The sequence below is a fragment of the Lysobacter sp. MMG2 genome (assembly GCF_016735495.2).
In the GTDB taxonomy this organism is placed as follows: domain Bacteria; phylum Pseudomonadota; class Gammaproteobacteria; order Xanthomonadales; family Xanthomonadaceae; genus Lysobacter_J.
Window position 1 is genome coordinate 512372 of sequence record NZ_JAERQY020000003.1, and the last position, 55827, is coordinate 568198.

Consider the following 55827-nt stretch of genomic DNA (forward strand, 5'->3'; position numbering starts at 1 on the left):
CTGCCGGACATGCCCAGGTGCAGCAGGGCGCTGCCGGCCTGCGTGTCCAGCAACAGGTACTTGGCGCGTCGGCGCACCGACTCGATGCGCTGGCCGGGAAGCAGGCGCGCGACCTCGTCCGGGATCGGCCAGCGCAGGTCCGGCCGGCGCAGGGTCACGCCCGCCACGCGGCGGCCTTCGACGTGCGGCGCCAGGCCGCGACGGGTGGTTTCGACTTCGGGAAGCTCGGGCATGGGGCGAGCGTACTATCGGGATTCACGACCGGAGTCGGATGGATGGGTTCGCGACGCGCGATGGACAAGGCATCGCCCAGCCGAACGCAGGAACCCGCCGGCCCGGCCTCGCCCGGGGCGGCCCTGTGCGCCTACACGCGGGGCGAGATCGACGCCGCGCACGAGGCACTGGCCGACCCGGACCTGCACGAAGGCGTCCACCTGGCGCGCAAGGCGATCCGCCGCGCCCGCGCCGCGCTGGCGTTGGGCGACGGCCTCCTGGGCCCGGGCGCGGGGTTGCTCGACCGCGAACTGCGCGCGCTGAACCGCGGGCTGTCGACCCTGCGCGACGCGCACGCCCTGGTGGAAGTGCTCGACCGCCTGCTCAAGCGCGAACGCAAGGACGACGTGCGCCAGGTGCTGACGCGTGCATGCGAGGCCGCCGTCGCCGCGCGCTCCCGCGTCGGCGCGGCGGCGATCCAGACCGACCCCGGGCTGGGCGCGCGCCGGGCCCTGTTGGCGGTGTTCCGCGCCGCGTTGCCGGCGCTGGATTGGCACCGGCTGACGTCCGCCGGCCTGCGCATGGGCGTGGCCGACAGCGACCTGCGCACCCGCGAGGCGCAGGCCCGCGCACGCCACAGCGGCGACGACGAGGACTGGCACCGCTGGCGCCGTCGCGCCCGCCGCGCTTCGCAGCAGCGCCGGGCGCTGGAACTGATCGGCCTGCCGGTGGCCGCCGCGTCGGAGTTGTTCGACAAACGCACCGCCGAGCAGCTCGGCCGCGCCCAGGATCTCGCCCTGTTGCTGGACCATTGCCGCCGGGACTCCCCATTCAGCAAGCAGGACCGCCAAGCGTTGCGCGAGCGCGCGGAACCCGCGCTACGGCGTGCCCGGCGTCGCATCGCACGCAATCTCGACGTGGCTTGCCAGGCGGACTGAACGACCCCATCACAAATACAGGCCATACAGGCGCGAACGGTGCTGTGCCACTGGCATGATTCGCAACGGATGGCCGCGTGCCTGCCTGCCGCCCGATCGTTCACCGCTGTCCCGCCGGCAATCCCCGGAGCCGAAGTAAATGTCCGTTTCCCTGCTCGATTTCCTCGCCGGCGGCCTGGTCCAGGCCAGCTGGGGCGAAATGCTGATCTGGCTGCTGGTGGTCACCCAGCTGACGATCCTCTCCGTCACGCTGTACCTGCATCGTTCGATGGCGCACCGCTCGGTGGACTTCCATCCGGTGCTGGCGCACGTCTTCCGCTTCTGGGCGTGGCTCACCACCTCGATGATCACGCGCGAGTGGGCGGCGATCCATCGCAAGCACCACGCCAAGTGCGAGACCGAGGAAGACCCGCACAGCCCGCAGTTCAAGGGCATCGACACGGTGATGTGGCGCGGCGTGGAGCTGTACCGCGAAGCGCGCGGCCAGCGCGAGGACATCGAGAAGTACGGCAAGGGCTGCCCGGACGACTGGATCGAGCGCCACCTCTACACCCCGCACGCGACGATGGGCCCGGTGCTGATGCTGGCCATCAGCATCGTGCTGTTCGGCTTCATGGGCGTGGCGGCGTGGGCGATCCAGATGGTGTGGATCCCGTTCTGGGCCGCGGGCGTCGTCAACGGCCTGGGCCACTGGTGGGGCTACCGCAACTTCGAGACCACCGACACCGCGACCAACCTCACGCCGTGGGGCTTCTGGATCGGCGGCGAAGAACTGCACAACAACCACCATGCGTTCCCGAGCTCGGCGAAGTTCGCGCTGCGCAAGTGGGAGTTCGACATCGGCTGGAGCGCGATCAAGCTGTTGGAGAAGGTCGGCCTGGCCAAGGTGCTGCGCGTGGCGCCGACGCTCGACGTTCGCCCCAACATCGCCATGCCCGACGGTGAAACGCTGCGCGCGCTGCTGGCGATCCGCTTCCAGGCGATGACCGATTACTACCGCAACGTCACGCTGCCGGCGCTGCGCGAGGCGAAGTTCAAGCTGCCGCGCAATCTGCGCCAGGGCCTGGCCGACGACGGCCGCTGGCTGGACGACGACAAGCGCGCCAAGCTGCAGGCATGGCTGGCCGAACGCCCGAAGATGGCGACGCTGGCTGACTTCCGCCAGCGTCTGGCGCAGGTGCTCGACGACCGCTCGCACGACGCGCAGGCCACGCTGGCCAAGCTGCACGCCTGGTGCACCGAGGCCGAGGCCAGCGGCATCCAGGCGCTGCAGGCGTTCTCCGCGCGCCTGAAGGGCTACGCCCTGGCGCCGGCACGCACGGCCTGACCGTCGTTTCGATGGCGATGGACCGCGCCGTTCCGAACAAGCCCGCGCCGCAACGCGCGGGCTTTTTCTTGTGCGTGGCGCTGGCATGCGCCGCGAATGCGAACGCCCAATCGATCCCGATGAACCTGTCCGGCCGCACGCCGAGCGCGCCCGCGCAGGCGCCGGCCGAGGCGCCGCAAGTCGATCGTCCTGCCGTGGAAGCCAGCACCGACTACGTCGCGCGCATGGACGCCGATCACGACGGCCGCGTTTCGCTCGTCGAATACCAGGACTGGTTGAGCTACGCGTTCACGCGCATGGACGCCAACCGCGACGGCATGTTGTCGGTGGACGAACTGCCCGGCGGCCGCGGCACGCCGGTGAGCCTGGCCGACCACCGCCAGACGCTGGCCGAACGCTTCGCCCGCCAGGACCGCAACCGCGACGGCTTCCTCGACGCACAGGAATTGCTCGCACCGCCGCAGTAGCCCATGTCGGTAGCCCGGGCAAGCGCAGCGCACCCGGGTCGCGCGCCCGAGGCCCCGGGTGCGCTGCGCTTGCCCGGGCCACATGGCTTCATCCTGCGACTTTCAATCCGGCTTGCTGCCCTGGATGCCGCGCTTCTCGTCGTCGGTGGGGCGGAACGGGAAGGTGGACTTCGGGCCGTTGCCTCAACGCATCGAAACGCGCCGCCATCGAAGACGACGGCGGCGCGTCTTGGGTTCACCAACTGTCGTAGGGGATGCCGTATTCCTTGATGTAGCGCTGCGTGGCTGGTTCCAACTGCTCGAACGTGTAGGCGTACTGGCCGTTGGTTTGCCCTTGGCTTGGCCCTTGTGGCTCCACCTCCGCCTGGGCGCGGAGGATTTCAAGGTCTTTCAGACACGGTCCGATCAGCCACACACGGATCGCTCCTCCCGGAGCGACGCCGACTAGAACGCTGTCGTGATAGCCGGCTTCAGGAACCTTGCAGTCGACGCGATGCCGCTGACGCATCTGCTCTCGCGCGCTGGCCGGAATGACAAGTTCGGCGCGATACGTTTGCGGCTCCACCAACGATTGCCAGCGCACGTACAACGTTTGCGGCAGATCCGCGCCGACCACTTTGCGACCATAGTTGCCGCCGCTCCAGCCCCGCGTCGTTCGGCCTTGCACCGGGAGACCGGTATACGCGCCAAGGAACCTCAGGCCGCGCGTGTCCACCACATCCACGGTTTCCACCCACGCTTCCATGTAGGCGGGAACCATGACGCCAAGATGCCAAGCGTCGTAGGCAAGTGCGGGGCGCGGTGGCAGTCGCGACGCGGATGACACGCAGCCGCCCAATGTTGCCGACATCAGCAGCGCAATGATCCATTTCTTCATTGGATGGCCTCAGTCCGGTTTGTTGTCATAGGTGCCGCGCTTCCCGTCGTCGGTGGAGCGGAACGCATCGAAACGCGCCGCCATCGAAGACGACGGCGGCGCGTCTTGGGTTCACCAACTGTCGTAGGGGATGCCGTTCTTCTGGATGTATTGCTTTGCTTGCTCTGACAAAGGCCGGTACTTCCCGCTGGACTGCCCGGAATAGGGGCCCAATGGCTCCACCTCCGCCTGGGCGCGGAGGATTTCGAGGTCTTTCAGACACGGTCCGATCAGCCACACACGGATCGCTCCTGCCGGAGCGACGCCGACTAGAACGCTGTCGTGATAGCCGGCTTCAGGAACCTTGCAGTCGACGCGATGCCGCTGACGCATCTGCTCTCGCGCGCTGGCCGGAATGACAAGTTCGGCGCGATACGTTTGCGGCTCCACCAACGATTGCCAGCGCACGTACAACGTTTGCGGCAGATCCGCGCCGACCACTTTGCGACCATAGTTGCCGCCGCTCCAGCCCCGCGTCGTTCGGCCTTGCACCGGGAGACCGGTATACGCGCCAAGGAACCTCAGGCCGCGCGTGTCCACCACATCCACGGTTTCCACCCACGCTTCCATGTAGGCGGGAACCATGACGCCAAGATGCCAAGCGTCGTAGGGAAGTGCGGGGCGCGGTGGCAGTCGCGACGCGGATGACACGCAGCCGCCCAATGTCGCCGACATCAGCAGCGCAATGATCCATTTCTTCATTGGATGGCCTCAGTCCGGTTTGTTGTCATAGGTGCCGCGCTTCCCGTCGTCGGTGGAGCGGAACGCATCGAAACGCGCCGCCATCGAAGACGACGGCGGCGCGTTTTTGGGTTCACCAACTGTCGTAGGGGATGCCGTTCTTCTGGATGTATTGCTTTGCTTGCTCTGACAGAGTCACGTACTTACCCCCGTGTTGCCCCAAGTCGGGTCCAAGTGGCTCCACTTCCGCCTGAGCGCGGAGGATTTCCACCGCGCTGACACCTGGGCCGCCGATCCACAGCGCCACCTTCCCGCCTGGTGCCAGCCCAATGATCAGATCGCGGCGGTATTCCCATTGATCCGGGTAATGCACGTCCTGACCCTTTTGCAGCATCAGCCGCCGTGCATGGTCCGGAATCGTCAATGTGATGCGATAGGTCTGTGGCTCAACAAGCGACTGCCAGCGCACGTAGATGCGCGTAGGCAAGGCGGCTCCATTGATAGGAAAGCCACCGCCGACGGGGCGCCCACCCTTTCGTTGGGCCGCTCATGGGCACCAGGCCGGTGGCTCCCCGGAAACGCCGGCCCTGCGTGTCTTCGACGACGGTGTCTTCTACCCATGCCTCCATGCACCAAGGCGTCGCGTATCCCATCGACCAACTGCGGTAGGGAAGATTCGGCGAAGGTCGTGTCGCCGATGTGCACCCAGACAATGTCATAGCGATCAGTAGCGCGAACATCCAGTTCTTCATCGAGCGTTCCTCAATCGGGCTTGTTTGCATGGACACTGCGCTGCCCGTTGTCGGTGGGACGGAATGGGAAGACGAACTTCGGGCCGTTGCGGATGTTCTCTCTGATCGTCCAGTCGGCGTTGTAGTGCAAGTAGTGGCGACGCAGCAGCGCCTCGTCCTGTGGGGGGAGCCGCAACTGGCCTCCCGGGCCTTTCGCGTGGACGATCATCTTGTTCGTGATCGGACGTAGTTCCTCCGGCAGTGCGAGCGCGGGGACGTCATCGGGCGATTTGTCGAACGGAACGCCTGACTCGTTGGCCAGCGCATACATCACCCTCAACACCGCCAGCGAGTACGAACCGCGCACGACGCGGGTCATGCGCACCCGCGCATAGACCTTGCGCACCTGACGCGGAACCACGCTCGATGAGCCCGCTTCACGCTTCTGGAACACCACGGCCCATGCGTCGGGCTGCACTTGTCCGCTGTTGTCTTGGCCCACCCAGCCGCCCGAGCGCCAATACCCCGCGCGCTGCTCGGCCTCACGCCACGCGCGGCTGGCCTCCAGTGGCGTGTGTTCGGCTTCCTCATAGCCCACGGGCGCGGTGAGCAGCGTGTTCTCCCACTCCAAAGGCCGGTAGCCGCCGCCGATGTCCGAATGCACGCCCGGAAGGCCGATGTCGGCGAAATCCGGTTGGGCCGAGTTCAGCGCGAAATTGGCGCGGTGCTCGTCGCGTGCGGTCAGGTGCACCACGCGATCGGCGCAGCCGGGCGGCAGGTACAGATGCACGCCATGGTTGTGGTCGTCCTTGGGATCGAAGCCGTCGTCCGGTCCGGCGATGGCGGCCACGGTGTCGAACAGGCCGATGAAGCGCAGCTTGACGTCCGCGTCGGAAAAGCCGGGTTTGAAGATCGCGCCACCGCTGCGCAACGCCTGCCCGACCGGGCCGGCCATGCCTTTGCGGATCAAGTTGACGAAGTGGCGCGAGGCGGCCGCGCCACGGCTGAAGCCTAAGATGTCGTACTCGATAGCCACAATCTCGATATCGTCACCAGCAACTGCGCGGGCACGCCTGATCGCGTCCGACACTCCGGCCAGGGCCTCCGCAACCTTCGCCAGCACCCCCGTCGATCCCGTGCCCAACCCCGAACCGATCAGGTTGTCCGCCTCCCCGTCGCGGGTGGCAGGCCCCTCCACATAGACACGTACGCAGAAGCGAGGACGCCCTTGGGCATCGGGCTGCGCCTGTGCCTGTTCCAGCGACTGCGTTTCGGCATACAAGTCATACAGCCGCGCCACATTCGTCGCATCTTTCGCATAACTGATGTTGTCGATGCCGCGTTCGCGCAGGCAAGCGCGGAACGCGGTGTCCTCTTCCTGGCTGAAAATGCCTAGCTCTTGCGGATAACACTCCGTGCCGCGCGCGACATTGCCGGCATTGTTGCCCGTGCCGTCCTGGAAGATGGCGATGCGCAGGGCGACTTGAATGCGCGATGTCGACGAGGCGCGCGCCCCCACAAAGCGCGCGGGCTCCGACCCGTCGGCCGGAGAAGGTGCGAACCCTCTCGACCACGCGTCTGCATGGCCTGGCGAAGTGGGCGAATCGCGCCCCCACTGATAGTTGACCGAAGACAGCACGCAACAGCCGCAGGCCAAGCGTGCGCGGTCGAATACCACGCCGCGCCCGTTGACCGAGCGCTGGGGATCACCGTCGCCGATAGGATATTGGCCTTGATGCGTGTCGCACCAACCCAGGTCGCCCTCCAGCACGACCGGCACGCCATCGACGATCAACAGGGGCCCGCCGCTGGCCTGCAGCATCTTCCCGCCGCCTTCTACGGGGTCCCCGAGGCGAATCAGGCCCTCCTTACCACCGGCCATGCGGCACCTCCCGAGATGCAACGCAGCAGCGCGTCTTGCGCAGTAATCGAGCGAACCGCCGAAATGTCGTCGTATTCATATCGCAATCCTTTGTTTGGCATGGCCGCGCACGTTTGCGGCCGCTACGAGTGAGGCGTCCTGGTCAGGTGAATCCCATCAGATACTTCCGAAAATGCGAGCGACGCCGAACGGCTTGTCAAGGCGTGCGCGAACCCGCCCCGGTTGCGACAATCGCCGTTCCGCCCGGCCCCGCCGGGGCTCAGACGATTGGAAGCAATGCAGGACCTCAAGCAAGTCGCCGCAAAGATCGCCCGCCTCATCGCCGAGGAAATCAACGCCCAGACGCAGCAGGCGCAGGCCGCCATCGCACTGCTCGACGAAGGCGCGACCGTTCCCTTCATCGCGCGCTACCGCAAGGAAGTCACCGGCGGCCTGGACGACACGCAGCTGCGCAACCTCGAAACGCGCCTGACCTACCTGCGCGAACTGGAAGACCGCCGCGCCGCGGTGCTGAGCAGCATCGAGGAGCAGGGCAAGATGACCGACGCGCTGCGCGCGGACATCGAAGCGGCCGACAGCAAGGCACGCCTTGAAGACCTGTACCTGCCGTACAAGCAAAAGCGCCGCACGCGCGCGCAGATCGCGCGCGAGGCCGGGCTGGAGCCGCTCGCCGACGGGCTGCTCGCCGATCCCACGCAGGTTCCGGAAGCCGTCGCGGCCGGTTTCGTCGACGCCGAGAAGGGCGTGGCCGACGCGAAGGCCGCGCTCGACGGCGCGCGCGCGATCCTCATGGAGCGCTGGGGCGAAGACGCCGCGCTCGTCGGCGAGCTTCGCAACTGGCTCGGCGAGGTCGGCGTGATCCGCTCGCGCGTGGCCGAAGGCAAGGAGACCGCCGGCGAGAAGTTCCGCGATTACTTCGACCACGCCGAACCGCTGGCGAAGATTCCCTCGCACCGTCTGCTCGCGCTGTTCCGCGGGCGTCGCGAGGAATTCCTGTTCATCGATCTGGATCCGGGCACCGACGCCGACGCCGGCCACCTGCAGGGCGAAGGCCGCGTGGCCGTGCACGCCGGCATCAAGGCGCAGGGTCGCCCCGCCGACAAGTGGCTGGTGGATTCCTGCCGCCTGACGTGGAAGGCCAAGCTGCACCTGCACCTCACGCTCGACCTGTTCGCGCAGGCGCGCGAGAAGGCCGAAAGCGAGGCCATCGACGTCTTCGGCGACAACCTCAAGGACCTGCTGCTGGCCGCGCCCGCCGGGCCGAAGGCCGTGCTCGGCCTCGACCCGGGCCTGCGCACCGGCGTGAAGGTCGCCGTGGTCGATCGCACCGGCAAGCTCGTCGACACCGCGACGATCTATCCGCACGAACCCAAGCGCCAGTGGGACCAGTCGCTGATGATCCTGCGCGCGTTGTGCGCGAAGCATTCGGTGGAACTGATCGCCATCGGCAACGGCACCGCCTCGCGCGAGACCGACAAGCTCGCCGGCGATCTGATCAAGCTGGCACCGGAAGCGAAGATGCAGAAGATCGTCGTCAGCGAGGCCGGTGCGTCGGTGTACTCGGCGTCGGAATTCGCGGCGAAGGAATTCCCGGACCTGGACGTGTCGATTCGCGGCGCGGTGTCGATCGCACGGCGCCTGCAGGATCCGCTGGCGGAGCTGGTGAAGATCGAGCCCAAGGCGATCGGCGTGGGCCAGTACCAGCACGATGTGGACCAGTTCAAGCTGGCGCGCGCGCTGGACGCGCGCGTCGAGGACTGCGTGAACGCGGTCGGCGTGGACGTGAACACCGCGTCCGCTGCGCTGCTCACGCGCGTGTCGGGGCTGTCGTCGACGATCGCGCAGAACATCGTCGTCTACCGCGACGCCAACGGTGCGTTCAAGTCGCGCAAGGAACTGCTGAAAGTGCCGCGCCTGGGCGACAAGACGTTCGAGCAGTGCGCCGGCTTCCTGCGCATCGCCGATGGCGACCAGCCGCTGGACGCCTCGTCGGTGCACCCGGAGGCGTACCCGGTGGTGGAGCGCATCCTCAAGCAGTGCGGTCGCGAAGTGAAGTCGCTGATCGGCGACGCGCCGACCCTGCGCGGATTGAAGGCCGAGCAGTTCACCGACGAGAAGTTCGGCGTGCCGACCGTGCGCGATATCCTGAAAGAGCTGGAAAAGCCGGGCCGCGACCCGCGCCCGGAGTTCAAGGCCGCGCGCTTCGCCGATGGCGTGGAGGACATCAAGGACCTGCGCGAAGGCATGATCCTGGAAGGCGTGGTGAGCAATGTGGCGGCGTTCGGCGCGTTCGTCGACATCGGCGTGCACCAGGACGGGCTGATCCACATTTCCGCGCTGTCGGACAAGTACGTGAAGGATCCGCGCGAAGTGGTGAAGGCGGGCGACATCGTCAAGGTGAAAGTGCTGGAGGTCGACGTGGCGCGCAAGCGCATCGCACTGACGCGCCGCCTGGACGACAGCGCGCCGGCGCCGCGCGCGGGCGGTCGCGACGATCGCGATGCACCGCGAGGCGGTGCGCCGCGCGGCGGACGCGATGCACGCGGTGGCGGCTTCAACGCCGCGCGCACGAACACGCCGCCGCCGATGAACAACGCGCTCGCCGCGGCGTTCGCGAAGGCGAAGAAGGACTGACGGACGCGTCTTTCGGTATGTAGCCCGGGTAAGCGCAGCGCACCCGGGTTGCGCGTCGTTCCCCGGGTGCGCTGCGCTTGCCCGGGCTACTGGAGCTGGCGGGAGAAGGTGCCGGCAGGCGGATGAGGGCGCGGGGAAGAGGGGCAAAAGCCGGCGTTGGATATGACGTTGGGGCATGTCCTCAGTCGCGCATGGCCGTGTGCGCGCCAGACCGCGCATCGTCCGGACGGCCCGCAGCCGCTAGGATCGGTCCATTCCCACCGATCCTCCTGCCATGCGCCCGCACCTGCTGCCTGTCCTGATCGCCTCCCTGCTCGCCACGCCCGCCTTCGCGCAGTCGTCCGATGCAACGCCGGACATCGCCACCGCCGCACAATCCGTGCAGAAGGACGTCGTCGCCTGGCGTCGCGACATCCACCAGCATCCGGAACTGGGCAACAACGAAGTCCGCACCGCCAAGCTCGTCGCCGACCAGCTGCGCAAGCTCGGCCTGCAAGTGAAGACCGGCGTCGCGCACACGGGCGTGGTGGCCGTGTTGAAGGGCGGCAAGCCCGGACCGCGCATCGCACTGCGCGCCGACATGGACGCGTTGCCGGTGACCGAGCAGACCGGCCTGCCGTTCGCCTCGAAGGTGAAGACCACCTACCGTGGCCAGGACGTGGGCGTGATGCACGCCTGCGGCCATGACGCGCACGTGGCGATCCTGCTCGGTGTGGCGACGGCGCTCGCCGCGCAGAAGGCGACGCTGCCGGGCGAAGTCATGTTCGTCTTCCAGCCGTCGGAAGAAGGCCCGCCGAATCCCGGCGAGAACTTCGGCGCGGAGTTGATGTTGGACGAAGGCGTCTTCCGCGACTTCAAGCCCGACGCTGTCTTCGGCCTGCACGTCTGGGCGGGGCTGCCGGTGGGCCAGGTCGGCGTGCGCAGCGGGCCGATGCTCGCCGCCGCGGACGAATGGAGCCTGACGGTGCGCGGAAAGCAGACGCACGGCTCGCGGCCGTGGGACGGCGTGGACCCGATCACCGTCGCCGCGCAGATCCTGCTCGGCACGCAGAGCCTGATCGCGCGCCAGGTGAACATCGCCGCGACACCAGCGGTGCTGACCGCCGGCCAGTTCAACGCCGGCGTGCGCTTCAACATCATTCCCGACGAAGCGAAGCTGGTCGGCACGCTGCGCACGTTCGATGCGGCGCAGCGCGAGGACATCATCAACCGCTTCCGGCGCACGGCAGAAGATTTCGCCCATGCCAGCGGCGCAACGGCGACGCTCGATGTCGCCGCCAACGCGCCGGCGACCGTCAACGATCCGGCGCTGACCGCGCGCGTGCGCCCCTCGCTGCAACGCGCGGTGGGCGAGGCGAACGTCGTCGAGATGCCGATGGTGACGGTGGCGGAGGACTTCGCGCAGTTCGCCAACACGGTGCCGGGCGTGTACTTCTTCGTCGGCTCCACGGCGAAAGGCACCGACCCGGCGAAGGCGCCGATCAACCATTCGCCGCAGTTCCTGCTCGACGAACAGGCGCTGGACGTCGGCGTGCGCGTGACGTTGCAGGTGGCGCTGGATTATTTGCGCGGCGCGCAGTAAGCCCGACGTAGCCCGGGTAAGCGAAGCGCACCCGGGGTCGAGCGTGAGGGCTCCCGGGTGCGCTTCGCTTACCCGGGCTACCCAATCCGGCAAAGTCGTGTGCGTTAGGATCGACGGACCAACCGGGGAGAGTTCCGTCGATGCGCCTGATGCCCGCGCTGCTGAGCAGCGCTTTGCTTGCCACGCCCTTGTTCGCACACGCGCAGACCGCGCCTGCCGGCGAGCGGCCCGAAGTCGTCGCCGCCGCCAAGGCCGTGCAGCAGAAGGTCGTCGCCTGGCGGCGTGATTTCCACCAGCACCCGGAGCTGTCCAACCGCGAGGAGCGCACCGCCGCCAAGGTCGCCGAGCACCTGCGCGCACTCGGCCTGAAGCCGAAGGTCGGCATCGCGCACCATGGCGTGGTCGCGATCATCGAAGGCGGCAAGCCCGGCCCGCGCGTCGCGCTGCGCGCCGACATGGACGCGCTGCCGGTGACCGAGCAGGTGGACCTGCCGTTCGCGTCGAAGGCCACGGCGACGTTCCGCGGCGAGACGGTCGGCGTGATGCACGCCTGCGGCCATGACGCGCACACCGGCATCCTGCTCGGCATCGCCGATGCGCTGGTGAAGATGAAGGCCGATCTGCCTGGTTCGGTGATGCTGGTCTTCCAGCCGTCGGAAGAGGGCGCGCCCGACGGCGAGGAAGGCGGTGCATCGCTGATGCTGGAGGAGGGCCTGTTCAAGGACTTCAAGCCTGACGCGATGTTCGGATTGCACGTGTTCTCGACGCTGCCGGTCGGCCAGATCGGCGTGCGCCAGGGGCCGCTGATGGCGGCGTCCGACAAGTTCACCATCAAGGTGAAGGGCCGTCAGACCCACGGCTCGCGTCCGTGGGGCGGCATCGATCCCATCGTCGCCGCGGCCGACGTGATCGGCACGGCGCAGACCATCGTCAGCCGCCGCACCGACATCGCCAAGTTGCCGGCGGTGGTGAGCTTCGGCGCGATCAAGGGCGGCATCCGCTACAACATCATTCCGGATGAGGTGGAGCTGGTCGGCACGATCCGCACCTTCGACGAGGGCATGCGCCAGCGCATCTTCGGCGACCTGAAGAACGTGGCCGAGCATGTCAGCGCCGCCAACGGCGCGACCGCCGTGGCGAACGTGCCCGACAGCGACGGCAACCCGGTAACGGTGAACGATCCGGCGCTGACCGCGCGCATGATCCCGAGCCTGCAGGCCGTGGCCGGCGCGGCCAACGTGATCGAACCGCCGCTGCAGATGGGCGCGGAGGATTTCTCGTTCTACGCGAAGGAAGTGCCGGCGATGTTCTTCTTCGTCGGCGCGACGTCCAAGGGCATCGACCCGGTGACGGCGCCGAGCAACCACTCGCCGAAGTTCGCGCTGGACGAGTCGGCGCTGGACCTGGGCCTGCGCGCGCTGCTGCAGGTGACGCTGGATTATCTGCATGCGCCGACGGGCGCGGTGGCGGCGAGCGGCGCGGAGGCTGCGGAGCACGCCGAGGGTTGAGATCGCAGCGGCATCGATGAGCCGTCATCCCGGCAAAGGCCGGGATCCAGGCCGAATGCGCCTCGATGCTCGCGTTCTCACATTCGCCGTCATCCCAGCGAAAGCTGGGATCCATCTTGCTTTCCGATGAGCGCGTCGAGACAAATCAAAATGGATCCCAGCTTTCGCTGGGATGACGGAAAGAAGGAGCTGCGCGGAGGCCCTACGCGCTCCCCGCAAACCCACTCTGCCGCCACGCCTCGAACACCACCACCGCCACCGCGTTGGACAGGTTGAGGCTGCGGTTCTCCGGTCGCATCGGCAGGCGCAGGCGCTGCGCGGCGGGGACGCTCTCGAGCACGTCCGTCGGCAGGCCGCGCGTCTCCGGGCCGAAGAGGAATGCATCGCCCGCTTCGTAACGCGGCGTATCGAAGCGCACCGTCCCGCGCGTACTCAGCGCGAACAACCGCGGCGGCTTGCCGTTGGCGGCGGTGATCGTCGCCAGCGCGGCGGACAGGTCGGCGTGCACCTGCAAGGTCGCGTACTCGTGATAGTCGAGCCCCGCGCGCTTGAGCTGCTTGTCTTCCAGCGTGAACCCCAGCGGTTCGATCAGGTGCAGCCGTGCGCCCGTGTTGGCGCACAGGCGGATCACGTTGCCCGTGTTGGGCGGGATTTCCGGCTGGAACAGGATGACGTCGAACATGCGCGCATGATCGCCCGCGACACGGCGCGCGTCACCACGCGACGGGCTTGCCGCGGTAGTCGATGAAGCGGCCGCTGTCGGCGGACTTGAGCCCGTCGATGACCTTCAGCAGCCCGCGCACGGATTCGGTCGCCGGGATCTGCGCGCCGCTGCCGCCCATGTCGGTCTGCACCCAGCCCGGATGCAGCGCCACCACCGTGATCGAGCGCTCGCGCAGCGCGGAGGCCAGCAACGCGGTGCCCATGTTCTGCGCGGCCTTCGACATCGCATAGCTGGGCGTGTAGAAGCCCTCCACCGCCTCGATCGAACCCAGCACCGACGACAGGTTCGCGACCTTGGCGCCGTCGGCGAGGCGTTCGGCCAGCGCCTGGGTGAGCAGGAACGGCCCGGATGCGTTGGTGCGGAAGCTGTCGTCCAGCTGCGCGGGCGGCACGTGGCCGAAGCGCTCGCCCGAATGCAGCACGCCGGCGTTGTTGACCAGCAGGTCGATGCCGTCGATGACCAGCGGCAGTTCGCGGGCCAGTTCGGCGTGCGTTTTCGGTTCGGCCACGTCCAGCGGCAGCACATGCAGGCGGCCGGGATGCTCGCCGACGAGCTGGTTGAGGGCGTTGGCCTTGCCGGGGTGGCGGCTGGTGGCGACGACATGGTCGCCGGCGGCCAGGAGCTGGCGGACGAATTCCAGGCCGAGGCCCCGGTTGGCGCCGGTGACCAGACTGCGTCGGGGAGTGCGCTGGGTGGGCGACATCGCGGGCGTCCGGCCGGAAGGGACGCCCAGTCTAGGGAGGATGGGGTGGAGCCGTCGCTTCGATGCCGGCCCGCACCCCGGATCACCGCATCGGGCCCGGCTGTATCGATACGAAATTGACACCTCGGCTCGGGACTTGTGGCCTAGTGCCGCCGTTCACGACGCGCGGCTAGGATGCTGGACCGGCCTGGCCTTCCGGCCCGGCCCCGCTTTTTCCAAGGAGTCCCCCCATGTCGCTGTCGTCCCGCCCGCGCGCTGCCGCGCTCGCCCTGGCCCTGGCCGTTACCTTCACCGGCGTCGCCTTCGCGCCGGCGACCGTGACCGCCGCGCCGAAGGCGACGGTCGACATTCCCTATGAGGAGTTCACCCTCCCCAACGGTCTGCGCGTGGTGGTGCACACCGACCGCAAGGCGCCGATCGTGGCGGTGAACCTGTGGTACCACGTCGGCAGCAAGGACGAGCCGGCCGGGCGCACGGGCTTCGCCCACCTGTTCGAGCACCTGATGTTCAACGGTTCGGAGAACCACCGCGGCGAGTACTTCGAACCCTTCGAGCTGGTCGGCGCGACCGACATGAACGGCACGACCAACTCCGACCGCACCAACTACTTCCAGAACGTGCCCACCACCGCGCTCGACATGGCGCTGTGGATGGAGTCCGACCGCATGGGCCACCTGCTCGGCGCGATCGACCAGAAGGTGCTCGACGAGCAGCGCGGCGTGGTCCAGAACGAAAAGCGCGAGGGCGAGAACCAGCCCTACGGCCAGGTCTGGGATGCGCTGGGCAAGGCGCTGTATCCCAAGACGCACCCGTACCACCACAGCACGATCGGCTCGATGGCCGACCTGGACGCCGCCTCGCTGGATGACGTGAAGGGCTGGTTCCGCACCTGGTACGGGCCGAACAACGCGGTGCTGGTGCTGGCCGGCGACATCGACGTGGCCACCGCGAAGGAAAAGGTCACGCGCTTCTTCGGCGACATCCCGGCCACGCCGACGATGGCGCAGCCGAAGGTGGACGTCGCGCCGCTGGCGCAGTCCACCCGCGCGACCATGACCGACAAGGTGCCGCAGGCGCGCATCCACCGCGTGTGGAACGTGGCGCAGGTCGGCACGCCGGAATTCGACAAGCTGCAGCTGTTCGCCCAGGTGCTGGGCGGCAGCAAGTCCTCGCGCCTGGACAAGCGACTGCTGCATGAGGAAAAGCTGGTCGACAACGTGTCCGCGGCCGCGTACCCGATGCAGCTGAGCTCCAACTTCGTCATCACCGCCGACGTGAAGCAGGGCGTGGATCCGGCGAAGGTCGAGGCGATCATCGACGAGGAGCTGAAGAAGCTGCTCCGCGACGGTCCGACGAAGACGGAACTCGAACAGGCGCGCACCGTCTTCAAGGCCGGCTTCGTGCGGGGCATCGAGCGCATCGGCGGCTCCGGCGGCAAGGCCGACGCGCTGGCCGAGTGCACCGTATACACCGGCGACCCGGGTTGTTTCCGCGACAGCCTGAAGATCATCGACACCGCCAGCGCGACCGACCTGGGCAAGGTCGCCAACACCTGGTTGACGAAGGGAAGCCACACGCTCGTCGTGGTGCCGGGCGATCGCACGGCCGTCGCCGAGGACGCTTCGGTCACGCCCGCGCCGCTGACCCTGCCGCCGGTGGATGCGAAGTACACCACCACGCCCGCGACGGTCGACCGCAGCCTGGGCGTGCCGCAGACCACGCGCTACCCGGACCTGAAATTCCCCTCGCTGCAGCGCGCCACGCTCAAGAACGGCACCACCGTCATCCTCGCCGAACGCCACGACATCCCCGTGGTGCAGATGAGCTACGAGTTCACCGGCGGCTTCAGCGCCGACCAGGGCCGCAAGCTGGGCACCTCGAGCTTCGCGATGGGCATGATGGACGAAGGCGCCGGCGAGCTGGACGCGCTGGCCTTCGGCGATCGCGCCGAATCGCTGGGCGCCAACCTCGGCGCGGGCGCCTCGCTCGACGGCGGCAAGGCGTATCTGTCGGCGTTGAAGCAGAACCTGGATCCGTCGGTGGCGCTGTTCTCGAAGATGCTGCGCGAGCCGCGCTTCGACCAGAAGGAAATCGACCGCGTGAAGGCGACCTGGATCGCCGGCATCAAGCAGGAAAAGGCCCGCCCCAACGGCGCCGCGCTGCGCGTGCTGCCGCCGCTGCTGTACGGCCAGGGCCATGCGTACGCGATGCCGTTCAGCGGCAGCGGCACGGAGGAGTCCATCGCCTCGCTCACGCGCGATGACCTGGTGGACTTCCATCGCGACTGGGTGCGTCCGCAGGACGCGACGCTGATCGTGGTGGGCGACACCACGCTGAAGGAAATCGTCCCGCTGCTGGACAAGCACCTGGGCGACTGGAAGCCCACGGGCGACGCGCCGCCGCGACCGCAGATCGGCGAGGTCGCCCGTCCCGCGAAGCCGCGCGTGTTCCTGATCGACCAGCCGGGCGCCGTGCAGGCCAATATCTTCGCCGGCGAAGTCGTGCCTTCGACCAAGGACGCCGATTCGGTGCGCTTCGACATCGCCAACTCGGTGCTGGGCGGCGAGTTCTCCTCGCGTCTGAACATGAACCTGCGCGAGGGCAAGCACTGGGCCTACGGCGCCTACAGCTTCTCGGCCAACGCGCTGGGCCAGCGCCCGTGGATGGCCTTCGCGCCGGTGCAGATCGACAAGACCGCCGATTCGCTGAAGGAACTGCAGCGCGAGATCACCGACTACGCCAGCGGCAAGGCGCCGCCGCAGCCGGAGGAAGTGGCGAAGATCCAGGCCACCGAGATCCGCAGCCTGCCGGGCGCGTTCGAAACCGGTTCGGCCGTGCTGGGCGCGATCAGCGGCATCGTCCGCTACGACCGGCCGGACGACTACGTGTTCCAGCGCAAGGCGCAGATCGAAGCCCTGACGCCGGAGCAGGTGAAGGCGGCCGCGGCGACGCTCGATCCCAAGGCGCTGACGTGGGTGGTGGTCGGCGATCTCAAGCAGATCGAAAAACTCGTGCGCGCGCTGAACCTGGGCGAGGTGCACGTGCTCGACGCCGACGGCAACACGATCGCCGCCAAGCCCTGATCCGGCACAGCTCCCCGGCCGTTTGCCGGGGGCTATCGGCCCGGAACCGCAAACCGCGGCGGTGGCCTCAGTCGCGGTTCACGGGTTGGCGTTCACAACCTGCCTCGGTGCGGCGACAATCGCGCCCGTTCCTATTCATGTTTGCTGCGCGGCGTCCGCGCCGCACGAATCACGGGGTAACGATGCGTAAGTCGATGTGGGGGATGGTCCTGGTTTCGGCGCTGGTCGCCGGCGGCTGCACCTGGGTGGACATGGCGCCCGGCGCGTCCTCGGTGCGCGTGATCGACGGCAGCGGCCCGCCGGCCGGCTGCGAGAAGCGCGGCGAGGTCGAGGTCACGGTCAAGAACAAGGTCGCCTTCTACGAGCGCAACGACCTGCGCGTGCGCGAGGAACTGGAGACCATGGCCCGCAACGAGGCCCAAGGCCTGCAGGCCGATACCGTGCAGCCGATGGGCGCGCCGCTCAACGGTTCCCAGCGTTTCGCGGCCTGGCGCTGCGGTGCGGGTCGCGGTGCGTCGCTCCCGGCGGCACCGAAGGCGACCGGCAGCGCGCAGACCTACCCCATCGGCGGCTGACCGGCGCACGCGTCGGATGCGCCCGTCTTCTTATGTAGGAGATGGGTGCCGAGGGGAGGTTTCCGTCTACCGCCTCGTCACAGCGCTGAACCCCGCCACGCCGCCCGTCGGCCGATCCGCCCCACCATTCGGCACCGAATGGCTGGCGGGCCAGATTAAGCGTTAACATGGCGTGTTCTTTTCCGTTTCCGGTCAGCCGCCCATGTTGTTCCAGCACGTTGCCATCGCCGGTCTTGCTCACATCGATGCACCCCGCCGGCTGACCTCGGACGAAATCCACGCCCGTCTCAGGCCCACGCTCGACCGCCTCGGCATCAAGTACAACGTGCTTGAGGAAGTCGCCGGCGTTCGCGAACGCCGCCTGTGGGACGGCGAGGTCAAAGCCTCCGACGCCGCCACGCTCGCCGGCGTCAAGGCGCTGGCCGATGCCGGCATCGACGCCGACCGCGTCGGCCTGCTGGTCAACACCTCGGTCAGCCGCGACTACCTGGAGCCGTCCACGGCCTCCATCGTGTCCGGCAATCTGCGCCTGCCCGACACCTGCCAGAACTTCGACGTCGCCAACGCGTGCCTCGCGTTCCTCAACGGCATGGACATCGCCAGCCGCATGATCGAGCGCGGCGAGATCGACTACGCCCTGGTCGTCAACGGCGAGACCGCCGACCTGGCGTACGAGAAGACGCTCGATCGCCTCAGCCGCGACGACGTCACCGAAGAGCAGTTCCGCGACGAGATGGCCACGCTCACGCTGGGCAGCGGCGCCGCCGCGATGGTACTGGCGCGCAGCGAACTGGCGCCGGGTGCGCCGCGTTACCGCGGCAGCGTCACCCGCTCGGCCACCGAGTGGAACCAGCTGTGCCGCGGCGACCTCGTGCACGACCGCATGATCGCCGACGGCCGCATGCTGATGATCGAAGGGCTCAAGCTCGGCCAGAAGACCTTTACCGCCGCGCGCGCCGCGCTGGGCTGGGTGGTGGAGGAGCTCGACGAGTTCGTCATCCACCAGGTCAGCAAGGCGCACACCAAGGCCTTCCTCAAGGCGTTCCGCATCGACCCGAAGAAGGTGCTGACCATCTTCGGCGAGCACGGCAACATCGGCCCGGCCTCGGTGCCGATCGTGCTGAGCAAGCTGCGCGACGGCGGCCGCCTGAAGAAGGGCACGCGCGTTGCGCTGCTGGGCATCGGCTCGGGCCTGAACTGCTCGATGGCCGAAGTGGTCTGGTAAGCGACGCCTTCGCACCACCGAAGAACCCGGCCGCGCGCCGGGTTTTTCTTGCCCGCACGAATTCGCGAACACGATGACGATCCGCCTGCCGCTTCCCGACTATCCCTTCACGCCGAACCGTTTCGATGTCCGCCCGGGCATCGCGATGAGCTTCCTCGACGAAGGCCCGCGCGACGGCGAGGTCGTGGTGATGCTGCACGGCAATCCGTCGTGGAGCTTCTACTGGCGCAAGCTCGTGCTCGGCCTGCGCGATCGCTACCGCTGCATCGTGCCCGACCACGTCGGCATGGGCCTGTCGGACAAGCCCGGCGACGACCGTTACCGCTACACGCTGCAATCGCGCATCGACGATGTCGAAACGCTGCTCGACCACCTGGGCATCACCGGCGATGTCACGCTGGCCGTGCACGACTGGGGCGGCGGCATCGGTTTCGGCTGGGGTTTGAAGCATTCCGCGCGCATCCGCCGGCTCATCGTCACCAACACCGGCTCGTTCCCGCTGCCGGCGAGCAAGCCTCTGCCGAAATCGCTGGTGCTGGGTCGCGATCTCGCGCTGGGCACGTTGCTGATCCGCGGCTTCAATGCGTTCTCCTCCATCGCCTCGTTCGTCGGCGTGGAGAAGAAGATGCCGGCCGACGTGCGCCGCGCCTACGTCGGCCCGTACGACACCTGGGCGAACCGCGTCGCGACCTCGCGCTTCGTGCAGGACATCCCGCTGGGCGAAGGCGACGCCGCCTGGCCGTTGGTGCAGGCGATGGGCCGCAAGCTGCCCGAGTACGCCGACCGCCCGGCGTTCATCGCCTGGGGTCTGCGCGATTTCGTCTTCGACCACCACTTCCTCAAGGGCTTCACCGACGCGCTGCCGCAGGCGACGGTGCACGCGTTCGAGGACGCGGGCCATTACGTGATGGAAGACAAGGGCGAGGAGCTGGTGCCGAAGATGCGGGCGTTCCTGGACGGCAATCCGCTGTAGCAAGGCGGCGTCGGCGAGCGCCGATGCGTTGCCACGGCGCGGCGTGCCCGAAGCGGAGTGCGCATCGCCGAAGCAGGCCCCACCGAAGTCGTCATCCCGGCGAAGGCCGGGACCCAGGCTGTCACGCCCGCCGCCCTCTCTCGTCATTCCAGCGAAAGCTGGAACAAGCGTGCTCGCTCGCCCCGACCCTCACCCCACCTCCTCTCCCGGAGGGAGAGGGGCTAAAGCCACCGAAGTAGAGGGGCTAAAGCGCCCTCAACCCTCCGGCAACGGATTCTTCTCGTCCTCGCTCACGCCGACCCAGTCCTGCGGCGTCAGCACCGGCAGCCCGTGGGCCAGGCGCGACTTGTCGCATTGCGGGCTCGCCGCGCCGAACTCCCACGACGCCGGTACCAGCGCGCACACCGACGGGCGCCGGTCGTGGATGGTGCAGCGGCTGTAGCGGCCGATGTCGGCGTCCAGTGCGATGCAGCGTGGGTTCGGCTGCGAGGTGCCCTTCATCACGCGCTCGTGCGTGCGCAGCGGCTGCGTGAGTTCGAACGGCACCACGCCGCCCAGCGCCGGGTCGGCCTCGGACCAGTGGAAGCTCACTCGGAAGTAGGCGCAGCAGGCGCCGCAGGTCAGACAGGGGTGTTGCATGGGTTGGACCGTCGCGGGTCCGGAATCGCTCGGCCGGGTGCGGAATTTTGAGACTTCCCGCGCCATGCGCAAGGGCCGCGCGGTTCAGGCGAAAATGAATCCATGACCGACGTGTGCAACATCGCCGCCAACCTGCCTGAACTGGCCGCCCGCTTCCCCGACCGCATCGCCATGCGCTGCCCCGGCACGCGCGGGCCGGACGGCCTGGCGCGCTTCGACCTCACCCTGACCTACCGCGACTTGGACGCCCGCAGCGACGCCATCGCCGCCGGCCTGGCGCGGCGCGGGATCGTGCGCGGCACGCGCACGGTGGTGATGGTGCGTCCCTCGCCGGAGTTCTTCCTGCTGATGTTCGCGCTGTTCAAGGCCGGCGCCGTGCCGGTGCTGGTCGATCCGGGCATCGACAAGCGCGCGCTGAAGCAATGCCTGGACGAAGCACAGCCGGCAGCGTTCATCGGCATTCCGCTGGCGCACGTGGCGCGCACCGTGCTGCGCTGGGCGCCGTCGGCGCGAATCCGCATCACCACCGGCGCGCGCGCGTGGCTGTCCGACGCGACGCTGGCGCAGGTCGAGCGCGAAGGCGCGAACGCAGGCGCGCAACTCGCCGACACGCAACCCGACGACGTCGCCGCGATCCTGTTCACCAGCGGCTCCACCGGCGTGCCCAAGGGCGTGGTGTATCGCCATCGCCAATTCGTCGCGCAGATCGCGATGCTGCGCGACGCGCTGGGCATCCAGTCCGGCGGCGTGGACCTGCCGACGTTCCCGCCGTTCGCGCTGTTCGACCCCGCGCTCGGCCTGACTTCGATCATCCCCGACATGGATCCGACCAAGCCGGCGCTCGCCGATCCGCGCAAGCTGCACGACGCGATCGCACGCTTCGGCGTGGACCAGTTGTTCGGCTCGCCCGCGTTGATGGCGGTGCTGGCGAACTTCGGAGCGAAGCTGCCGACGGTGAAGCGCGTGACCTCGGCAGGCGCGCCCGTGCCGGCGGACGTCGTGGCGAAAATGCGCGAACTGCTGCCCGACGATGCCGGCTTCTGGACGCCCTATGGTGCGACCGAATGCCTGCCGGTGGCGGTGATCGAAAGCCGCGAACTCCAGTCCACGCGCGAGGCCACCGAATCCGGCGCCGGCACCTGCGTGGGCCGCGCGGTCGCGCCGAACGAAGTGCGCATCATCGCCATCACCGATGCGCCGATCGCGCAGTGGGACGACACGCAGCCCGTTGAAGAAGGCGTGGTCGGCGAGATCACCGTCGCCGGTCCCACCGTCACCGATACCTACTTCAACCGCGACGCGCAGACGAAGCTGGCGAAGATCGGCGAACGCCTTCCCGACGGCAGCGAGCGCATCGTGCATCGCATGGGCGATGTCGGTTATCTCGACGCGGAAGGGCGCCTGTGGTTCTGCGGGCGCAAGTCGCACCGCGTGGAAACTGCCGACGGGCCGCTGTACACCGAGCAGGTGGAGCCGGTGTTCAACACGCATCGTGATGTCCGGCGAACCGCGCTGGTCGGCGTCGGCGCGATCGGCGCGCAGCGGCCGGTGCTGTGCGTGGAACTGGCGCCGGGCGTGGACGCGGGGCAATGGCAGCGCATCGAGCGCGAACTGCGTGCGATCGGCGCGCTACATGCCCACGCCGCGCGCATCGACACGTTCCTCGTCCATCCGAAATTCCCGGTCGACATCCGCCACAACGCCAAGATTGGTCGGGAGAAGTTGGCGGTGTGGGTCGCCGGCCGCATCAGCGGTGCATGACGTCGTCCCTCTCCCCTTGAGGCGACCGAAGGGAGTGCAGGGCTGAGAGCGACAGGCGGCCGAAGGCGGCCATGGAGAGGGGTAGGGGCGTTGAAGCACGCGCTGCGCGCGCCCCCTCTTCCGCCCCCTTCGGGGGCACCTTCTCCCACGAGGGGAGAAGGGGGCATCATCGGAGCAGGAAACGGCGTCTGGCTCCGGGAGAACGAATAGCCCGCAGCTTTGAAGCCCACACACCTCCCCGCTATCGTGTCGCCTTTGCAGAAAGGGGCGCGCGATGAAGATCCTGGTGACCGGCGGTGGTGGCTTCCTCGGGCAGGCGTTGTGCCGCGGACTGCGTGAGCGCGGCCACGAGGTCGTCAGCTTCAACCGCGGCCGCTACGACGCGCTCGACCGCCTCGGCGTGGCGCAGGTGCAGGGCGACCTCGCGCAGCGCGACGCGGTGATCGCCGCCGCCGCAGGCTGCGAGGCGATCTTCCACAACGCCGCCAAGGCCGGCGCCTGGGGCAGCTACGAGAGCTACCACCTCGCCAACGTCGTCGGCACGCAGAACGTCATCGACGCCTGCCGCGCGCACGGCATCGACCGCCTCGTCTACACGTCCACGCCCAGCGTCACGCATCGCAAGACGCATCCGGTCGAAGGCGGCACCGCCGATGCCGTGCCCTATGGCGACCACCTCAAGGCGCCGTACGCGGCGACCAAGCAGGTCGCCGAGAAACTCGTGCTGTCCGCGAACGACGCAACGCTCGCCACCGTCGCGCTGCGCCCGCGCCTGATCTGGGGCGTGGGCGACAACCAGCTGCTGCCGCGCCTGGTCGAACGCGCGAAGGCCGGGCGCCTGCGTTTCGTCGGCGACGGCAACAACCGCATCGACACCACCTACGTCGACAACGCCGCGCAGGCGCACTTCGATGCCTGCGAACACCTCGCCGTCGGCGCGGCCTGCGCGGGCCGCGCGTACTTCATCAGCAATGGCGAGCCGCGCACCGTGCGCGAGATCGTCAACGGCCTGCTCGCCGCCGCCGGTGCACCGCAGGTGACGAAGACGATTCCGTTCGGCGTGGCGTACGCGGTGGGCGTCGCCTGCGAGGGCCTGTGGCACGCGCTGCCGCTCAAGGGCGAGCCGCCGATGACGAGATTCCTCGCCGAGCAGCTCAGCACCACGCACTGGTACGACATGGCGCCGGCGCGACAGGATTTCGGCTATGTGCCGAGCGTGAGCATTCACGAGGGTCTCACCCGACTGAAGGCGGCCTGCACGGGCGGGTGAGTCGCGCGCGGATCGTCACCCTTCGACGACCGGGTCGTGCCTAGCATCGATCGCACCCAGTCAGGCGCACCGCGCCCGGAGTACATCGATGCTCAGCTACGCCGTCATCTTCTTCGTCATCGCGATCATCGCCGCCGTGCTCGGCTTCAGTGGCATCGCCGGCGCGGCCACCAACATCGCCTGGATCCTGTTCGTCGTCTTCCTGGTCCTGGCGGTCATCTCGATGCTGCGCGGCCGCCGCGTCTGACGAACTGGCTTTGCCCGCGTCGGACGGCCCCACCCCCCGGGCCGTCCGGCGCGAGAGTCTCCCGCCGGGAAGGCGGGCGGGTCGCGGCTACAATGACCGCATGACCGACCCGACCTCCTCGCCACTGGCCTCACTCAAGCCGTTGGCCGGGCGCGCCCTGGAAACCGCCCTCAACCGCGCCCTCGCGCTGGATCCCGACACCCGCGACAGCTTGCGCGCCCTCGATGGCCGCCGCGTCGTGCTGCGCCTGTCCGCGCCGGCGCTGGCGTTGCAGGTGCGCGTGGCGGGCGAACGGCTCGAAGTCGGCCCGGTGCAGGACGAAGAGGCGGATCTGTCGGTGCGCGCCACGCTGGGCGGGCTGCTCTCGCAGCTGCCGTTCCTGCGCAATGACGACGCGCCGCCCGTTGGCAAACTCCGTATCGAGGGCGACGCCGATCTCGCGCGTCGCCTGCAGAAGCTGGCCGAAAGGTTCGATCCGGACTGGCAGCAACCGTTCGTTCGCGTGTTCGGCGAGATCGCCGGCGTGCAGGTCGCCAATGCGGTGGCCGCCGGGCTGCGTCATGCACGCGGCGCGGCGGGCGCGTTCGCGGTGAACGCCGCCGAGTTCGTCACCGAGGAATCGCGCGACGTCGTGCCGCGCGAGGAACTCAACGCGTTCCACGACGACGTCGACACGCTGCGCGACGACGTCGAGCGCCTGGCCGCACGCGTGACGCGCCTGCGCGCACGCGCCGGGGACGCCGCATGAAGCCGGTCTTCCGTGCCTGGCGCATCGGTCGCGTGCTGTTGCGCTATCGCCTGGACGACCTGCTCGACGACACGCCCGTGGAAGGCTGGTTGAAGCTCGCGCGTCCGTTCGTGCCCAGTGCCACCAGCGAAGTCGCGTGCCTCTCGCGCGGCGCGCGTTTGCGCATGGCCTTGCAGGAGTTGGGCCCGATCTTCGTCAAGTTCGGCCAGATCCTCTCCACCCGACGCGACCTGGTACCGCCGGACGTGGCGGAGGAACTCGCGCTGCTGCAGGACCGCGTGAAGCCGTTCGACGGCCAGGCCGCGCGCGCCATCGTCGAGCTGGCGCTGGGGCGTCCGGTCAGCGAGGCGTTCGTGCAGTTCGACACCACGCCGCTGGCCTCGGCCTCGATCGCGCAGGTGCACGCCGCCACGCTGCCGCCGGATGCCAACGGCGTCTCGCGCGAGGTCGTGGTGAAGGTGCTGCGCCCGGACATCGAGAAGCAGATCGCAGGCGACATCGCGCTGCTCAAGGCGGTCGCGGGCATCGTCGATCGCACGCATCCCAGTGCCGACAAGATCCGCCCGCGCGCGATCGTCGAGGAAGTCGAGAACACGCTCGCCGCCGAACTGGACCTCCAGCGCGAAGGCGCCAACGCCAGCGTGCTGCGCCGCTTCTGGCAGGACAGCGACGACATGTACGTGCCGGAGGTGATCTGGACGCACACGGCCGAGCGCGCACTCACGCTGGAACGCGTGCACGGCATTCCGTCGGACGATATCCCCGCGCTCGACGCCGCCGGCATCGACCGGCGCGCGCTGGCGGCCAAGGGCGTGCGCGTGTTCTACACGCAGGTGTTCCGCGACAACTTCTTCCACGCCGATGCGCACGCCGGCAACATCTGGGTCGACAGCGATCCGTCGCGCCGCGCGAATCCGCGTTTCATCGCGCTGGATTTCGGCATCATGGGCCAGCTCTCGGACGAGGATCAGTACTACCTCGCCGAGAACTTCATGGCGATCTTCAACCGCGACTACCGTCGCATCGCCGAGCTGCACGTGCGCGCCGGCTGGATGCCGTCGCACATCCGCATCGACGAACTCGAGGCCGCCGTGCGTGCCGTCTGCGAGCCGTACTTCACGCGGCCGCTGAGCGAGATCTCGCTGGCCGAGGTGCTGCTCAAGCTGTTCCGCACGGCGCAGCGTTACGAACTCACACTGCAGCCGCAGTTGATCCTCCTGCAGAAGACGCTGCTGAACATCGAGGGCGTCGGTCGCCAGCTCGATCCCAAGCTCGACATCTGGGCCGTCGCGCGGCCGGTGCTGCAGCGCATCCTGGTCGAGCGCTACAGCCCGCAACGGCTGGCGAGCGAATTCCGCAAGCGCCTGCCGGAACTGGTGACGCACGCACCGGAAATGCCGCGCCTGCTGCACGCCTGGCTCACGCAGCAGGTCGGGGGGCGGCACGAGTTGAATCTGAATTCGCGCGACCTGGTGGAACTCAACCGCACCATCCGCCTGGCGCAGCGACGCACGGTGGCGGCGGTGCTCGGCGTCGGCCTGCTGATCTGCGCCGCGGTGCTGTACGGCCTGGAGGCGGGTGGACCGCGATTCTGGTCCGTTCCCGCGTCCGCATGGATCGCCGGACTGGGCGGAATCTGGGCGCTGCTGGCGGCGTGGCCGCGAGGGCGTTAGGAAATCCCTGATGCATTGACACTCCCTCCCCTGCTTGCAGGGGAGGGTTGGGGAGGGGTGAAGTGATGCCTCATCCCCTCGACGACAGCGGCATGGAAGCGATCTGGAAAAGCGCGCGATGTTTGGGCCGAAGCGCGACTGACGCGGAAGTGAAGCTCTGGCGTCATCTGAAGGGCAGGCAGTTCCATGGCTGCATTCCGACGTCAGTTTCCAATCGCAGGCTACATCGCCGATTTCGCCTGCGTGGAAGCGCGGCTCGTGGTCGAGCTGGATGGCGGCCAGCATGTTGAAGCACGGTCTTACGATGAGCAGCGCACCCAACGAATGAACACTAATGGTTACCGCGTGCTTCGCTTCTGGAATGACGACGTGCTGCTGAGAACACGGCTCGTGCTTGAAGAAATCCTGCGTCACCTTCGGGAGCCTTGCCGGTGACCACTTCACCCCTCCCCAACCCGCCCCTGCAAGCAGGGGAGGGGGCTCAAGAGCCTGCGTCGCAACTCGACGTGCCGCACGTCGACGCGTCGCCCGCTGACGCCCTGCATCTGGACGTGCTTCACCTGGACGACGCCTTCGCCGTCGTCAACAAACCCGCCGGCCTCATGGTTCACGACAGTGCGCTTGCGCGCGGCGAGACCGACTTTGCCGCGGACCGGTTGCGGGAGCAGTTTGGCCGGCCGATCTTCCTCGTGCATCGCCTGGATCGTGCGACCAGCGGTTGCCTGCTGCTGGCCTTCGATCGCGAGACTGCATCCTCGCTCGGCAAGGTGCTGATGTCGCGCGAGGTGCAGAAGGATTACTGGGCCGTGTGCCGCGGCTGGCCGGAGGAGGCGTTCGTCATCGACCACCCGCTCGATGGCGGCCCCGGCAAGCCGCAGAAGAAGCCGGCCGTGACGCGCTTCGAACGACTGGCGACCACGGAGTTGCAGCTGCCGTCGTCGGGCTTCGAGACCTCGCGCTATTCGCTGCTGCGCGCCGAGCTGGAGACCGGGCGCTTCCGGCAGATTCGCCGTCACCTCAAGCACGTCTCGCACCATCTGATCGGCGACACCAGCCACGGCGACGGCCGACACAACCGCAATTTCCGGATGCTCGGGATCCATCGCATGCTGCTGCACGCGCGGCGGCTCGGCTTCGCGCATCCGCGTGACGGCTCGCGCGTGGAGGTGGTGGCGCCGATCGATGCCGAGTTTGCCAAGGCGCTGGCGATGTTCGAGGGGTTCGACGCGGACGCGCGGGACCGCTAGATCACCGACACGCCGTCCTGCATCACGCCCAGCAGGACACCGGCGGCGAGCAGGCTCAGTCCCCACAGGAACATGCGGATCGCGCGCGTGTATACCGCGGAGTCCAGCGAGCTGGGGTGCAGCAGCCGCTTCAACGCCAGCAGCTGCGCGAACGTGCCCGCGACCATCGGTGCGACCACGACCAGGTCGATCCAGTGCCACGGCGTGGGATCGTCGGTCCACTGGGTCACGATGCCGAGCGAGAAGGCGGTGAGCACGCCGACGACGGTCATCGAACCGTTGCGGAACACCGAGTCGATCTGCCCGTCCTTCGGAGGCTGTTCGTCCGCCATGGCGCACCGTGGGTGGGAACGTGGGCGGAGTGTAGCGCCGGGGCCCGTGATGCCGTACGCAGGCGGGGCCCCCGGTAGGTTGGCTGTCAGCCGTCATCCCCGCGCAGGCGGGGATCCAACGGTCAGGGGCGTCACGCCTTCCGGAGGGCTTGAAGTGTCTGACCGTTGGATTCCCGCCTACGCGGGAATGACATGCTCTTGCGAATCCCGAATCCCGAATCCCGAATCCCGAATCCCGAATCCCGAATCCCGAATCCCGAATCCCGAATCCCGAATCCCGAATCCCGAATCCCGAATCCCGAATCCCGAATCCCGAATCCCGAATCCCGATTCCCGATAAAGTGCCGCCCCATGCTCCAGATCACGCCCCGCCTGACGATCCCCGACTCGGAACTGGTCGAGCGCTTCGTGCGTTCGGCCGGGCCGGGCGGGCAAAACGTTAACAAGGTCGCCACGGCCGTCGAACTGCGCTTCGACCTGGCCGGCTCGCCGTCGTTGCCCGAGCCGCTGCGTGCGCGGCTGCTGGCCCGGCACGATCGCCGCATCACCGACGAAGGCGTGCTGGTGATCAGCGCCCAGCGCTTCCGCACGCAGGAGCGCAACCGCGAGGACGCCCGCGAGCGTCTGGCGGCCTTCATCGTCGCCGGCCTGCACGTGCCCAAGCCGCGCGTGGCGACCAAGCCCACGCGCGCGGCGAAGGAGCGCCGGCTCAGTGGCAAGCGCGAACGCGGTACGATCAAGCGCGAACGAACCCGGCGCGACTGGGACTGAACATGCAGGAGTCGGTCCGGTGGCCGATGCAGGATTGAAACGAGGGGACATGTCCGAGGCTGATTACCCGGTGCTGCCGCTGCCGCCGAGCGCGCCGCGCATCCACCGCAACCCACTCGTCCGCTGGCTCGGCCGCACCATCCTGCGGCTCGGCGGTTGGCGCATGGAAGGCGCGTTTCCCGACCTCCCCAAGCTGGTGCTGATCGGCGCGCCGCATTCGTCCAACTGGGACGGCGTGTGGGGCTTCTCCGTGCTGATGGCGCTGGGACTGGACCTGAAGGTGCTCGGCAAGGACACGCTGCTGAAGGTCCCCGTGATGGGGGCGATCCTCAAACGCCTGGGCGTGATCCCGGTGGACCGCAAGGCCGCGCAGGGCGTGGTCGAACAGGCCGCGCGGATGATCCGCGAGGCGGACCGGTTCTGGTACGGGCTGGCGCCGGAAGGCACGCGCCGGGCCGTGGAGAAATGGAAGCCGGGCTTCTGGCGCATCGCGCGGGCCGCCGGGGTGCCGGTCGTGCCGGCTTATTTCCACTATGGGCGCCGGACCATCGGCATCGGTGCGCCGTTCGAGCTCACCGACGACTACGAGGCCGACGTGGCCCGCATCCGCGGCTGGTACCGCACGGTCTCCAACGGCAAGAACCACGACGTTTGAACCGTGCGGCCTGAATGGCCCTCACCTCGTGCTGAGGTGGCTGATCGCAGTTTGAACGTCAGCGCTCGGATTGGCCGGTGGAATAGTAGTCGCCCCGCTCGAAAAGCGCGGGCTTTATAAGTTCTACAAATGCACGGGCGTGGGGTGATAAATATTTCCCCTTCCTTACGACCACGCCGTAGGTGCGGGACGGGAAATACTCCGCCAGCGAGCGCGCCGAGAGCCGCTCGCGGTCGGCCTCGGTGAGGCAGATCGCGGTGACGATGCTGATCCCCAGGCCCATCGCCACGTATTGCTTGATGACCTCCCAGCCGCCGACCTCCAGGGCCACGGTGTAGGGCACGCGGTTCTGCTGGAAGACCAGGTCGATGAGCCGGTAGGTGGTCAGCCGCTGCGGCGGCAGGATCAGGCCGTAGGGAGAAAGATCCTCAAGCGAGATCCGCTCCTTCTGCGCCAGAGGGTGGTCGCGGGGCGTGATCAGCATCGGCTCGAAGCGGTAGACCGGCTCATAACTAAGGTCGGCCGGGACATCCAGCATCGAGCCCACGGCCAGGTCCACGGCGTCGGAACGCAGCAGGTCCAGGCCGCTGGCGCCGGTGACGTTGTGCAGGCTCAGGCGCACCTCGGGGTGCGCAGCGCGGAAGGCCTCCACGATCGCCGGCAACAGATAAAGGATGGTCGAGCTGCCCGCGGCGACGTTCAGTTCGCCCGCGTCGAGCCCGCGGATACGCTCGCGGAAGACCGCGTCCAGGCCGTCCAGCCCTTCAACCAGCGGGCGGGCGAGGTCGTACAGCTCCTGGCCCTCGCGCGTGAGAGCGATGCGGCGGCCGCTGCGTTCGAGCAGGCGCAAGCCCATTTCCCGTTCCAGCGCCTGCAACTGCAGGGTCACGGCCGGCTGGCTGAGGTACAGCGCCTCGGCCGCGCGCGAGACCGAGCCCAACCGTGCCGTCTGGCAGAAGGCCCGTAGCGGCTTGAGTCGGTCGCCTTTGTAGGCGAAGCGGGGGCTCTTGGTGGACTTTGGGCTCAATGGTTTCAATGCGTATTAGGTTAACTAATGGTATGCATTGATAAGTCTGCGTTGTCAAATAAAAGACTGGCGCGCATGTTGGACCTCCACGGTTACCACGGAGTTACAGCATGTCGGCAGTCCTGGTGCAGCCCCAGCAGGGGGACATTGAAGTTATCGGCCAAGCCCCGGGTCAGGCGGGCGTACTGACGCCGGCCGCGCTCGCCTTCCTGGCCGGACTGCACCGCCGCTTCGAGCCGACGCGCCAGGCCCGCCTCAAAGCCCGCGGCGAACGCCAGGCCTTCTTCGATGCCGGCGGGCTGCCGGACTTCCGCGAGGACACCCGGGCGATCCGCACCGGCGACTGGAAGGTCGCCCCGCTGCCGCAGGCCCTGCTCGACCGCCGCGTGGAGATCACCGGCCCGGTCGACCCGAAGATGGTGATCAACGCGCTGAACTCCGGCGCGAAGGTCTACATGGCCGACTTCGAGGACAGCACCTCGCCGACCTGGGCCAACCTGATCGCCGGCCAGTGCGCGCTGATCGAGGCGGTGCGCGGGACGCTGGAGTTCACCGCGCCGGAGACGGGCAAGCACTACACGCTGCGCCCGTTCGACCAGCAGGCCGTGCTGATGGTGCGCCCGCGCGGCTGGCACCTGGACGAGAAGCACCTGCGCGTCGATGGCGCGTCCATCTCCGGCGGTCTGTTCGACCTGGGCCTGTTCGCCTTCCACAACGCGCAGGCGCTCGCCGCCAAGGACCGCGGCCCGTACTTCTACCTGCCCAAGCTGCAGTCGATGGAAGAAGCGCAGCTGTGGAACGACGTGCTGGACCACATCGAGCGCGAACTGCGCCTGCCGTCCGGCCAGCTCAAGGCCACCGTGCTGATCGAGACGCTGCCGGCGGTGTTCGAGATGGACGAGATCCTGCATGCGCTGCGCACGCGCATCGCCGGCCTCAACTGCGGGCGCTGGGACTACGTGTTCTCCTACATCAAGACCTTCCGCGCGCACCGCGACAAGGTGCTGCCCGAGCGCGCGCAGGTGACGATGACGCAGCCGTTCCTGAAGGCGTATTCGGAACTGCTGATCCAGACCTGCCACAAGCGTGGCGCGCACGCGATGGGCGGCATGGCGGCGCAGATTCCGATCAGCGGCGACGACGAAGCCAACGAGGCCGCGCTCGCCAAGGTGCGCGCCGACAAGCTGCGCGAAGTCACCGCCGGCCACGACGGCACCTGGGTTGCGCATCCGGCGCTGATCCCGCTGGCGATGAAGATCTTCGACGAGCGCATGCCCACGCCGAACCAGCGCCACGTGCTGCGCGAGGACGTGTGGGTCACGCGCGACGACCTGATCAAGCCGTCGCTGGGGACCATCACCCGCACCGGCTTCGAGGGCAACGTCGAAGTGTGCGTGCGCTATCTCGCGGCGTGGCTCGACGGCAACGGCTGCGTGCCGATCCACTGGCTGATGGAGGACGCAGCGACGGCCGAAATCGCCCGCACGCAGCTGTGGCAGTGGCTGCACAGCGATGGCCTGCATCTGCATGACGGCACGCCGGTCGACTTCGCGCTGCTCGAACGCGCCTTCCTCAATCTGCCCTCGCGCCTGGGCGACCGCTCGCGCATTCCCGGCGCGAGCCGCATCAACGAAGCCATCGGCGTGCTCGATCGACTCACGCACGCCGACACGCTCGAAGACTTCCTCACCCTGCCGGCTTACGCACGGCTGGACTGAGCCTTCCCGACCGTTCCGTACCCGTTGTCTTCCATTACCGATATCGAAAGGAACATCGCCATGAGCACGCTGCACACCGCCGAACAACTCCGCCAGGACTGGGCCACCAACCCGCGCTGGGCCGGCATCACCCGCCCGTACAGCGCCCAGGACGTCGTGCGCCTGCGCGGCACCGTGCTGGTGGAGCACTCCATCGCCAAGCTGGGCGCGCAGAAGCTCTGGAGCTCGCTGCACAGCGAGCCGTTCGTCAACGCGCTCGGCGCGCTGACGGGCAACCAGGCGATGCAGCAGGTGAAGGCCGGCCTGAAGGCCATCTACCTCTCGGGCTGGCAGGTCGCCGCCGACGCCAACATCGCCGGCGAGATGTACCCCGACCAGTCGCTGTACCCGGCCAACTCGGTGCCGCAGGTCGTTCGCCGCATCAACAACACGCTGCTGCGCGCCGATCAGATCCAGTGCGCCGAAGGCACGGGCGACGTGGACTTCCTGCAGCCGATCGTCGCCGATGCCGAAGCCGGTTTCGGCGGCGTGCTCAACGCGTTCGAACTGATGAAGGGCATGATCGAAGCCGGCGCCTCCGGCGTGCATTTCGAGGACCAACTGGCCAGCGTCAAGAAGTGCGGCCACATGGGCGGCAAGGTGCTGGTGCCCACGCGCGAAGCGGTGGAGAAGCTCGTCGCCGCGCGCCTGGCCGCCGACGTGATGGGCGTGCCCACGCTGATCGTCGCGCGCACCGACGCCGAAGCCGCCGACCTCATCACCTCCGACATCGACGACAACGACAAGCCGTTCTGCACCGGCGAGCGCACCGTCGAGGGTTTCTACAAGACCCGCAACGGCCTGGACCAGGCGATCAGCCGCGGCCTCGCCTATGCGCCGTACGCGGACCTGGTGTGGTGCGAGACCGGCAAGCCGGACCTGGAGTTCGCGCGCAAGTTCGCCGAGGCCATCCACGCCAAGTTCCCGGGCAAGCTGCTGGCCTACAACTGCTCGCCGAGCTTCAACTGGAAGAAGAACCTGGACGACGCGACCATCGCCAAGTTCCAGAAGGAAATCGCGTCCTACGGCTACAAGTTCCAGTTCATCACCCTGGCCGGCTTCCACAGCCTGAACTACGGCATGTTCAACCTGGCGCACGGTTACGCGCGTCGCCAGATGAGCGCGTTCGTCGAGCTGCAGGAAGCCGAGTTCGCCGCCGCGGACAAGGGCTTCACCGCGGTCAAGCACCAGCGCGAGGTCGGCACCGGCTACTTCGACGCGGTGACGCAGACCATCCAGGGCGGCCAGTCGTCCACGGTCGCGCTGAAGGGCTCGACCGAGGAAGAGCAGTTTCACGGGAACGAGAAGCGCGCCGCCGCGGCGTGATGTCGGGCTGCAGGCGCCGGCCGACTGCGTCGACCCCTGACCCTTCTCCCGCTCGCGGGAGAAGGTGTCCGAAGAGCCTGCCCTGGACTTGATCCAGGGGCGGATGAGGGCGGTAGCCCTTATTAGCCTCAAGCGGACAAGGTGCCTGCCCTCACCCCACCCCCTCTCCCGCAGGCGGGAGAGGGGCTCCGCCTGCCCCTGCACGTTACGGCAGCCGACCCAGCCCCTCTGACCGGTCCGCCGACCGTGGGACGTTTGTCACAAGATTCCGGTGCTATTCTCCAGCCTCCCAGGGACTGGGCCTTCGTTGGATGACTCGTGACAGCGTCGCGTCGCTCCAGACGCGCGATTCCATCAACTCCGGGAAGACCAGCACGGCGCCTGCGGACGTGGCGACGGCGGTGCTTACCGAAGCGGAATATGAGCTGTTCGCCGAACTGGGCCGCCCGCGCCGTGTCGAAGCCGGCCAGCTGCTGTTCCGTCGCGGCGAACTGGGCACCACGATGTTCGTCATCGCCCGCGGCGTGGTCGACCTGGACTTCGGCGACGACCTCGTCGGCAAGCGCCTGGGCCCGAGCGAGTTCTTCGGCGAACTGGGCCTGTTGATCGGCGACCACGTCCGCAGCGCCGACGCCGTCGCCGCCAGCGACGGCCTGCTGATCGAACTGCGCCACGAGGAGTTCCAGCGCCTGGTCGATCGCGACCCCGGCCTGGTCTCGTATTTCCTGCGCCGCGCCATCCTGCGCGTGGTGCTCAACGAACAAAGCCTGATCCGCCGCCTGCGCCGTCGCAACGAAGAACTGCAGTCGGCGCTCGACAGCCTCTATGCGGCGACGCACCAGCTCAACCAGACCGAAGAGCTGGTGCGCACCGACGAGCTGACCAGCCTCTACAACCGCCGCGGCCTGACCCTGCACCTGCAGGAGTGCCGCGACATCGGCAGCCCGCGCAGCATGGGCCTGCTGCTGGTGGACTGCGACCGCTTCAAGCAGGTCAACGACGACCACGGCCACCTCATCGGCGACCGCGTCCTGCAAGGCGTGGCCAACATCCTGCGTTCGGTGGCCGGGCCGGAGGACTTCGCCTGCCGCCTCGGCGGCGACGAGTTCTGCCTGCTGGTGGTGACCGACCGCCAGGAAGAGGTCCTGCGTTTCGCCGAGTTCATCGTCGCCACCGCGCAGGGCCTGATGCAGATGTCGCACGGCACCCCGCTGATGTGCCCGCTGAGCGTCGGTGCCTGCCTGATCGACCCGGCGAAGGACTGGACCGACTGGTACGCTCACGCCGACGCCGCGCTCTACCAGGCCAAGCGCCTGGGCGGCAACCGCGTCCACTGGCACGACATGGAACTGACCTCGGCCTAAGCCGATACGGAGAGGGACGGCACGCGATGAACGAGATGACCCATCGCCCCTCGATCGAAGCGCCGCAACTGCGCACGCTGCTGCTGACCGACCTGTGCGACTCGACCTCACTGGTCGAACGCATCGGCGACGTCGAAGCCGCGACGCTGTTCCGCGACCACGATCGCCTGGTGCTGGATCTGCAGCAACGCTGGCGCGGCCGCCTCATCGACCGCTCCGACGGCCTGCTGCTGTTGTTCGAACGCCCCATCGACGGCCTCGGCTTCGCCCTGGACTACGTGCGCGAACTGCGCGAGATGGGCGACGCGCGCCGGCTCGAACTGCGCGCCCGCGCCGGCCTGCACGTCGGTGAAGTGCTGACCTGGCGCAACAGCGACGAAGCCGTCTCCGTCGGCGCCAAGCCGCTGGAAGTCGAAGGCCTCGCCAAGCCGATGGCCGCACGCCTGATGGCCGTGGCGCGACCGGGCCAGATCCTGCTGTCCGCCGTCGCCGAACCGCTGGCGCACCGCGCCGCGCGCGAACTGGGCGAACGCGGCCAGCACCTGCTGTGGAAGTCGCACGGCCGCTGGCGTTTCAAGGGCGTGCCCGACGGCCAGCAGATCTACGAAGTCGGCGAGCCCGGCATCGCGCCGCTGCGCACGCCGCCCAACACGCCCAAGGCCTGGCGCGACATCCCGCTGTGGCGCCGCCCGGCCGCGCTCGCCGCCGAGGCCGCGATCATCGCCGGCGTCGGCGTGGGCGTGTGGTTCGCCACGCGACCTGCGCCGGCCATCGCGTTCAACCAGCGCGACTGGGTCGTAGTCGCGGACCTGCGCAACCTCACCGGCCAGGCCGTGCTCGACGACTCGCTGGAACAGGCGTTCCGCATCAGCCTGGAGCAGTCGCGCTACGTCAACGTGCTCAGCGATCTGAAGGTCAGCGACACGCTCGCGCTCATGCAGCGGCCCGAGAGCACCCGACTCGATCGCGCCACCGCATCGGAGATCGCGTTGCGCGACGGCGCGCGCGCTGTGGTACTGCCGACGGTGGCATCGTTCGGCGGCAATGTGCGCTTCAGTGCCGAGATCATCGATCCGCACACGCAGGCCACGGTGTATTCGGCCTCGACCGATGGCAGCACCCAGTCGATGCTCGACTCCATCGACGAGGTGACGTCCCAGCTGCGTGGCAAGCTCGGCGAAACACTGGCCGCGATCGATCGCGACTCCGTGCCGCTGCCGCAGGTGTCGTCGAAGAACATCGATGCACTGCGTGCCTATGCCTTGGGCGTGAAGGCCTATGGCAACGGCGATTATCGCGATGCACTGGGCTTCTACGAGCGCGCGCTGGAGCTGGATCCCGAATTCGCCATCGCGCACCTGGCGCTCGCGCGCACCTACGTGGGCATGGACGAAACGAAGGCGGCGATCCCGCATCTGCAGGCGGCCGAAAAACTGCGCGCGCATCTGGTGCCGCGCGATGCGCTGTACCTGGATGCGTGGTCGGCCTCGCTCGCCGACGGCGACGTGACCAACCTGCTCGAGAAATGGAAGCAGTTGGGCACGCTGTATCCGGACTACTTCGCAGGCCCCTACAACCACGCCTGGTTCGGCACCGTGCTGGCGAACCGTTATCGCGAGGGCATCACCGGCGCCACCGCTGCGGCCTCGGAGCGCAACCCGTTGCGCTCCACCGCCTATTACCTGCGGGCGACGCTGCACACGGCGCTGGAGGATTACGACAGCGCCGCCAAGGACTTCGCCAAGGCCAACACGCTGGGGAAGGCTCCGGGCTCCGCGCAGGTCGCCTCGCTTGCGGCGCAGCGGCGGTTCGATCGTGCCGACTCGCTGATGAAGGCCAAATCCGAAGCGGGACTGTATGAAGCCGACCGCATCGTCGCGATCACCATGGCGACCGACCGCGGCCGCTGGTCCGACGCCGCCGCTCTGCAGCGCCAGGCGCGCCAGGCCGGTGCCGACGACGCGTTCTCGCAGCGCCTCTACCGGGCGGTCGAACTGAGCCAACTGGGCTGGAACACGAAGGTGCCGGCGCTGCAGTCGTCATTGCGAACCTACCTGGACGGCGAGGCGCGCAACGTATCGCAGACGAACGATCCCGAACGCACGCACGCGATCTTCGGTGTGCTGCTCGCCGGTTACCTGGCGGAACGCGCCGGTATGTCGGGCATCGCCCCGGATGCGCTTGCGAACGCACGCAAGCTCGCCGCCGGGCTGCACCACCCCGTGCTGGACGACATGGCCGTGCTGGTCCAGGCCGAAACCGCCCGGCGCCAGGGCAAGCCGGAAGACGCGTTGCGCGTGCTCGACCAGGCCATCGACGGACGCGAACTCTTCCAGATCCACGTCGCCCGCATGGAGGCCCTCGCCGACGCCGGCAAGCTCGACGAGGCGGTGAAGGAAGCACAGTGGATCGCGTCGCATCGTGGGCGCGCTTACGTCGAGAACAACAGCTACCAGGTGCTGCAGTCGCTCAACGTGGCCGACACCAACCTCAGTTTGTTGCGGGCCGCGGAGTTGCAGGCAGCACTCAAGCGCAACGACGCCGCAAAGCAGTCGCTGCAGCGGTTCGATGCGGCATGGGCTCCGGATGCGCTGCCGGGCCCGCTCGCGCAGCGCCGGCGTGCGGTGGTCGCGGCGCTCTGATCGCCGCGACCGATCCGGCTTACTTGTCGTTGGGCGTGATCGACGCGAGCACGTGAGGGTGCTGGCCCAGCGAGGCGGTGAGCGTGGACATCAGCTCGGCCTTGGACGCCGCCAGCGCCTCCTTGGAGGCCAGCGGCAGCTCGCTCATCTTGGACAGGCAGGTGGCGGCATTGGCGGGCTCGGCATAACCGATCTCCTGCAGCGCGCCATACGGATTCTTGCTGAAACGGTCGCGGTAGGCATCGTCGCTGGACAGCTTGTCCAGCAGGTTCATCGCGATGGTCTGGTCCAGCACGGTAGACGGCTTGTCGGTCGCCATTGGAGTTCCCCGGAAGTGAATGCATAGGCCTGTCGAAACGAAGCCGCCTCTCCCCCCTGGAGGTGCGGACTCCGTCACGTATTAGGGCCCAGGCGCGGCGGGGGCGCAAGCGATGCAGCCCGCTCGCACGACGCATTGCCGGGTGAAGTCCGGCTGCGGTCCAGCGCGGCGAGCGCTACCATCGCGACGCTCAAGGGGGGTCCTATGAAGATTCGACGGTGCGCGATCCTGTTCGTCGAGCCGCGTGAAGAAGTGAGCTTCGACCTGGACGGATTGCTGACCGGTGGCGATGGCCTGCGACGACGACAGCGTTGGCTGGCCCTGGCGCCGCATCTGGGCCATGAGGTCGAAGTGGACGATGCGGAGCGCGAACTGCTGGGCGCGCTCAGCCCGAGCCTGTGGGTTGCCGCGACCGCGCAGGCCGAGGCCATCGACACCATCGAATGCCTGATCGGCAAGGGACTGGTGATCAGCGATCGTGCGCGGGATCACGAGGCGCGCGAGCGCGACGAGCAATTGCGCAGCACCTACTGGCACCCGCTGGGAGCCGCCTTCAATGCTTTCACTCGCTGGTCGGGCATCGACGCGGTGCAGAGCATGAAGGAGAACGGCATCGAAACCGCCGTCTCGATGCGCGAAGTGCTGGGTGCGCCTCCGGGAGAAGCATTGCGTCACCCGCAGGCCGGTGATCGCGTTGCCTTGCCCCGCGTGGCTCCGACGGACTTCGACGACCTGCTCGCGCGTCGGGCCACGTGCCGCAACTTCGACGCCACGCGCCCATTGCCGCAGGCGCTGTTCGCGCAGTTGATGCAACGCGTGTTCGCCGCCCAGGCGGAGGTGCGTGTCACCGATGACACCGTGTTCCTGAAGAAGAACGTGCCTTCGGGCGGCGGGCTCCACCCGATGGAGTGCTACCTGATCGTGCAGCACGTCGAAGGGATCGCGCCCGGCCTGTATCACTATCAGGCGCGCGAACACGCACTGGATCCGCTGCCCGGTCCGGGCAGACCGCTGCGGGGCTTCGTGCAGGAGATGGTCGCCCAGCAGCACTGGTTCGCGGACGCGCATGTCGTGGTGGTGCTGTCACCGCGGTTCGACCGCACCTTCTGGAAATACCGCAGCCACGCCAAGGGGTACCGTGTGGTCGCGCTGGAGGCCGGCCATCTCTCGCAGACGCTGTACCTGGCGGCGACCGACGCCGGCCTGGGGGCATTCATCACCGGCGCGATCAACGAGGTCGAGCTGGAGCAGGCCTTCGGACTGGATCCGATCCGTCAGGGCGCGATGGCGATCTGCGGCTTCGGCTGGCGGGGGGCGGTCATGGAAATGACCGAACTCGATCCCGCCGGGCGGGTCTGGGACCGGGATCGTGACTGACGCCGGGCTCAGGACGGCGCTCCAGAGCGGCATTCACAAGTCTGAATGAAATTTGCGGGGTCAGGCAGTCGACATTGCCAAATCGGGCGCGTTATGTTGTGAAACCCACACTATGGATCGTTGCAATGCGTGCCCTTCGATTCGCCTCTTTCCTCGTCCTTGGCCTGATGCTCGCCATTCCGGCCGCCTTCGCCTCCGTCGACAGCCGTGTGCTGATGCTCGACGACATCCGCACCCAGCAGACCCAGATCCGCGACGACGTGGAAGCACGTTCCGGTCGTTACAAGGACCTGACGGCCACGGAGCGCAATGAACTGCTGAGCAAGCAGGCGCGCATGCTGCAGACCATCGAGGGCAAGCATTCCACCGCCGACCTCAACGACCAGCAGAAGACGGAAGTCTTCAACACGCTGGAATGGATCGAGGGCGTGGTGAACAACGAAGGCGACGAGCGCATGGTGTGCGAACGCCGCGCCGTGCTCGGCAGCACGCGCAAGGAACGCGTCTGCAAGACCGCCTCGCAGTGGCGCGAAGAACGCGAAGCCGCGCGCAACATGATGGACTCGCGCGGCGCCTGCGGGGACTGCAAGGTGAACTGACCGATCCACCGGAGGCCGTTGCACAGGGAGCGCAACATGAAGCCGATGACGACATGGATGACGGTGGCCCTTCTCGCCCTCGCGGGCGCGGCGCACGCCAACGCCGACAAGGTGGCGATGATCCTGCAGCAACAGCGTGAAATACGCGCCGAGTCGGAACATTCGACCGGCGCGTACGCGCGTTTCGACGCCGGCACGCTCGACCGCATGCACCAGGCGCAGGACCGCGTGTTCCGCCTGCTCGACGGCAAGTCCTCCGTGGACCAGTTGCGGCCGAGCGAGCAGGTCGAAGTGTTCAACGCGCTGGAAGAAGTGAAGGCGATCCTCGCCGACAACGAACGCAACAAGCAGAAATGCTGGCGTGAGCACAAGCTCGGCACGACGATGAAGATCACCCGCTGCGCCACGCTCGCCGAACTGGAGCAGGTGCGTCGCGATTCGGAGCAGTGGAAGGCCGATCCTTCGGTATGTGGCCAAAGCAGCAGCGGTGCCGACTGCGGCGGCAACATGCGCAGGGGGCTCGGCGGAAATCCGTAAGCGCGGGGCCGTCCCCGCCTTTAACCGTCATCAGCGAGGGGAGATGGCCATGAAGCAGCAAACGTGTGTCAGCTGGGCGTCGGCCGTGGTGCTGGCGCTGGCGTTGCCGTTCGCGGCGATCGCGCAGGACGCGCCCGCGCCGCCACAGAAGCTCGAACAGATCGTCACCCAGCAGCAGGCGCTCAAGCGCGACCTCGACGCCGGCAAGATCGACGGCATGACGACGCGCCAGGTCAACGTGATCCGCAAGGCGCAGACGGACGTGTTCGCCGTCACCGAAGGCAAGACCTCGCTCGACGAGCTCTCGATGGACGACAAGGTGCGCCTGGAGAACGCGCTGGAGCGCATCAACGCCGAGGTGAAGAACACCCGCGCCGGCCACGACGACAAGCAGGTGTGCTGGCGCGAGCGCATGTCGGGCACGAGCACCAAGGTCACGCGCTGCGGCACCGAGTCGGAGATGCGCGAGGCCCGCGAAGGTGCGCGTGACTTCCTCGAACGCCCGAAGGTCTGCGGCGACCGCTGCGGCTGACGCGCTTCAGGCGCCCGGCGAATCGAGGCCACGCATCGCGCGGCGCAGGGCGATGGCCTCGGTGAGGTGCGCCGTGGCGATGGTCTCGGCGCCGGCGAGGTCGGCCACGGTGCGCGCCACGCGCAGGATGCGGTGCATCGAACGCGCCGAGAGTTGCAGCGCATCCACCGCGCGCTCCAGCAGCGACTGGTCCGCGTCCGCGAGGCGGCAGGCCGCGGCGGTTTCCGGCTGATCGAGCGCCGCATTCGTCTTGCCTGCGCGAGCATGCTGGCGCGCACGCGCCTGGATGACACGATCGCGCACCGCGTGGGTGGGTTCGCCGCCGGGCGCGTCGGGGCGCAGCTCGGCAGGTGGCAGGCGCGAGACTTCCACGTGCAGGTCGATGCGGTCGAGCAGCGGGCCCGACACGCGCGCGCGATAGCGTCGCACCGCCTCCTGGCTGCAACGGCAGCGGCCGGAGGCATCGCCGGCCCAGCCGCACGGGCAGGGGTTCATCGCCGCCACGAGCTGGAAGCGCGCCGGAAATTCCGCACTGCGCGCCGCGCGCGAAACGGTGATGACGCCGGCTTCCAGCGGTTCGCGCAGGACTTCGAGCGCGCGGCGGTCCCATTCGGGCAATTCGTCGAGGAAGAGCACGCCCTGGTGGGCCAGGGAAATCTCGCCGGGCCGCGGCTGCGCACCACCGCCGACCAGCGCGACCGCGCTCGCGGTGTGGTGGGGCGACCGGAACGGACGCTCGCGCCAGCGCGCCGGGTCGAGGCCGCGCCCGCTCACGGACGCGATGGCCGCCGCTTCCAGCGCTTCTTCCTCACTGGCCTCCGGCAACAGGCCCGGCAGGCGCGAGGCCAATAGCGTCTTGCCGCAGCCGGGCGGCCCGACCAGCAACAGGTGATGCCCGCCGGCGGCCGCAACTTCCAGCGCGCGCCGCGCCTGCGCCTGGCCGCGCACGTCGGCGAGGTCCGGGCCGAGCCGGCGTTCCAGCGCGGGCGCCTGCGCGAACGGCAAGGCCTTGCGCGCCGTCAGGTGGGCACAGACTTCCAGCAGCGTGCGCGCGGGTCGCACCTCGACGCGGCCGGCCAGCGCGGCCTCCGCGCCGTTGGCGACGGGAACGATCAACTTCCGACCGGCGTCGCCGGCCGCGAGCGCGGCGGGGAGCACGCCGTCCACCGCGCGCAGCTCGCCGGTGAGGGCGAGCTCGCCGAGGAACTCGCAGTCCGCCAGCGACTCCAGTGGAATCTGCCCGCTGGCCGCCAGCAGGCCCAGGGCGATGGGCAGGTCGAAGCGGCAAACTACGGGTTAGTTGTCAAGCATGGACAACCGAAATATCCGCTAAATCCTACGCGCCAGCCTCCTGCAACAGCTGGGACGGGCGAACCCTAAGTCCTGCGGCCACCCTGCTCAATGTGGCGATGGTCAAATTGCGCGATCCGCGCTCGATACTTCCATAGTAGGCGCGGTGCATTTCAATAACGTCGGCAAATCGGTCTTGGCTGACATCGAGGGCCTCTCGGTGCGCCCGGATGACCGATCCCAGTCGCAGCCTTAGCGTCGCTTCGTCCATCCGCGCACGCTACGGACAGCGCTACTTCTATCGCTACGACCATAAATGTAGGCTACATATATATATCAATCGGCAAACATGCTTCATGCGCCTCATATTGCGAGATGACACGTTAGACGAGCAGGTCACTGTGACGCTCTCGCCAGAGGCGAACGAGGCCTTGCGGATTCAAAGGTCAAGGTGCCAGTCCGACACTGCCGAATCGGTTTGGAAGGAGCGCTTGCGAACGTCCATGGAGAACGCGCTTCTCGCGAGCCTGGATTGGGACATTCGTCCACCCACAAAAGCTCAGGTCCAATACGCCCTCGCTATTGCGAAGGCCCTGCGCGTCGGTCTACCGGGAGAGGCCCTACAACATCAAGGCGCCATGCGCGAATTCCTAGATAGACACGCGGATGTCTTCAAAGCGATGAACCAACGCCCATCAGTTGGCACGAACCTTTAGCGCGCAGCGAACACGGGATGCCGATGCCTACTGATCGCCATGACTCTGTTTGGTTCCACCTGAATGAAGACCGTGAGACGGCGGCGGCGCTTGAGCTTCGCTCGACGCTCATGCTTGAGCTAGAGAAGCTCCTCGATGCCGACCCGTGCCTTCGTTCCAAGATGAACCCTAGCCACCTCAGCGTCATTGAGCGCGGGCTTATCGCGGAAATTACAACCTCCGCCCTTGCGCTCATCGTCCATGACCTGGGTTACAGGATCGAGACTAGGCTCGTGCCTAATGGGTCCAGGTCGAAGGCGGCAGCCAGATTAGCAAGCCACCTCACTGCCCGCTTTGATGGCCCTGATCGAAACACTAGAGCAGCAGGAAGACAAGGCGCGACTGCTTCCTGCGACCGCTCGAGTTTTCGCGATGACGAAGGACGTCAAAGCAGCGGAACGCTATGCGAGTGCGCTTTACGATAGCGGTGATGTCGTCGGTTGCCTCGATTTCCTCCAGTCGGTTCCTGAGATCGTGAGTCAATCGCCGAAGCTCGAATCCCTCATGGCGTGGTCGTTGTATGGCTGCGGCGAGTTCGCAGCCTCACGGGCATTGCTTCCTGCTGTGGGCCAGCACGATCCACGAAACGCGCGAATGTTGAGTACCAACCTGGCGATATCGTCGGGTGATTGGGAGTCCATACAGCTCAGCGTTGAGAACGACTGGATCAACCGCGACGACCGCCGTCCAATCGATCTCGTTGCGGCAGCTAAGCTGGCCATCCAAGTCGGCTCATCTCGCTCGAAGGACCTGCTGAGAGAGGCCGTGAGCAGGGGCTCGGACGATCCCGAAGTCTTGCTTGGCGCATATGTGTGCGCCACTGAGGGCGGCTTCGAGGATTCCGGCGACGCCTTCAGCTGGCTAAGTCGCGCGGCGGAGCTTTCCGGCCCAGACGGCCCGGTTCAGAAAATAACTCTTGAGCAGATCAAGGAGCGCCAACCAGACTGGGCTCGCCACGAAAGGGATGTTTCGGAGGCTTATATCCATTCGGAGATGCCCGCGTTCTTAGTCGCAAAGTCCTTGAATCGAAGTCAGATAAGTCTTCTAACCCTTGCGGCGCTGACAAACCGCGAAGAGTTGGATGCTCGTCGACGATCCTGGATTCCAGCATTTACTGGAGCGCGCGCGCCTGATGACCTTACCGGAGTGAGTTCGGTGGCCATTGATGTTAGCGCGCTGTTGAATCTTGAGCTTCTCGGGATCCCAACTACTCTGGCCACGACAAGGGCTCCTCATCGGAGGTATGTCAATCCTGGACAAGTTATCTATCGGGTGTCCACGACCCATCTAATCTATAGCCGCCTTCCTTGGGCAGGTCGGCGGGGGCGAGGTTGACGGTGATGCGCCGCGCCGGAAATTCGAACTGCGCGCACAGGATCGCCGCGCGCACGCGATCCTTCGCTTCGCGCACCGCCGCTTCGGGCAGGCCAACGATGGACATGGCCGGCAAGCCGCCCGCCAGGTGCACTTCGACCCGAACCGCAGGCGCACGCACACCCGATCGCGCACGGCTGTGCACGAGTGCGAGATTCATGGTGGAAACCGCTTAGTGGCGCGGCGGCGTGGACTGGCCGAGCTGGGCTTCGAGTTCGGCCACGGTGCGCTGCAGTTCTTCCAGCTTCTCGCGCGTACGCAGGAGCACCGCGCGCTGCACCTCGAACTCCTCCCGGGTGACCAGGTCGAGCTTGGCCAGGCCGGATTGCAGCACGGCCTTGAAGTTCTGCTGCAGCTCTTCGCGGCTCTCGCGCACGCTGGGTGGAACCAGGGAACTCAGGCGGCGGGCGAGGTCGTCGATGGGGTTCAGGTCGATCATGAGGGAAAGGTCCTCGGGCGTTACCCGCAGAGTGCGGGCTGGGCCGTGAGGGCGCCGTCGGCGTGGGTCGCGTCGGCGTGTGGGGGAAGTCCGAAAGTGGGTTCCACTCTACCGCAGGGCATCCCCTCCGGCACGGTCCTTCGCTATCCTCCCGCCGATAGCCCGGAGGTGAATGCGATGAAGATGGTCATGGCGGTGATCAAGCCGTTCAAGCTCGACGACGTGCGCGAGGCGCTCGCCGAGGCCGGCGTGGCCGGCATCACCGCCACCGAGGTCAAGGGCTTCGGGCGCCAGAAGGGCCACACCGAGCTCTACCGCGGCGCTGAATACGTCGTGGACTTCCTGCCCAAGATCAAGCTGGAGGTCGCCGTCACCGACGAGCAGGTCGATGCCGTGGTGGAGGCGATCATGAAGGCCGCCGGCACCGGCAAGATCGGCGACGGCAAGATCTTCGTGTGGGACCTGGAGCGCGCGGTGCGCATCCGCACCGGCGAGATGGACGGCGACGCGCTCTAGGCCGCGCGGCGGTTCCCGTCGTGCGACATCGCGACGCTTGTCGCGCGAAGCATTCCTGCGCAGAGTGAGCGCCCCGCGCACGACGCGATCGCCACGAAACGGACTTCATGCAGCGTCTTCCCGGACTCGATCTCCTGCGCGCCATCGCCGTGGTCTGGGTGATGCTGTTCCACTCCTTCCTCGTCGGCGGACTCGGGCCCGATTTCAAATGGCTCGAGCGCTACGGCTGGATGGGCGTGGACATTTTCTTCGTCCTCAGCGGCTTCCTGATCGGGCGCCAGGTGCTGGCGCCGCTGGCGCGCGGCGAGGCGCTGTCGTTCGGCGATTTCTACGCGCGGCGCGCGTGGCGGATCCTGCCGGCGTTCGCGGCGGTGCTGGCGATCTACCTCGCGTTCCCGGCGTGGCGTGAAGCACCCGGGATGGCGCCGTGGTGGCAGTTCGCCACGTTCACGTTCAACCTGCTGGTCGATTACGGCACGCAGCAGGCGTTCTCGCACGCGTGGTCGCTGTGCGTGGAGGAACATTTCTATCTGGTGTTCCCGGCGCTGGCCTGGGCGTTGTCGCGCCGGCCGTCGATGGCGAAGTTCGTGGGCGTGTGCGTGCTGGTGGTCGTCGCCGGCATCGCCTGGCGTGCCGGGGTCTGGCTGCACAACGACGCGCTGGATCGGCCGGGACCGTGGTTCGTCGAGGACCTCTACTACCCGACGTGGTGCCGCCTCGATGGCCTGCTGATGGGCGTCGTGCTGGCGACGATCGCGGTGTACCGGCCGGCGACATGGGAGCGCATGACCGCGCGCGGGAATTCCTTCGCCGTGATCGGCCTGCTGGGCATGGCGCTGGCGTTCTGGTTGTTCCGCGAGCGCACGGGTTTGCTGGGCAACTCGATCGGCTGGCCGGTGCTGTCGGCGGCGATCGCCTGCCTGGTGGTGGCAGGCGCGGGCACGCGCAGCTGGATCGGGCGCTGGTCGTTGCCGGGCGTGGCGTGGATCGCGGGGATTTCCTACAGCCTCTACCTCAGCCACAAGCTGGTGTTCCATGCCGTGGACACGGCGTGGGGCGAGGTGCTCGCGGGGCGCGGGCTGCTGACGTTCGCGGTGTACGCGCTCACCACGCTGGCGGGCGGGGCCGCGCTGCATTACGCGGTGGAGCGCCCCTTCCTCAAGCTGCGCGAACACCGCCGCGCCCGCACGCGTCTGCGTCTGGCCGACGCGACGGCCTGACGTCTTCGCCTTGCCTCAGGCCCCCGCGCCCAACGGCGGCGGGCGTCGGCGGATCGGCTGCGACTTCACGATCGACGTGCTGGTTTCGGCCTTGTCGGCGATGCGGTCGAGCAGCCCGTCGAGCTCTTCCATCGACGTCACGTACAGCCGCGCGATGTAGCAGTCGTCGCCCGTGACCTTGTCGCATTCGCCGAACTCGGGAATGCCCTGGATGAGTTCCTGCACGATGTGCAGCTTTCCGGGCAGCGGGCGGATGCGCACGATGGCCTGCATCGGATAGCCCAGCGCCGCCGGATTGAGCTCCACGGTGAAGCCGCGGATCACGCCGCGCTCCTCCAGCCGCCGGACGCGCTCGGTCACGCTGGGCGGCGACAGCCCGACCTCGGCCGCCAGGTCCTTCATGGAGATGCGTGCGTTCTCCAGCAATCGCTGGAGGATGCGCTGGTCGACGGGGTCGAGGGCATTCATCGGGTCATGTCCGTGTTTTGCCTTGAATTGTAAGGCGCATAGGCGAGTATGGCTTTCCATTCGTCTGGAATCCACCCGGGCCGCCGTCCATCCTGAAGCCTCCCCACACGAGGCAGGCTCCATGCAAGCGCAGACACGCGGGGCGGTCGAGATGACCGTCGCCATGACCATCCTGGGCACGATCGGCTGGTTCGTCGTCGAATCGGGGCAGCCCGTTGCCAGCGTCGTGTTCTGGCGCTGCGCATTCGGTGCGGCGACCTTGCTGCTGGTGTGCGCGGCGCTGGGCCTGTTCCGCCGCCTGACCCTGCGGCAGTGGGGGCTGGCGATCGCCGGCGGCGCGGCCATCGTCGCCAACTGGGCGCTGTTGTTCGCGGCCTTTCCGCGGGCGTCGATCTCCGTCGCCACGGCGGTCTACAACACCCAGCCCTTCATCCTCGTGCTGCTGGGGGCGCTGTTCCTGGGCGAGCGGCTGACGTGGACGAAGGTCGCCTGGCTGGCGGTGTCGTTCAGCGGCGTGCTGCTGATCGTGCAGGGCAAACCCGGTGCCGGCGCGCTGGGGCCGGCGTTCGTGCAGGGCGTCGCGTTGGCCTTCGGCGCCGCGTTCTTCTACGCCTTGGCGACGCTGGCGACCAAGCGGTTGGCGGGCACGCCGCCGCATCTGGTCGCGCTGATCCAGGTCGGCGTGGGCGTGCTGCTGCTGGCACCGTTCACCGACTTCCATTCGCTGCCGGGCGATGGCCGCGCCTGGGCGTTCCTGATCACGCTGGGCGTCGTGCACACCGGCCTGATGTACATCCTGCTGTACGGCGCGATCCAGAAGCTGCCCACGCACGTGACCGGTGCGCTGTCCTTCCTCTATCCGGTGTCGGCGCTGCTGGTGGATTTTCTCGCCTGTGGGCACCGCCTGCAGCCGGCGCAGATCGTGGGCGCGGCGGCCATCCTGGTGGCGGCGGCGGGCATGAACCTGGGCTGGTCGCTCTCGAGTGTGCGCGCGCGCTTGCGGCTGCAACCCGTGATGCGGCGATAGCGCCGCATCGGCCAACCGCGAGCCGCGCTAACGTTCTACGGGCGCGGCTTCGCCCTGCATGAAGCTGGCGACGGGCTTGTCGCCGTTGACGGTGCGCGCCACGACGGTGACGGTCTTGCGGATGCGGTCGAGCTGGATCTCCAGGCTGCTGTCCGGCTTGCCCGGCGTGCTGAAGGAGCCGTAGAGGGTCGGGAAATCGCGGTCGTCGCGCGCGGACGTGTAGCTGTAGCTCGCGGTCTCGTGGAGCAGCGGCGGCAACTTCACCGAACCGACTCGCCCCAGTTCGATGCGCTTGCCGCCCACGGTCAGCGTGCCGCCGTCGTCCAGGCGTTCGCGAAAGCAGAAGACGAACTCCTGCGCGACGGGCGCAGCCTTGGGCTCGCCGACCCAGCGGAAATCGCCTTCGTAGCTGTACGTGTAGCCGTAGGGGCCGCCGCTGCTGGTCTTCTCGCGGACCTCGCCGCTGAGCTGTTCGTGGAAGACGGCCTTCCAGCACGTTCCGTCATCGGACGCGCGCGATCCCGCGTGGACGCTGCCCGCCATGACGAGCAGGCAGAACAGCGGGACGATGCCCCGACGGCCGTTATCCATGAAGTCCCCCTTCGTGGCCGCCACGATAGCGTACGAAAAGAGCGGCTGCGCCGGCCGTCGCGATCAGCCCTTGAGGCGGCGATAGACCCGCTTCCAGCCCAGGCGGATGGCGTCGACCCAGCGCGGTGGCGCCAGCATCTGCGCTTCCCGCGGCGTCGGCGCCTCGCCGATCAGGCGCTGGCGCATCTTCACCACGTTGGCCAGGTCGCTGCGGCGCAGTTCGCGCACCAGGGGCAGCCAGCGCAGCCAGCGCGGCGTGCGCATGGCGGAGGTGAAATCGATCAGCACCGGCGTGGTGCCGCACACTAGCACGTTGGCCGGGTGCAGGTCGTTGTGCGTGATCCCCGCCGCGTGCAGCGAGGCGACCGCACCGCGCAGCTGCTGGAAGACGTGCGAGCCGGCTTCCATCGCCACTTCGCCCAGCGCGACGCCGGGGATGAACTCGATGCCCAGCGCGAGGCCGCCGATCGTGCCCAGCAATGCCGGTGCATGTCGCCAGCCGCGCAGCCGGCCGAGCACGCGCGCTTCGCGACGCACCAGCAGCCGCGCCAGCGGCGACAGCAGCGTGCGTCGGTAGCGGCCGTAGTCCTTGACCACGGTCGGACGTCCGTCCACGTCGATCACGTAAACGTCGGGTTCCAGGAAGCGCTCGCCGCGCTTGAGCAAACGGGTTTCGGGCGGCAAGGACCGGGGGTCCTGCGGCAGGGCATTGGCATTCATCGGGGCGGTCCGGCGACGCGCGTCGTGCTCGGGGGAGGGCGGCGCGGCGGGGGCTGTGAACCGTTGGGTTCAGTTATCGAAATACTAATGTCATGCCGGCGGACGATCGCCTTGGCCCGGGTGCACGCACTGTTCCGCGATCACGACAAAGTCCGCATATGCGTGCAAGACGTCGCGCGGGAGCTCCAACAAAAAAGCCCCGCTTTCGCGGGGCTTTCAATGAAGCGGGGTGGGCGCGGAATCAGCGGCCGTCCAGCTCCGCCGCCACGAACGGCGGCAGGCTCGACGCGCCCTGGTGGATGTCGGCGGTGTAGTACTTGGTGTCGAAATCCTTGGCGCGGGCGTCGGCCTGGCGGAAGTCGAAGCCCTGGCCCTTGCGCGCCAGCGTGCAGCTCCACCAGCCGGTCGGGTAGCACGGCTGCGGGAACGGCAGCGTCTGGAAGGTCGTGAAACCGGCCTTGCCCATCTCCGCGCGCATTTCCCTGATGAGCGAGAGCAGCATCAGCGGCGATTCGGACTGCTGGACCAGGATGCCGTCGTCCTTCAGCGCGCGGAAGCAGCTTTCGAAGAACGCCTTGTTGAACAGGCCTTCTGCCGGGCCGACCGGATCGGTGGAATCCACGATCACGATGTCCAGCGAGTTCGGCTCGCAGTTCTTCATGTAGGCGATGCCGTCGTCGAACAGCAGCGTGGCGCGCGGATCGTCGTTGGCGTCGCACAGTTCCGGGAACCACTTCTCGGCCATGCGCGTGACCTGCTCGTCGATGTCGCACTGGACGGCCTTCTGCACGCCCTTGTGCTTGAGCACCTCGCGCAGCGTGCCGCAGTCGCCGCCGCCGATGATCACGACGTTCTTCGGGTCGGCGTGGGTGAACAGCGCCGCGTGGGACATCATCTCGTGATAGAAGAAATTGTCCTTCGTGGTCAGCATCATCGCGCCGTCGATGAGCATCAGGTTGCCCCAGTCGGTGCTCTCGAAGATCTCGATCTTCTGGAACGGCGACTGCACCTCGTCCAGCTTCTTGGTGATGCGATAGCCGATCGCCGAGCCGGTCGGCTCGAAGTTCTCGTAGTGCCAGGAGGTGTTGGTGCTCATCGTTGCGTCCCAGGGGAAAGGCCGTGCGGCGCGCGAGGGCGGCCGGGCGGGCGGAAAGGGGGCGGCATTGTAGCGGACCGGCCGTTACGGTCCGGCGTCGCGCGTCCGGGCGCTGCCTTCAGCATGAGGACGGGCCCGTCCGGCGCCGGGCTGTAGAATGCGCGTCCCCCCGCCTCCCCCGGTACCCCGCCGATGTCCGACTGGTCGCTCGATCAGGCCCGCAAGACCTACTCGATTCCGCACTGGTCGGAAGGTTATTTCGACGTCGGCGCGAGCGGGCAGGTCCTGGTGCGCCCGCGCGGCGCGAAAGGCCCGGCGATTTCGCTGCCGGCGGTGGTCGACGCCGCCCGGGCCAACGGCGCCAAGCTGCCGCTGCTGGTGCGCTTCCCGGACATCCTCGGCGACCGCCTGGGCAAGTTGCAGGCCGCTTTCGCGCAGGCGCAGGCCGAATGGGACTACGCCGGCGGCTACACCGCCGTGTACCCGATCAAGGTGAACCAGCACCGCGGCGTCGCCGGAACGCTGGCCTCGCACCGCGGCGAGGGCTTCGGCCTGGAGGCCGGCAGCAAGCCGGAGCTGATGGCCGTGCTCGCGCTGTCGCGCCCGGGCGGCCTGATCGTCTGCAACGGCTACAAGGACCGCGAGTACATCCGCCTGGCGCTGATCGGCCGCAAGCTCGGCCTGCAGACCTACATCGTCATCGAAAAGCCCTCCGAGCTGGCGCTGGTGATGGAAGAAGCCGCCGCGCTGGGCGTGACGCCGGGCCTGGGTGTGCGCATGCGCCTGGCCTCGCTGGGCGCCGGCAAGTGGCAGAACAGCGGCGGCGACAAGGCCAAGTTCGGCCTCTCGCCGCGCCAGGTGCTGGACCTGTGGAAGAAGCTGCGCGACACCGGCATGTCCGACACGCTGCAGCTGCTGCATTTCCACATGGGCTCGCAGATCTCCAACGTGCGCGACATCGCCAACGGCATGCGCGAGGCGACGCGCTATTTCGTCGAGCTCTCGCGCCTGGGCGCGAACATCCGTTACATGGATGTCGGCGGCGGATTGGGCATCGACTACGAAGGCACGCGCTCGCGCGGCTACTGCTCGATCAACTACGGCGTGCAGCAGTACGCCAACAGCATCGTGCAGCCGCTGTCGGAAGCCTGCGCCGAGAACGGCCTGGTGCCGCCGCGCATCGTCACCGAATGCGGCCGCGCGATGACCGCGCACCACGCCGTGCTGGTGGCGAACGTGTCGGAAGTCGAGGAAGCGCCGGAAGGCCGCATTCCCGACGTGCACGACGACGAGCCGTCGGTGATCCGTCACCTGCGCGAAGTCTACAACGAACTCGAACAGCGCCCGCCGGTGGAGCTGTTCCACGAAGCGCAGCACCACCACAGCGAGGGCCTGGCGCTGTACGCGCTCGGCCAGCTCGACCTGGTGCACCGCGCGCGCATCGACGACCTGTTCTATGCGATCGCGCACGACGTGCGCAAACGCCTGAGCTACGACGAGAAGAGCCACCGCGAGCTGCTGGACGAACTCAACGATCGTCTCGTCGACAAGTACTTCGTCAATTTCAGCGTGTTCGAATCGATTCCGGACGTGTGGGCGATCGACCAGGTGTTTCCGATCGTGCCGATCGAGCGCCTGGACGAGGAACCCACCCGCCGCGGCGTTTTGGCCGACATGACCTGCGATTCCGACGGCACGGTGAAGACCTACGTCGAGAACGAGGGCCTGGACACCTCGCTGCCGTTGCACGCGCCGCGCAGCGGAGAGAGCTACCGACTGGGCTTCTTCCTGGTGGGTGCGTACCAGGAAATCCTCGGCGACATCCATAACCTGTTCGGCGACACCGACGCTGTGGAAGTGCGCATCGAAGGCGATGACTACCAGCTCACCCAGCAGCGCCGTGGCGACACCACGGACGTGATGCTCGACTACGTCGGCTACCGCCTGGACGACCTGCGCGCCGCCTACCGCGAGAAGGTCGCCGCCGCCGCGCTGCCGGCGGACGAGGCCGCGCGCCTGGACGCCGCGCTGGAAAACGGCCTGACCGGCTACACCTACCTCGACGACGCGCCGCTGGCATGAGTGCGACGCTGAAGCGCTACCTTGTGCTGGCCCGCAGGACCCCCGGGTTCGACCCGGCCGTCATCGGCCCGCACCACGCGTACCTGGACGCCTTGCGGCGCCAGGGCCGGCTGGAGCTCGCCGGGCCGTTCTCCGACAAGAGTGGCGGCGCGTACCTGCTGAAGGCGGCGGACCTGGACGAAGCCACGGAGCTTGCACGGACCGATCCGCTTCATCTCAGTGGCGCCTCGGATGTCACGGTTTTTGAATGGAACGCCGCCTGACGCGGATCGTTTCCTCCCTCGCAAAACGGAAGTATCGAAAATGAAATCAGGGTTCATTGGCCTGGGCGCGATGGGCGCACCGATGGCTCGCTACCTGCACGCCAAGGGCCTGCTCACTGCGGTGGGCAACCGCACTCAGTCCAAGGCCGATGCGCTGGCCGCGGAGCTGAGCGTGCGGGCGGCGCGTTCGGCGGCGAACTTCGCCGACTGCGATGTGGTCGTGCTGTGCGTCTCGCTGGACGCCGACGTGCTGGAGAACGTCAACGCGCTCGCCGAGGTCCTCAAGCCCGGCGCGGTGGTGATCGACCATTCCACGGTCGCCGTCGACACCGCGCGTCGCTGCGCGGCGCTGCTGGCGCAGCACGACATCGCCTTCCTCGACGCGCCGGTGTCCGGCGGCGTGGAGGGCGCGCGCAACGGCAAGCTGTCGGTGATGGTGGGCGGCGACGCCGAAGTGCTCGAGCGCGTGCACGAGGTCATCGACTGCTACGCCGCGCGCATCACGCACATGGGCGCCACCGGCGCGGGTCAGGCGACGAAGGCGGTGAACCAGGTGCTGGTCGCCGGCATCAACGAGGCGGTGAGCGAAGGCCTGGCGCTGGGCGAGAAGCTCGGCCTGGATCCGGACAAGCTGCTTCCCACGCTGATGGCCGGCGCGGCGAGCAACTGGTTCCTCGAAAAGCGCGGCGCGACGATGCTGCGCGACGAGTTCACGCCGGGCTTCAAGTGCGCGCACATGCTCAAGGACCTGCGCATCGTCTCGGCGATCGCGCGCGACAGCGGCCTGCGCATGAGCACCGTGGAGCAGGCGCTGGCCGATTACGCCGAACTGATCGAGCGCGGCCAGGGCGAGTCCGACACCTCGGCGCTGATCACGCTCAAGCGCGACGGTTGAGGGTTCGCGCGGCGCGCGGCGAAAGGCGGGCCGCGAAGACAGCGTCGCGGTCGCGCGAGGCGACCGCCGGCGGGATCATCCCGCCGCCCGACGGGCTCCGAACCGCGCACCGACCTGCGCGCCGAGAAAGGCGCCCAGCCAGGCCAGCACGAGATTCAGCACGATCGCCAGCTGGTTGAAGCGCCAGACCTTGGCCAGCGTCATCTCCGGCTGCACCGTCACCATCACGAACAGCACCAGCGCCCACAGCAGGGTGACGAGCCCGAGCGCGAACCACCAGAAGCGCGCGCCGCCGATCGCGCCGCCCACGAATGCGGCGGCGAAGACGCCGGCCACATCGAGCAGCGGCAGCTCGCCCCAGGGAGTGGCCTGCACGTGGTGCAGGCGCGCGCCGAACATGAAACTGATGAGAGCGAACAGCATCAGCGTCAGCAGCGACGCGATGCAGCCCGAAAGAATGCGCTTGTCCATCCCTTCCCCAGTGATCCCGTGCGGGATGGGCGCAGTCTAGCCGCGCGGCGGGGCGGGTGCGGTGATCGCGGTCGCGGCTTGCGGCGCGACCGCGCGGATCACGTCAGGGCGATCACTTGACCTTGATCGCCATCGCCTGCAGCCCGCCGCCGGCGAGCTTGCGCTTGGCGTCGGCCAGATCGCTGGCGGTGCCGTACGGCCCCATGCGCACGCGGTAGACCGTGTTGCCGTTGATGTTGGCCGATTCGACGCGCGCGCTCAGGCCGAGCATCGCGATGCGCGCCTTCATCTCCTCCGCCTGGCCCGAGGCCTGGAAGGCGCCGGCCTGCAGCAGGTAGCGCGTGCCGTCGTCGCCGGTCGCCGCGGGCGCCGTCGAAGTGGATGCGGGCGTCGAAGGTGCCGGCGTCGGAGCCGGGCTCGTCGCCGGTGCGGTGCCGGCGGTCGTCGTCGGCGTGCGCGCCGGGACGGTGTCGGTCTCCACCGGACGCGGCAGCGCCGTCGTCGTCTGCGCGGGCTGCGCCGGCTTCGCGGGCTCGGCCGCAGCGTCGTCGTCCGTCGGGCGCGCGCGCTTGTTGCGCTCGGCCTCGCGGCGGGCTTCGGCCTTCTCGCTGGCGGCGAGTTCGGCGTCGGACATCGGCACTTCCTTGCCCGGCAGCAGGGTGTAGAAGTCGTAGTCGGTGTCCTTCTTCGCCGGCTCGGTGTTCGAGCGCTTGCTGCCCTTCGCCGGCGCCGGCGTGGCCTCGTCGGCGATGGCTTCCTGATCGGCGCCGCTGGCCTGGGCCGGCTGCGCGTCGGGGTTGGGCTGCGGGCGGAAGAAGCCGTCGCCGTTGGACTTGAGGTACTTGGGTGCGACCAGGATCACCACGACGGCCAGCAGCACGCCGAGGATCATCCAGGCCCAGCCCGGCAGGCCGCTGTCGCCGCCGGAATTACGCTTCGCTTGCGATTTGCCGCGACGTGCTGCCACTTACATCACCTCGGGGGCGCTCACGCCCAGCAGTTCGAGACCGTTCGCCAGTACCTGTCGCGTCGCCATCGCGAGCACCAGACGCGCGTCGCGGACGTCGGCGTCGTCGACCAGGAACTGGTGGTCGTTGTAGTACGTCTGGAACGTCTGCGCCAGTTCGAGCAGGTAGGCGGCGATCTGGTGCGGTTCCAGATCGCGGCCGGCGGTTTCCACCACGTCCGGGTAGCGCAGCAGCGTGGCGATCAGCTCGCGCGCGGCGACGTCGTCCAGGTCGAGCGGTTGCGCCAGTCCGTTGGCGGCGTCGTAGGACAGGCCGCGCTCCTTCAGCTGGCGCATCAGGCCGTGCATGCGCGCGTGCGAGACCTGCACGTAGTACACGGGGTTGTCGAGCGACTGGCTGCGCGCGAAATCGATGTCGAAGATGAGCTGCGAGTCGGGCTTGCGCGCGATCAGGAACCAGCGCGTGGCATCGCGGCCGACCTCGTCGACGAGGTCGCGCAGCGTGACGTAGCTGCCGGCGCGCTTGGACAGCTTCACTTCCTCGCCGCCGCGCATGACCGTGACCATCTGATGCAGCATGTACTCCGGCCAGCCCTTCGGAATGCCGCAGTCCAGCGCCTGCAGGCCGGCCTTCACGCGAGCCAGCGAACCGTGGTGGTCGGCGCCCA

Annotated in this window: 51 protein-coding genes and 5 pseudogenes (2 of these 56 only partly in view); 34 read left to right on the forward strand and 22 right to left on the reverse strand. The window is 67.9% G+C overall.

Annotated features, from left to right (window positions below; translation table 11 throughout):
* Positions 1-233: the 5' end (the start) of a bifunctional DNA-formamidopyrimidine glycosylase/DNA-(apurinic or apyrimidinic site) lyase gene (gene mutM / locus JI752_RS14270; RefSeq protein WP_216965189.1), read on the reverse strand. 595 nt of this gene lie to the left of the window's left edge; the window shows 233 of its 828 coding nt (coding positions 1-233); the start codon lies at positions 231-233; its stop codon lies beyond the left edge, outside the window.
* A gap of 42 nt (positions 234-275) precedes the next feature.
* On the opposite strand from mutM, the gene JI752_RS14275 reads away from it, so the two are divergent.
* From JI752_RS14275 to JI752_RS14285, 3 genes are all read left to right on the forward strand, one after another.
* A complete protein-coding gene (locus tag JI752_RS14275; RefSeq protein WP_216965192.1) occupies positions 276-1151 on the forward strand; it encodes a CHAD domain-containing protein in 876 nt (291 codons plus the stop codon).
* A gap of 139 nt (positions 1152-1290) precedes the next feature.
* On the forward strand, positions 1291-2478 hold the full coding sequence (locus JI752_RS14280; RefSeq protein WP_216965194.1) for a fatty acid desaturase: 1188 nt from the start codon (positions 1291-1293) through the stop codon (positions 2476-2478).
* A 119-nt stretch (positions 2479-2597) separates the two neighbouring features.
* A complete protein-coding gene (locus JI752_RS14285) occupies positions 2598-2945 on the forward strand; it encodes a hypothetical protein (RefSeq protein ID WP_216965195.1) in 348 nt (115 codons plus the stop codon).
* Positions 2946-3180: 235 nt separating this feature from the next.
* Here JI752_RS14285 and JI752_RS14290 read toward each other — a convergent pair whose 3' ends face one another.
* The 4 genes and pseudogenes from JI752_RS14290 to JI752_RS14310 all read right to left on the reverse strand — a co-directional run bounded on the left by JI752_RS14290 (position 3181) and on the right by JI752_RS14310 (position 7155).
* Entirely contained in the window at positions 3181-3822 is a 642-nt protein-coding gene (locus JI752_RS14290; protein ID WP_216965197.1) for a DUF2931 family protein, read from the reverse strand.
* Positions 3823-3933: 111 nt separating this feature from the next.
* Positions 3934-4563: a DUF2931 family protein gene (locus tag JI752_RS14295; RefSeq protein ID WP_216965198.1), complete on the reverse strand. Its 630-nt coding sequence runs from the start codon at positions 4561-4563 to the stop codon at positions 3934-3936.
* A gap of 112 nt (positions 4564-4675) precedes the next feature.
* Positions 4676-5050: pseudogene (locus tag JI752_RS14300) on the reverse strand (DUF2931 family protein); the annotation flags it as partial.
* A gap of 254 nt (positions 5051-5304) precedes the next feature.
* Positions 5305-7155, reverse strand: a complete 1851-nt coding sequence (locus tag JI752_RS14310; protein WP_216965205.1) for a DUF2235 domain-containing protein — start codon at positions 7153-7155, stop codon at positions 5305-5307.
* Between the two features lie 276 nt (positions 7156-7431).
* On the opposite strand from JI752_RS14310, the gene JI752_RS14315 reads away from it, so the two are divergent.
* From JI752_RS14315 to JI752_RS14325, 3 genes are all read left to right on the forward strand, one after another.
* Entirely contained in the window at positions 7432-9789 is a 2358-nt protein-coding gene (locus JI752_RS14315) for a Tex family protein (protein WP_216965207.1), read from the forward strand.
* Between the two features lie 274 nt (positions 9790-10063).
* On the forward strand, positions 10064-11371 hold the full coding sequence (locus JI752_RS14320; RefSeq protein ID WP_216965210.1) for an amidohydrolase: 1308 nt from the start codon (positions 10064-10066) through the stop codon (positions 11369-11371).
* A gap of 140 nt (positions 11372-11511) precedes the next feature.
* The gene (locus tag JI752_RS14325) at positions 11512-12879 is read left to right on the forward strand and encodes a M20 family metallopeptidase (protein WP_216965211.1); all 1368 of its coding nucleotides are present in this window, start codon (positions 11512-11514) and stop codon (positions 12877-12879) included.
* Between the two features lie 202 nt (positions 12880-13081).
* Here JI752_RS14325 and JI752_RS14330 read toward each other — a convergent pair whose 3' ends face one another.
* Both JI752_RS14330 and JI752_RS14335 read right to left on the reverse strand, forming a co-directional pair.
* The gene (locus JI752_RS14330; RefSeq protein WP_216965213.1) at positions 13082-13561 is read right to left on the reverse strand and encodes a tRNA (cytidine(34)-2'-O)-methyltransferase; all 480 of its coding nucleotides are present in this window, start codon (positions 13559-13561) and stop codon (positions 13082-13084) included.
* 31 nt (positions 13562-13592) lie between these two features.
* Positions 13593-14306 carry an SDR family oxidoreductase gene (locus JI752_RS14335; protein ID WP_216965215.1) on the reverse strand — a complete coding sequence of 238 codons (714 nt, stop codon included), beginning with the start codon at positions 14304-14306 and terminating at the stop codon, positions 13593-13595.
* Positions 14307-14536: 230 nt separating this feature from the next.
* On the opposite strand from JI752_RS14335, the gene JI752_RS14340 reads away from it, so the two are divergent.
* The 4 genes and pseudogenes from JI752_RS14340 (at position 14537) to JI752_RS14355 (ending at position 20162) form a co-directional block, all read left to right on the forward strand.
* Positions 14537-17389: a pitrilysin family protein gene (locus tag JI752_RS14340; protein ID WP_216965217.1), complete on the forward strand. Its 2853-nt coding sequence runs from the start codon at positions 14537-14539 to the stop codon at positions 17387-17389.
* Between the two features lie 182 nt (positions 17390-17571).
* Positions 17572-17886: pseudogene (locus JI752_RS14345) on the forward strand (DUF4156 domain-containing protein); the annotation flags it as partial.
* Between the two features lie 280 nt (positions 17887-18166).
* On the forward strand, positions 18167-19189 hold the full coding sequence (locus JI752_RS14350; protein WP_216965221.1) for a 3-oxoacyl-ACP synthase III: 1023 nt from the start codon (positions 18167-18169) through the stop codon (positions 19187-19189).
* A 73-nt stretch (positions 19190-19262) separates the two neighbouring features.
* A complete protein-coding gene (locus JI752_RS14355) occupies positions 19263-20162 on the forward strand; it encodes an alpha/beta fold hydrolase (protein ID WP_216965223.1) in 900 nt (299 codons plus the stop codon).
* A 255-nt stretch (positions 20163-20417) separates the two neighbouring features.
* On the opposite strand, the gene JI752_RS14360 is transcribed toward JI752_RS14355, so the two are convergent.
* On the reverse strand, positions 20418-20801 hold the full coding sequence (locus JI752_RS14360; RefSeq protein WP_216965225.1) for a YkgJ family cysteine cluster protein: 384 nt from the start codon (positions 20799-20801) through the stop codon (positions 20418-20420).
* A 102-nt stretch (positions 20802-20903) separates the two neighbouring features.
* Here JI752_RS14360 and oleC point away from each other — a divergent pair, with 102 nt between their 5' ends.
* The 7 genes from oleC (at position 20904) to JI752_RS14395 (ending at position 27747) form a co-directional block, all read left to right on the forward strand.
* Positions 20904-22562 (forward strand): olefin beta-lactone synthetase, encoded by a 1659-nt coding sequence (oleC, locus tag JI752_RS14365; protein WP_216965227.1) that lies wholly within the window; start codon positions 20904-20906, stop codon positions 22560-22562.
* A 274-nt stretch (positions 22563-22836) separates the two neighbouring features.
* Positions 22837-23832, forward strand: a complete 996-nt coding sequence (oleD, locus tag JI752_RS14370; protein WP_216965229.1) for a 2-alkyl-3-oxoalkanoate reductase — start codon at positions 22837-22839, stop codon at positions 23830-23832.
* Between the two features lie 88 nt (positions 23833-23920).
* Positions 23921-24079 (forward strand): DUF1328 domain-containing protein, encoded by a 159-nt coding sequence (locus tag JI752_RS14375; RefSeq protein WP_137833591.1) that lies wholly within the window; start codon positions 23921-23923, stop codon positions 24077-24079.
* Positions 24080-24179: 100 nt separating this feature from the next.
* Positions 24180-24827: an SCP2 sterol-binding domain-containing protein gene (locus tag JI752_RS14380; protein ID WP_216965230.1), complete on the forward strand. Its 648-nt coding sequence runs from the start codon at positions 24180-24182 to the stop codon at positions 24825-24827.
* The gene (gene ubiB, locus JI752_RS14385) at positions 24824-26500 is read left to right on the forward strand and encodes a ubiquinone biosynthesis regulatory protein kinase UbiB (protein ID WP_216965232.1); all 1677 of its coding nucleotides are present in this window, start codon (positions 24824-24826) and stop codon (positions 26498-26500) included. Before JI752_RS14380 ends, ubiB begins: the two co-directional genes overlap by 4 nt.
* A gap of 186 nt (positions 26501-26686) precedes the next feature.
* Positions 26687-26935, forward strand: coding sequence for an endonuclease domain-containing protein (locus tag JI752_RS14390; RefSeq protein WP_254200790.1), 249 nt, complete (start codon positions 26687-26689; stop codon positions 26933-26935).
* A 104-nt stretch (positions 26936-27039) separates the two neighbouring features.
* On the forward strand, positions 27040-27747 hold the full coding sequence (locus JI752_RS14395) for a pseudouridine synthase (RefSeq protein WP_254200906.1): 708 nt from the start codon (positions 27040-27042) through the stop codon (positions 27745-27747).
* Here JI752_RS14395 and JI752_RS14400 read toward each other — a convergent pair.
* Positions 27744-28079, reverse strand: a complete 336-nt coding sequence (locus JI752_RS14400; RefSeq protein WP_216965234.1) for a hypothetical protein — start codon at positions 28077-28079, stop codon at positions 27744-27746. The genes JI752_RS14395 and JI752_RS14400 overlap by 4 nt on opposite strands.
* 351 nt (positions 28080-28430) lie before the next feature.
* Here JI752_RS14400 and arfB point away from each other — a divergent pair, with 351 nt between their 5' ends.
* Positions 28431-28850: an alternative ribosome rescue aminoacyl-tRNA hydrolase ArfB gene (gene arfB, locus JI752_RS14405; protein ID WP_216965236.1), complete on the forward strand. Its 420-nt coding sequence runs from the start codon at positions 28431-28433 to the stop codon at positions 28848-28850.
* 49 nt (positions 28851-28899) lie between these two features.
* Positions 28900-29505: a lysophospholipid acyltransferase family protein gene (locus JI752_RS14410; protein ID WP_216965238.1), complete on the forward strand. Its 606-nt coding sequence runs from the start codon at positions 28900-28902 to the stop codon at positions 29503-29505.
* Between the two features lie 58 nt (positions 29506-29563).
* Here JI752_RS14410 and JI752_RS14415 read toward each other — a convergent pair whose 3' ends face one another.
* Positions 29564-30532, reverse strand: a complete 969-nt coding sequence (locus JI752_RS14415) for a LysR family transcriptional regulator (protein ID WP_216965240.1) — start codon at positions 30530-30532, stop codon at positions 29564-29566.
* A 173-nt stretch (positions 30533-30705) separates the two neighbouring features.
* On the opposite strand from JI752_RS14415, the pseudogene aceB reads away from it, so the two are divergent.
* From aceB to JI752_RS14435, 4 genes and pseudogenes are all read left to right on the forward strand, one after another.
* Positions 30706-32250: pseudogene (gene aceB, locus JI752_RS14420) on the forward strand (malate synthase A); the annotation flags it as partial.
* Between the two features lie 60 nt (positions 32251-32310).
* Positions 32311-33615 carry an isocitrate lyase gene (gene aceA, locus JI752_RS14425; RefSeq protein WP_216965244.1) on the forward strand — a complete coding sequence of 435 codons (1305 nt, stop codon included), beginning with the start codon at positions 32311-32313 and terminating at the stop codon, positions 33613-33615.
* Positions 33616-33926: 311 nt separating this feature from the next.
* The gene (locus JI752_RS14430; RefSeq protein WP_216965246.1) at positions 33927-34979 is read left to right on the forward strand and encodes a GGDEF domain-containing protein; all 1053 of its coding nucleotides are present in this window, start codon (positions 33927-33929) and stop codon (positions 34977-34979) included.
* 26 nt (positions 34980-35005) lie between these two features.
* Positions 35006-37621 carry a putative peptide modification system cyclase gene (locus JI752_RS14435; protein ID WP_254200793.1) on the forward strand — a complete coding sequence of 872 codons (2616 nt, stop codon included), beginning with the start codon at positions 35006-35008 and terminating at the stop codon, positions 37619-37621.
* 19 nt (positions 37622-37640) lie between these two features.
* Here JI752_RS14435 and JI752_RS14440 read toward each other — a convergent pair whose 3' ends face one another.
* Positions 37641-37940, reverse strand: coding sequence for an NHLP-related RiPP peptide (locus JI752_RS14440; RefSeq protein ID WP_216965248.1), 300 nt, complete (start codon positions 37938-37940; stop codon positions 37641-37643).
* Positions 37941-38144: 204 nt separating this feature from the next.
* On the opposite strand from JI752_RS14440, the gene JI752_RS14445 reads away from it, so the two are divergent.
* The 4 genes from JI752_RS14445 to JI752_RS14460 all read left to right on the forward strand — a co-directional run bounded on the left by JI752_RS14445 (position 38145) and on the right by JI752_RS14460 (position 40985).
* Positions 38145-39317, forward strand: coding sequence for a putative peptide maturation dehydrogenase (locus JI752_RS14445; protein WP_216965250.1), 1173 nt, complete (start codon positions 38145-38147; stop codon positions 39315-39317).
* A 125-nt stretch (positions 39318-39442) separates the two neighbouring features.
* Positions 39443-39916 carry a hypothetical protein gene (locus JI752_RS14450; RefSeq protein WP_216965252.1) on the forward strand — a complete coding sequence of 158 codons (474 nt, stop codon included), beginning with the start codon at positions 39443-39445 and terminating at the stop codon, positions 39914-39916.
* A gap of 36 nt (positions 39917-39952) precedes the next feature.
* Complete coding sequence (locus JI752_RS14455; protein WP_216965260.1) at positions 39953-40453, forward strand: hypothetical protein; 501 nt, start codon at positions 39953-39955, stop codon at positions 40451-40453.
* A 49-nt stretch (positions 40454-40502) separates the two neighbouring features.
* The gene (locus JI752_RS14460; protein ID WP_216965263.1) at positions 40503-40985 is read left to right on the forward strand and encodes a hypothetical protein; all 483 of its coding nucleotides are present in this window, start codon (positions 40503-40505) and stop codon (positions 40983-40985) included.
* A 6-nt stretch (positions 40986-40991) separates the two neighbouring features.
* On the opposite strand, the pseudogene JI752_RS14465 reads toward JI752_RS14460, so the two are convergent.
* Both JI752_RS14465 and JI752_RS14470 read right to left on the reverse strand, forming a co-directional pair.
* Positions 40992-42269: pseudogene (locus JI752_RS14465) on the reverse strand (YifB family Mg chelatase-like AAA ATPase); the annotation flags it as partial.
* A gap of 52 nt (positions 42270-42321) precedes the next feature.
* Positions 42322-42546, reverse strand: coding sequence for a helix-turn-helix transcriptional regulator (locus JI752_RS14470; RefSeq protein ID WP_216965265.1), 225 nt, complete (start codon positions 42544-42546; stop codon positions 42322-42324).
* A gap of 781 nt (positions 42547-43327) precedes the next feature.
* Here JI752_RS14470 and JI752_RS14475 point away from each other — a divergent pair.
* On the forward strand, positions 43328-44365 hold the full coding sequence (locus tag JI752_RS14475; protein WP_216965267.1) for a hypothetical protein: 1038 nt from the start codon (positions 43328-43330) through the stop codon (positions 44363-44365).
* On the opposite strand, the pseudogene JI752_RS14480 reads toward JI752_RS14475, so the two are convergent.
* A pseudogene (locus JI752_RS14480) lies at positions 44328-44564 on the reverse strand (magnesium chelatase domain-containing protein); the annotation flags it as partial. The gene JI752_RS14475 and the pseudogene JI752_RS14480 overlap by 38 nt on opposite strands.
* Positions 44565-44576: 12 nt before the next feature.
* The gene (locus tag JI752_RS14485; protein WP_216965269.1) at positions 44577-44843 is read right to left on the reverse strand and encodes an accessory factor UbiK family protein; all 267 of its coding nucleotides are present in this window, start codon (positions 44841-44843) and stop codon (positions 44577-44579) included.
* Between the two features lie 177 nt (positions 44844-45020).
* On the opposite strand from JI752_RS14485, the gene JI752_RS14490 reads away from it, so the two are divergent.
* Positions 45021-45359 carry a P-II family nitrogen regulator gene (locus JI752_RS14490; protein ID WP_158983665.1) on the forward strand — a complete coding sequence of 113 codons (339 nt, stop codon included), beginning with the start codon at positions 45021-45023 and terminating at the stop codon, positions 45357-45359.
* A gap of 107 nt (positions 45360-45466) precedes the next feature.
* Complete coding sequence (locus tag JI752_RS14495; protein WP_216965271.1) at positions 45467-46579, forward strand: acyltransferase; 1113 nt, start codon at positions 45467-45469, stop codon at positions 46577-46579.
* Between the two features lie 15 nt (positions 46580-46594).
* Here the strand turns inward: JI752_RS14495 and JI752_RS14500 are convergent, their stop codons facing one another.
* A complete protein-coding gene (locus JI752_RS14500) occupies positions 46595-47047 on the reverse strand; it encodes an Lrp/AsnC family transcriptional regulator (protein ID WP_216965272.1) in 453 nt (150 codons plus the stop codon).
* 121 nt (positions 47048-47168) lie between these two features.
* Between JI752_RS14500 and JI752_RS14505 the strand changes: the two genes are divergently transcribed.
* On the forward strand, positions 47169-48074 hold the full coding sequence (locus JI752_RS14505; protein WP_216965274.1) for a DMT family transporter: 906 nt from the start codon (positions 47169-47171) through the stop codon (positions 48072-48074).
* Between the two features lie 27 nt (positions 48075-48101).
* On the opposite strand, the gene JI752_RS14510 is transcribed toward JI752_RS14505, so the two are convergent.
* The 3 genes from JI752_RS14510 to speE form a co-directional block, all read right to left on the reverse strand.
* The gene (locus JI752_RS14510; RefSeq protein ID WP_216965276.1) at positions 48102-48665 is read right to left on the reverse strand and encodes a hypothetical protein; all 564 of its coding nucleotides are present in this window, start codon (positions 48663-48665) and stop codon (positions 48102-48104) included.
* Positions 48666-48728: 63 nt separating this feature from the next.
* Positions 48729-49385 carry a phosphotransferase gene (locus JI752_RS14515; protein ID WP_216965278.1) on the reverse strand — a complete coding sequence of 219 codons (657 nt, stop codon included), beginning with the start codon at positions 49383-49385 and terminating at the stop codon, positions 48729-48731.
* A 241-nt stretch (positions 49386-49626) separates the two neighbouring features.
* Positions 49627-50481: a polyamine aminopropyltransferase gene (gene speE / locus JI752_RS14520; protein ID WP_216965281.1), complete on the reverse strand. Its 855-nt coding sequence runs from the start codon at positions 50479-50481 to the stop codon at positions 49627-49629.
* A gap of 192 nt (positions 50482-50673) precedes the next feature.
* Here speE and speA point away from each other — a divergent pair, with 192 nt between their 5' ends.
* Genes speA through JI752_RS14535 form a run of 3 tightly spaced genes read left to right on the forward strand, consistent with a single transcriptional unit; the run spans position 50674 to position 53721 of the window.
* On the forward strand, positions 50674-52563 hold the full coding sequence (gene speA / locus JI752_RS14525) for an arginine decarboxylase (RefSeq protein WP_216965282.1): 1890 nt from the start codon (positions 50674-50676) through the stop codon (positions 52561-52563).
* A gap of 8 nt (positions 52564-52571) precedes the next feature.
* Entirely contained in the window at positions 52572-52826 is a 255-nt protein-coding gene (locus JI752_RS14530; protein ID WP_216965415.1) for a YciI family protein, read from the forward strand.
* On the forward strand, positions 52807-53721 hold the full coding sequence (locus JI752_RS14535; RefSeq protein ID WP_256448150.1) for an NAD(P)-dependent oxidoreductase: 915 nt from the start codon (positions 52807-52809) through the stop codon (positions 53719-53721). Before JI752_RS14530 ends, JI752_RS14535 begins: the two co-directional genes overlap by 20 nt.
* Before the next feature lie 75 nt (positions 53722-53796).
* Here the strand turns inward: JI752_RS14535 and JI752_RS14540 are convergent, their stop codons facing one another.
* The 3 genes from JI752_RS14540 to argS form a co-directional block, all read right to left on the reverse strand.
* Positions 53797-54192, reverse strand: a complete 396-nt coding sequence (locus JI752_RS14540) for a hypothetical protein (protein WP_216965286.1) — start codon at positions 54190-54192, stop codon at positions 53797-53799.
* A gap of 112 nt (positions 54193-54304) precedes the next feature.
* Positions 54305-55159, reverse strand: a complete 855-nt coding sequence (locus JI752_RS14545; RefSeq protein ID WP_216965287.1) for an SPOR domain-containing protein — start codon at positions 55157-55159, stop codon at positions 54305-54307.
* Positions 55160-55827, reverse strand: partial view of an arginine--tRNA ligase gene (argS, locus tag JI752_RS14550; protein ID WP_216965289.1) — the 3' portion only. It continues 1021 nt past the right edge of the window; 668 of the gene's 1689 nt are visible here — the last part of the coding sequence; the start codon falls outside the window, past its right edge; the stop codon is at positions 55160-55162.

Excerpts from the sequence above, each read along its gene's own strand:
- JI752_RS14275 (WP_216965192.1), top strand. The coding sequence starts at position 276 with ATGGGTTCGCGACGCGCGATGGACAAGGCATCGCCCAGCCGAACGCAG.
- JI752_RS14280 (WP_216965194.1), top strand. The coding sequence starts at position 1,291 with ATGTCCGTTTCCCTGCTCGATTTCCTCGCCGGCGGCCTGGTCCAGGCC.
- JI752_RS14285 (WP_216965195.1), top strand. The coding sequence starts at position 2,598 with ATGAACCTGTCCGGCCGCACGCCGAGCGCGCCCGCGCAGGCGCCGGCC.
- JI752_RS14290 (WP_216965197.1), bottom strand. The coding sequence starts at position 3,822 with ATGAAGAAATGGATCATTGCGCTGCTGATGTCGGCAACATTGGGCGGC.
- JI752_RS14295 (WP_216965198.1), bottom strand. The coding sequence starts at position 4,563 with ATGAAGAAATGGATCATTGCGCTGCTGATGTCGGCGACATTGGGCGGC.
- JI752_RS14310 (WP_216965205.1), bottom strand. The coding sequence starts at position 7,155 with ATGGCCGGTGGTAAGGAGGGCCTGATTCGCCTCGGGGACCCCGTAGAA.
- JI752_RS14315 (WP_216965207.1), top strand. The coding sequence starts at position 7,432 with ATGCAGGACCTCAAGCAAGTCGCCGCAAAGATCGCCCGCCTCATCGCC.
- JI752_RS14320 (WP_216965210.1), top strand. The coding sequence starts at position 10,064 with ATGCGCCCGCACCTGCTGCCTGTCCTGATCGCCTCCCTGCTCGCCACG.
- JI752_RS14325 (WP_216965211.1), top strand. The coding sequence starts at position 11,512 with ATGCGCCTGATGCCCGCGCTGCTGAGCAGCGCTTTGCTTGCCACGCCC.
- JI752_RS14330 (WP_216965213.1), bottom strand. The coding sequence starts at position 13,561 with ATGTTCGACGTCATCCTGTTCCAGCCGGAAATCCCGCCCAACACGGGC.
- JI752_RS14335 (WP_216965215.1), bottom strand. The coding sequence starts at position 14,306 with ATGTCGCCCACCCAGCGCACTCCCCGACGCAGTCTGGTCACCGGCGCC.
- JI752_RS14340 (WP_216965217.1), top strand. The coding sequence starts at position 14,537 with ATGTCGCTGTCGTCCCGCCCGCGCGCTGCCGCGCTCGCCCTGGCCCTG.
- JI752_RS14350 (WP_216965221.1), top strand. The coding sequence starts at position 18,167 with ATGTTGTTCCAGCACGTTGCCATCGCCGGTCTTGCTCACATCGATGCA.
- JI752_RS14355 (WP_216965223.1), top strand. The coding sequence starts at position 19,263 with ATGACGATCCGCCTGCCGCTTCCCGACTATCCCTTCACGCCGAACCGT.
- JI752_RS14360 (WP_216965225.1), bottom strand. The coding sequence starts at position 20,801 with ATGCAACACCCCTGTCTGACCTGCGGCGCCTGCTGCGCCTACTTCCGA.
- oleC (WP_216965227.1), top strand. The coding sequence starts at position 20,904 with ATGACCGACGTGTGCAACATCGCCGCCAACCTGCCTGAACTGGCCGCC.
- oleD (WP_216965229.1), top strand. The coding sequence starts at position 22,837 with ATGAAGATCCTGGTGACCGGCGGTGGTGGCTTCCTCGGGCAGGCGTTG.
- JI752_RS14375 (WP_137833591.1), top strand. The coding sequence starts at position 23,921 with ATGCTCAGCTACGCCGTCATCTTCTTCGTCATCGCGATCATCGCCGCC.
- JI752_RS14380 (WP_216965230.1), top strand. The coding sequence starts at position 24,180 with ATGACCGACCCGACCTCCTCGCCACTGGCCTCACTCAAGCCGTTGGCC.
- ubiB (WP_216965232.1), top strand. The coding sequence starts at position 24,824 with ATGAAGCCGGTCTTCCGTGCCTGGCGCATCGGTCGCGTGCTGTTGCGC.
- JI752_RS14390 (WP_254200790.1), top strand. The coding sequence starts at position 26,687 with ATGGCTGCATTCCGACGTCAGTTTCCAATCGCAGGCTACATCGCCGAT.
- JI752_RS14400 (WP_216965234.1), bottom strand. The coding sequence starts at position 28,079 with ATGGCGGACGAACAGCCTCCGAAGGACGGGCAGATCGACTCGGTGTTC.
- arfB (WP_216965236.1), top strand. The coding sequence starts at position 28,431 with ATGCTCCAGATCACGCCCCGCCTGACGATCCCCGACTCGGAACTGGTC.
- JI752_RS14410 (WP_216965238.1), top strand. The coding sequence starts at position 28,900 with ATGTCCGAGGCTGATTACCCGGTGCTGCCGCTGCCGCCGAGCGCGCCG.
- aceA (WP_216965244.1), top strand. The coding sequence starts at position 32,311 with ATGAGCACGCTGCACACCGCCGAACAACTCCGCCAGGACTGGGCCACC.
- JI752_RS14430 (WP_216965246.1), top strand. The coding sequence starts at position 33,927 with ATGACTCGTGACAGCGTCGCGTCGCTCCAGACGCGCGATTCCATCAAC.
- JI752_RS14435 (WP_254200793.1), top strand. The coding sequence starts at position 35,006 with ATGAACGAGATGACCCATCGCCCCTCGATCGAAGCGCCGCAACTGCGC.
- JI752_RS14440 (WP_216965248.1), bottom strand. The coding sequence starts at position 37,940 with ATGGCGACCGACAAGCCGTCTACCGTGCTGGACCAGACCATCGCGATG.
- JI752_RS14445 (WP_216965250.1), top strand. The coding sequence starts at position 38,145 with ATGAAGATTCGACGGTGCGCGATCCTGTTCGTCGAGCCGCGTGAAGAA.
- JI752_RS14450 (WP_216965252.1), top strand. The coding sequence starts at position 39,443 with ATGCGTGCCCTTCGATTCGCCTCTTTCCTCGTCCTTGGCCTGATGCTC.
- JI752_RS14455 (WP_216965260.1), top strand. The coding sequence starts at position 39,953 with ATGAAGCCGATGACGACATGGATGACGGTGGCCCTTCTCGCCCTCGCG.
- JI752_RS14460 (WP_216965263.1), top strand. The coding sequence starts at position 40,503 with ATGAAGCAGCAAACGTGTGTCAGCTGGGCGTCGGCCGTGGTGCTGGCG.
- JI752_RS14470 (WP_216965265.1), bottom strand. The coding sequence starts at position 42,546 with ATGGACGAAGCGACGCTAAGGCTGCGACTGGGATCGGTCATCCGGGCG.
- JI752_RS14475 (WP_216965267.1), top strand. The coding sequence starts at position 43,328 with ATGGCCCTGATCGAAACACTAGAGCAGCAGGAAGACAAGGCGCGACTG.
- JI752_RS14485 (WP_216965269.1), bottom strand. The coding sequence starts at position 44,843 with ATGATCGACCTGAACCCCATCGACGACCTCGCCCGCCGCCTGAGTTCC.
- JI752_RS14490 (WP_158983665.1), top strand. The coding sequence starts at position 45,021 with ATGAAGATGGTCATGGCGGTGATCAAGCCGTTCAAGCTCGACGACGTG.
- JI752_RS14495 (WP_216965271.1), top strand. The coding sequence starts at position 45,467 with ATGCAGCGTCTTCCCGGACTCGATCTCCTGCGCGCCATCGCCGTGGTC.
- JI752_RS14500 (WP_216965272.1), bottom strand. The coding sequence starts at position 47,047 with ATGAATGCCCTCGACCCCGTCGACCAGCGCATCCTCCAGCGATTGCTG.
- JI752_RS14505 (WP_216965274.1), top strand. The coding sequence starts at position 47,169 with ATGCAAGCGCAGACACGCGGGGCGGTCGAGATGACCGTCGCCATGACC.
- JI752_RS14510 (WP_216965276.1), bottom strand. The coding sequence starts at position 48,665 with ATGGATAACGGCCGTCGGGGCATCGTCCCGCTGTTCTGCCTGCTCGTC.
- JI752_RS14515 (WP_216965278.1), bottom strand. The coding sequence starts at position 49,385 with ATGAATGCCAATGCCCTGCCGCAGGACCCCCGGTCCTTGCCGCCCGAA.
- speE (WP_216965281.1), bottom strand. The coding sequence starts at position 50,481 with ATGAGCACCAACACCTCCTGGCACTACGAGAACTTCGAGCCGACCGGC.
- speA (WP_216965282.1), top strand. The coding sequence starts at position 50,674 with ATGTCCGACTGGTCGCTCGATCAGGCCCGCAAGACCTACTCGATTCCG.
- JI752_RS14540 (WP_216965286.1), bottom strand. The coding sequence starts at position 54,192 with ATGGACAAGCGCATTCTTTCGGGCTGCATCGCGTCGCTGCTGACGCTG.